Here is a 57,549-nt window from a genome sequence, read left to right on the forward strand (position 1 = left end):
GTGGTACCTTCCCAGATTAACTACGTCATTAAGACCCGGTTTACGATTCAAAATGGTTACTTAGTTGAAAGTAAACGCGGTGGCGGTGGCTATATTCGAATCGAAAAGGTTAATTTGTTGGATGATGCCGATGTTTTGGACACCCTCATTCAAGTGATTGGTGATTCAATAACACAACGGGATGCCTATGCGGTCGTGCAAAGCTTATATGAAGACAACGTGTTAAATCGCAGGGAAGCTCAGTTAATACTGGTTGCCACGGATCGTAATACCTTAGCGGTGGACGATCATGACTTGGAAAACAGTCTGCGAGCGCGTATTATCATTGGAATTTTAAATCATCTGCGTTACGAAAGTTAAAGAAAGCGAGGAATCGCAATGGATAACCTATTTACCCCAAGTGCCAAGAGTGTCCTAGTTTTAGCCCAAGAACAGGCGAAGTATTTTAAGCATCAGGCCGTTGGCACGGAACATTTATTGTTGGCTTTAGCCATTGAGAAGAATGGGATTGCTAATAAGGTTTTACAACAGTACGCCGTGAGTGAAGACGATATTCGTGAAGAAATCGAACGCTTTACGGGTTACGGCACTTTAAGCAATGTCGGCAAGGATACCTATTTGCCATATTCACCAAAGGCCAAAGAGATTTTGTCCGTTGCTGGTGATGAAGCCAAACGTTTAGGTGCCAACAAGATTGGGACGGAACATTTGCTACTGGCAATGTTATCCGATGAAAGCATCCTGTCCTCGCGAATCTTAATGAATTTGAACTTGGATTTAGCGCAAACGCGTAAGGTTGTTTTACGTAAGCTCGGTGTTAGTGACGCTATGGGCAAACGTAAGGGCAACGCGCAAGTGCGTGGCGGTGGTAAAAAGGCTGAAGGGACGCCAACTTTGGATTCCTTAGCCCGCGACCTCACACAACTAGCGAGTGAAAAGGAAATGGATCCCGTCGTTGGCCGCTCTAAAGAAGTCAAACGGGTCATTCAGATCTTATCACGGCGGACCAAAAACAACCCGGTTCTGATTGGTGAACCAGGGGTTGGTAAAACAGCGATTGCTGAGGGCTTAGCCCAAAAGATCGTGGCTGGGGATGTGCCTAGTGACATGGCGGACAAGCGTCTAATGATGCTCGATATGGGGTCATTAGTGGCTGGGACCAAGTATCGTGGTGAATTCGAAGATCGTTTGAAGAAAGTGATCGACGAAATTTACAACGATGGTCACGTCATCCTATTTATTGATGAATTACACACGTTGATTGGCGCTGGTGGTGCTGAAGGGGCCATTGATGCCTCGAACATCTTGAAACCAGCGTTAGCCCGTGGCGAACTTCAAACCATTGGGGCCACAACGTTAAATGAATACCAAAAGTACATTGAATCAGACGCCGCCTTAGAACGGCGGTTTGCAACGGTCATGGTTAACGAACCAAGCGAAGACGAAGCTGTTGAAATTTTACAAGGCTTGCGTCCGCGCTACGAAGACCATCATCACGTTAATATCACCGATGAGGCTGTTGACCAAGCGGTGAAGTTATCTAGCCGTTACATCAGCGACCGTTTCTTACCGGATAAGGCCATTGATTTAATGGACGAAGCGGCTGCTAAAGTTCGAATCGACCAAATGGACAAGCCAAACAAACTGACTAAGAATCAGGATAAATTGACTAAACTGCGGGCAGAAAAAGAAGCTGCGATTGAATCGCAAGACTTCGAAAAAGCCGCCGATATCCGTAAACAGGAAATGCAGTTGAAGACCAGAGTCGACAAGATCGAAGCTAACCGTGAAGAAGAAGCTGCTAAGGGGGATGGTCCTCGTTACAGCTTGAACGTCACGGGCGAAGATATTGCTCAAGTCGTTGCAGAGTGGACCGGTGTACCACTGACCCAGTTGCAAAAATCTGAAAGTGACCGCTTGGTTAACTTGGAAAAGATTTTGCATGAACGGGTGGTTGGTCAACCAGAAGCCGTTTCAGCAGTTTCACGGGCCATTCGTCGGGCACGGAGTGGATTGAAAGATCCAAGTCGGCCAATCGGTTCCTTTATGTTCTTAGGACCAACCGGGGTCGGGAAGACTGAACTTGCTAAGGCGTTAGCCGCCGCAATGTTTGGGTCGGAAGACAACATGATTCGGATTGATATGTCTGAATACATGGAACGTTACTCAACGAGTCGCCTGATTGGTTCAGCACCAGGTTACGTTGGGTACGACGAAGGTGGTCAATTAACTGAAAAGGTTCGTCAAAAGCCTTACTCAGTCGTTCTCTTTGATGAAGTTGAAAAGGCCCATCCAGACGTCTTTAACATTTTGCTACAGGTGTTGGATGATGGTTACCTAACAGATTCTAAGGGCCGTAAAGTTGATTTCCGGAACACCATTTTAATTATGACGTCTAACTTAGGGGCAACGACCTTGCGGGATGAAAAGTCCGTTGGGTTTGGTGCCACTGACCGGGCTAACGACTACAGTGCCGTAGCCGCTACGATTCGGGCAACTTTAAAGCAGACGTTCCGGCCAGAGTTCTTGAACCGAATCGATGAAACCATCGTGTTCCATTCATTGAACAAGGAACAACTCCACGAAATCGTGAAGTTGATGTCTAAGGAAATTGTTGACCGGGTTGCACAACAAGATATTCACTTGAAGATCACGCCAGCGGCAATTGATGTCGTCGCTAAAGCTGGCTTTGATCCAGAATACGGGGCACGGCCAATTCGCCGGGCACTGCAGACTGAAATCGAAGACCGCTTGAGTGAAGAACTATTAGCTGGTGACGTAAAGGCGACCGACGTTGTGACCATTGGTGCTTCAAAGGGTGCCATTACCATCAACGTTAAGAATCAGCCAAAAGAAGACGGCCGTTCAACGGTTTCTGCAAAATAGTAATTAATGAATGCGAGTCGGGGACAAAACCCTTGGCTCGCATTTTTATGCCTCACAGACTGCGCTAGTTTAGCCGGATTCAAGTTCGTTCAATGAGACTTACTTTGTTTATGCCGGCTGATTGGTGTAAATTATAATGTATTATATAATATATAAAAGTCGAAATAGGGGAAAGAAGATGATGGAATGGTGACGCGCGCAGAACAGTTGGCAAAAACCCACCAAGCAATTTTAGATACGTCACGGGAGCTGTTTTTAAAAAACGGCTACGCGGCGACGAGTACGCGGGATATTGCCAACGCAATTGGGATTACGCAGCCCGCTTTATATCATCATTTCAAAGATAAAGAAGTGATTTTTCTCGCGGTGATCAATACGGTTGGTGCGGAGATCAAAAGTGGCATCGAAGCGATCTTAAAAAGTCGTGAATCACCACTTGATCAATTGACGGACGTCTCGATGTTGCTGACACATAAGCATCCAGCGGACGTCTTTACGTTGATCCATACGAGCTTTAAGGCGTTGTCGCGTGACCATATTCGGGAACTAGCGGGGGTCTTTGCGACTGACTATGCACGCCCGATTCAAGCCGTCTTTGAACAGCCCGGTATGCATTTGCGTGCTGATGTGACGCCACAGATGGCCGCTAACTTTTATTTAACGAGCTTAAGCCCGTTGTTTAATAGTTTTCACCGCATCGGGGACCCCAATGCTGATGAACGAACCCGGGTCCAGACGCTGCTGAAGATGATTCTTTACGGTGTTGCGCAATCCCCGGTAGATTAACTTGAAAATACGGTCCGCTAGCTTGACAATGCTGCCATCGAGCGGTATATTATAACTTGTCTGTAACCGTGAACTCGAACAACAGCGCAATCTATTGTCTGCGCGGTTCGTTAATAATATTCCAAAAATAGTTAACTTAAATGGCTATTTTTGGTTTTTTTATGCTCAAAATTCGATTAAAACTGCATTTGTAACACAAATGTAATATTTAATCGAGTGGCGACCGGGTTCCGGAATAATAAGAAGGGGTGAACAACTTGGCCGGACATTTAGTAAAATACGGTAAACACCGTACCCGTAGAAGTTATGCGCGTATCAAAGAAGTTCTTGATTTGCCTAACTTGATCGAAATCCAGACCGATTCATATCAATGGTTCTTGGATGAAGGTCTCCGGGAAATGTTTGAAGATATTATGCCAATCGACGATTTCGCAGGGAAACTTTCACTTGAATTTGTCGACTATCAACTATTAGAACCAAAGTACACCGTCGAAGAAGCTCGTGAACATGATGCCAACTACTCGGCACCATTGCATGTTACCTTACGTTTGACTAACCATGAAACTGGTGAAATCAAATCGCAAGACGTATTCTTCGGTGATTTTCCATTAATGACTGAACAAGGAACGTTCATTATTAACGGTGCCGAACGGGTCATTGTTTCACAATTGGTTCGTTCACCCGGCGTTTACTTCAATGAAGAATTAGATAAAAACGGCCGTCCAAGCTACGGTACCACTGTTATTCCTAACCGTGGGGCTTGGCTTGAATTAGAAACCGATGCTAAAAACATTGCGTACGTTCGGATCGACCGGACTCGGAAGATTCCTTTAACGGAATTAGTTCGGGCTTTAGGATTCGGTTCTGACGACGATATCATCGATATGTTAGGTGAAACTGACAGCTTGATGAACACGTTGGAAAAAGACGTGCACAAGAACACCGACGATTCCCGTGTCGAAGAATCCTTAAAGGATATCTACGAACGGCTACGTCCTGGTGAACCAAAGACCGCTGACAGTTCACGGAGTTTGTTAACTGCCCGCTTCTTTGATCCAAAGCGTTATGACTTTGCACCAGTTGGTCGTTACAAGGTTAACAAGAAGTTAAGTATGAAGACCCGTTTAACTGGTCTAACCTTAGCTGAAACCTTGGCCGATCCTGACACTGGTGAAGTTATTGCACAAAAGGGCGACGTCATTGACAAGAACGTCATGGCTAAGTTAGCGCCATACTTGGAACGTGATGATTTCAAGACAATTACTTACACGCCTTCTGATGAATCAGTTGTGACTAACCCAATGGTCTTACAAGTGGTTAAAGTTTATTCACAAAATGACCCTGAAAAGGTGCTTAATGTGATTGGTAATGCCAACATTGATTTGAAGTTCAAGCACATTGTGCCTGCTGATATCATTGCTTCCATTAACTACTTCTTTAACTTACAAGAAGGCCTTGGAACGACTGATGATATTGATCACTTGGGTAACCGTCGGATTCGTTCTGTCGGTGAACTCTTGCAAAACCAATTCCGGATCGGGTTATCCCGGATGGAACGGGTTGTGCGTGAACGGATGTCCATTCAAGATGCTGCGACGGTAACGCCACAACAATTGATTAACATTCGTCCAGTGGTTGCCTCAATCAAAGAATTCTTTGGTTCATCACAATTGTCACAATTCATGGATCAAACTAACCCATTAGGTGAATTAACGCATAAGCGTCGTTTATCAGCCTTAGGACCTGGCGGTTTGACTCGTGATCGTGCCGGATATGAAGTTCGTGATGTGCACTATACCCACTACGGTCGGATGTGCCCAATCGAAACTCCTGAAGGCCCTAACATTGGTTTGATTAACAGTTTGGCTTCTTACGCCAAGGTTAACCGTTATGGGTTCATCGAAACGCCTTACCGTCGTGTCGATTGGACAACTCATAAAGTTACCGACAAGATCGATTACTTGGCAGCCGACGAAGAAGACCAATTTGTTATTGCGCAAGCAAACTCACCATTAAACGATGATGGTTCATTCGTTGATGACACTGTTTTGGCCCGTGAAAAGGAAGAAAACTTGGAAACGTCAATCGAAAATGTCGATTACATGGACGTTTCACCTAAACAAGTGGTTGCCGTCGCTACGGCATGTATTCCTTTCTTGGAAAACGATGACTCTAACCGTGCCTTAATGGGTGCCAACATGCAACGGCAAGCTGTTCCGCTGGTTGATCCACATGCACCTTTAATCGGGACTGGGATCGAATATAAAGCGGCGCATGACTCTGGGATCGCTTTGATCTGTCGTCATGATGGGACTGTTGAATACGTTGATGCACGTGAAGTACGTGTTCGGCGTGACGATGGTTCATTAGACACTTACAAATTAATGAAGTTCCGCCGTTCAAACGGTGGTAAGAACTACAACCAACGGCCAATCGTTAAAGTCGGCGATCACGTTGACAATGACGAAGTCTTAGCCGATGGACCAGCCATGGAAGGCGGGGAATTAGCCTTAGGTCAAAACCCATTAGTTGCCTTCATGACTTGGAATGGTTACAACTTCGAAGATGCCATCATCATTAACGAACGTTTAGTTCGCGAAGATGTTTATACTTCAATTCATATTGAAGAATATGAATCAGAAGCACGGGACACGAAGCTTGGACCTGAAGAAATGACTCGCGAAATCCCTAACGTTGGGGAAGACGCTTTGAAGAACTTGGACGAAGACGGGATTATCCGGATTGGTGCCGAAGTTAAAGATGGCGACATTTTAGTTGGTAAGGTAACGCCTAAAGGGGTTACGGAACTATCAGCTGAAGAACGTTTGTTACACGCAATCTTTGGTGAAAAGGCTCGTGAAGTCCGTGACACCTCACTTCGGGTTCCTCATGGTGGTGGCGGAATTATCCAGGATGTTAAGATCTTCACGCGTGAAAACGGTGATGAACTTTCTCCTGGTGTTAACATGATGGTTCGGGTCTACATCGCGCAAAAACGTAAGATCCAAGTTGGTGACAAGATGGCCGGACGGCATGGTAATAAAGGGACCGTTTCAATCGTGGTTCCTCAAGAAGACATGCCTTACATGCCAGATGGTACGCCAATCGATATCATGTTGAGTCCCATGGGTGTGCCTTCACGTATGAACATTGGACAAGTTTTGGAATTGCATTTGGGGATGGCCGCACGTAAGCTCGGTATCCACATGGCAACCCCTGTCTTTGATGGGGCCCGCGATTCCGATATTTGGAAAGCTGTTCGTGAAGCTGGTGTCGATGAAGACGGTAAGTCAATCGTCTACGATGGTCGGACCGGTGAACCTTTCGACAAGCGAATTGCCGTTGGGGTCATGCACTATATGAAACTTAGCCACATGGTCGATGATAAGATCCATGCTCGTTCAATTGGACCTTACTCATTAGTTACGCAACAACCACTTGGTGGGAAAGCGCAGTTTGGTGGGCAACGGTTTGGTGAAATGGAAGTTTGGGCACTTGAAGCGTACGGGGCAGCCTACACCCTTCAAGAAATCTTGACTTACAAGTCTGATGACGTGGTTGGTCGTGTTAAGACCTATGAAGCCATCGTTAAGGGCGAACCAATTCCTAAGCCAGGTGTGCCGGAATCATTCCGCGTGCTGGTTAAAGAATTACAAGCATTAGGCCTTGATATGAAGGTTCTGGATGCTGAAGATAAAGAAATCGAATTGCGCGACATGGACGATGACGATGATGAAGTCGTTAACGTGGATGCCTTAAGCAAATTCCAACAAGAACAACAACAAAAGGCCGCTGATAAGTCAGCTAAGACTGATGGTACAACGACTGAAGCGACAACGAACGCGCACCAGGATAATCAATAAAAAGGGAGGTCGGTCCTTTGATCGATGTCAACAAGTTTGAAAGCATGCAGATCGGTCTGGCATCACCAGACAAGATCCGCAGCTGGTCATATGGCGAAGTCAAAAAGCCGGAAACCATTAACTACCGGACATTGAAACCTGAAAAAGACGGTCTGTTTGACGAACGGATTTTCGGTCCTACTAAGGATTGGGAATGTGCTTGTGGTAAATACAAACGGATTCGTTATAAGGGTATCGTCTGTGACCGGTGTGGGGTCGAAGTAACCCGTTCTAAAGTTCGTCGTGAACGGATGGGTCATATCGAACTCGCCGCACCAGTAACACACATCTGGTACTTTAAGGGTATCCCTAGCCGGATGGGCTTAGTGTTAGACATGAGCCCCCGTGCACTTGAAGAAATCATTTACTTCGCTTCATACGTCGTTATCGAATCTGGTAATACGCCACTTGAAAAGAAGCAATTGCTTTCAGAACGTGAATACCGTGAAAAGAAAGCCCAATACGGCAATGAATTTGATGCTGAAATGGGTGCTGAAGCCATCAAGCGCTTATTAAACAACGTGGATCTTGAAAAAGAAGCGCGTGATTTAAAGGAAGCCTTGAAGGAAGCTTCAGGTCAAAAGCGTACTCGAGCCGTTCGTCGGCTTGATATCGTCGAAGCCTTCATTACGTCTGGTAATGAACCAGCTTGGATGGTAATGGATGCGATTCCGGTTATCCCACCGGATCTTCGGCCAATGGTTCAATTGGAAGGTGGGCGTTTCGCCACTTCTGACTTGAACGATTTGTACCGTCGGGTAATCAACCGTAACAACCGTTTGAAGCGTTTATTGGACTTAAATGCCCCTGGTATTATTGTTCAAAACGAAAAGCGGATGCTCCAAGAAGCCGTTGATGCCTTGATCGATAATGGTCGGCGTGGCCGTCCTGTTGCCGGTCCTGGTAACCGTCCATTGAAGTCTCTTTCACACATGTTGAAAGGGAAGCAAGGTCGGTTCCGTCAAAACTTACTTGGTAAGCGGGTTGACTATTCTGGTCGTTCCGTTATCGACGTTGGTCCTTTCTTGAAGATGAACCAAATGGGTCTTCCTCGTCAAATGGCGTTGGAATTATTCAAACCGTTCATTATGAAAGAATTGGTTAAACGTGAATTAGCTTCTAACATCAAGAACGCTAAGCGTAAGATCGAACGGGCAGACGATGATGTTTGGGGCGTCTTAGAAGACGTCATCAAAGAACATCCCGTTCTGTTGAACCGGGCCCCTACGCTTCACCGTTTAGGGATTCAAGCGTTTGAACCCGTCTTGGTTAGTGGTAAAGCGATGCGGTTACATCCATTGGCTTGTGAAGCTTACAACGCCGATTTCGATGGGGACCAAATGGCCATTCACTTGCCTTTATCAGATGAAGCGCAAGCTGAAGCACGGTTATTGATGTTAGCTGCCCACCATATTTTGGCACCTAAGGACGGGAAACCCGTTGTTACGCCATCTCAAGATATGGTTATCGGTAACTACTACTTGACGACTGAAGAAGTTGGTCGTGAAGGCGAAGGCATGATCTTTAAAGACTTGAACGAAGCTCAAAAAGCTTACCAAGCTGGTTACGTGCACATGCACAGCCGGATTGGTCTTCAAGCTTCATCAATGCCTGAAAAGCCATTCACAGACGAACAAAAATCAGAAATCTTGGTAACGACGGTTGGTAAGGCAATCTTTAACAACATTTTGCCTAACAAGTTCCCTTACTTGAACGAACCAACTAACAATAACTTGATTGATGGTACTCCGGATCGGTACTTCTTGAAGCCTGGTGAAGATATTCATCAATTCTTAGATGGACAAGAACTTTTGATGCCATTTAAGAAGGGCTTCTTGGCTGATATTATCGCCGAAGTTTACAAACAATATCACGTGACGGCAACGTCACTCTTGCTTGACCGGATGAAGGACTTAGGTTATAACATTTCAACTAAGTCTGGTTTGACGGTTGGGGTTGCCGATATTACTGACTTGAAAGAAAAGCCAGCAATCATCGACGCTGCCCATAAGCAAGTTAACACGATTTCAAAACAGTTCCGTCGTGGTTTAATTACCGATGACGAACGTTATGAACGGGTCATTGGTGTCTGGAACGACGCTAAGGACCAAATTCAACAAAAACTGGTTGAAAGTTTCAGCCCAGATAACCCTATCTTCATGATGAGTGATTCTGGTGCCCGTGGTAACATCTCAAACTTTACTCAATTAGCTGGTATGCGTGGTTTGATGGCCGCCCCTAACGGGAAGATCATGGAATTGCCTATCTTGTCTAACTTCCGTGAAGGTTTGTCTGTCTTGGAAATGTTTATTTCTACCCATGGGGCTCGTAAAGGTATGACCGATACGGCCTTGAAGACTGCCAACTCAGGTTACTTGACTCGTCGTTTGGTCGACGTTGCCCAAGATGTTATCGTGCGTGAAAAGGATTGTGGGACTGACCGTGGTTTACGGATCAGTGCCATCATGGAAGGCAACGAAGTCATCGAACCATTGTACGACCGGATTTTAGGTCGTTACACGATGAAGACGGTCTTCGATCCTGAAACTCATGATGAAATCGTTGGCAACAACGTTATGATCGACGAAGAATTAGCCCAAAAGATCGTTGATGCTGGTGTGACTGAAGTAACGATTCGTTCAGCCTTTACTTGCAACACGAAACATGGGGTTTGTGAACACTGTTACGGCCGTAACATGGCTACTGGTGACGAAGTTGAAGTCGGCGAAGCCGTTGGTACGGTTGCCGCTCAATCAATCGGTGAACCCGGTACTCAACTTACCATGCGGACTTTCCATACTGGTGGGGTTGCCGGAGACGATATTACCCAAGGGTTACCACGTGTGCAAGAAATTGTTGAATCACGTAATCCTAAAGGTCGTGCCGAAATTACCGAAGTTACTGGGACAGTTCAATCGATCGAAGAAAACCCAGCTGAACGGACGAAGGAAGTTACGGTTAAGGGTGAAACTGATACCCGGACGTATACTTTACCGTTGACAGCACGGATGGCGGTTAGTGAAGGCGACTTTATTCACCGTGGTGCTGCCTTGAACGTTGGGTCAATCGATCCTAAACAATTGATTCAAGTACGCGACGTCTTATCAACTGAAAACTACTTGCTCCGTGAAGTCCAACGGGTTTACCGGATGCAAGGGGTTGAAATTGGCGATAAGCACGTTGAAATCATGATTCGTCAGATGTTACGTAAAGTTCGGGTCATGGATCCCGGCGATACCGACGTCTTGCCAGGGACCTTAATGGATATTGCAGACTTCAAGGACGAAAACTACAAGACCTTGATTGCCGGCGGTATTCCAGCAACGTCTCGTCCAGTTATCTTGGGGATTACTAAGGCTGCCCTTGAAACGAACAGTTTCTTATCAGCGGCTTCATTCCAAGAAACGACACGGGTCTTAACCGATGCTGCTATCCGTGGTAAGAACGATCCACTGATCGGTCTTAAGGAAAATGTTATCATTGGTAAGATTATTCCTGCCGGGACTGGTATGCCGATTTATCGCCATATCAAGCCTAAGGAAGTTGGCAACGTTGCTGATGGGGTTTACTCAATCAGTGATCTTGAAAAACAAATGCAAGAACAAGACACGAGCAAGTAATTGTGACGTCTTAAACCAAAAAGGGCGACCAGCGATGGTCGTCCTTTTTGAATACATAATTAAAGTCCTAAAGTTACCACTAATACACTGCGCTCCGGCGGACAGAATTGGGTGCTATGGGGGACGGCCCCAGCCATGGTACGGTCTGGGACCTCGCTTCAAAGCCGATAACCCACGTCTTTGAAGCGCCCGGCAATATTGGTCGGCTAAGAACCACCGGCCAATATTGCCGACACAGCACACCAACTCTGTCCGCCTCCGCTAAGTATATTCTATTGTCCGGGTTAATTCATGGCATAAGAAGAGGTTGGCGTTAGACTGGTAAACTTTTTGGCCTAAGCTATGGACGGTTGGGATAGTTGCGTGTTTTGCAACCTAGACTTGACCTGGTCCTACGCCGCAAATTATTAGCACTAACCGGACTGGATTTTGATTGAATTATCATGACAGCAACTGCGTATAAAAAATAAAGCCCCACGTGATGAACGGGACAAAGGGGAGGCGACCGGGGTGCCGCCGACACGTGAAGACGACCAGCGCCGCGACCGCCGCTAAAGTTAAACTGGTGATGACGGCGGTCGGTGGGGCGAGACATGCTAGTAGGATGAGGACATCGACATCGCCCATCCCAAACTTATCAGTGAAACGTGCCAAGCAGAAGAGCGCGATGAGTAGGCCAATCAAGATTAGTAAAGGTACACTCATGATTGGTCGGTGATGAAGCAGACCTAAGATACCGGGAAGTACTAAGGTATAAGGGTAAACGGCGAAGTTAAGCTGATCGGTAATGCTGTTGAATAGTAGGACCCCGTAGCCTAACAGGAGTGGGGTGCTGGTCCAGAAATCATGGGGGTAAGTCACAACGAGTAACCCGCCACAAAGAAGTTCCAAATAAGTTGAGCGGAGACTGATTGCGTGCTGGCAGTCAAAACAGCGTCCGCGTTGGATCAAGACGCCCAGTAGTGGAATGAGTTGCCAAGGGCGTAATCGGTGGTAACAGTGGGGACAAAATGAACGGTTGGTGTCGGGAACGGGTACTAAGCGACAAGTCCGTTCTGCCATGCAAGTAATAAAAGACCCGATACAGGTACCCAAAATAAATAGAATACTATATAATAGAAGCATTGTTGTTTTCACCCCTGTCTAATTAGTAATTACGCAAGAGTGGAAACTCATCCGTGTGATTAAGCCGATTGCTTGCAAACCGTCACGGTGGGTGTGAAAATTGACAGATAACTTACATTTTGAGTTGACAGCGTCGGCATCTCCGTGTTACCTTAGTAAAGGTGCTTTTTGCAGACAGATTCCTGTATCAGGAATACAGACATGCTGACTGGTCGGCTTATCGCACAAGCGCCATCGTCCCGGGGTCATTTTTTTATTAAAAAAAGAACCACCTGGATGTGTGGACTTAAACTCAGACAATTTTGGAAGGAGGACACTTTAGAATATGCCTACAATTAACCAATTAATTCGTAAAGGTCGTAAAACTAAAGTATCAAAATCAAATGCCCCAGCTTTAAACTTTGGGTATAACAGTTACAAGAAGGTTGCAACTAAGAACCCAGCACCACAAAAACGTGGGGTTGCTACTCGTGTCGGTACCATGACTCCTAAGAAGCCTAACTCGGCTTTACGGAAATACGCACGTGTACGTTTATCAAACTTAATCGAAGTTACAGCTTACATTCCTGGTATTGGTCATAACCTCCAAGAACATAGTGTTGTTTTAATTCGTGGTGGTCGTGTTAAGGATTTACCTGGTGTACGTTACCATGTTATCCGTGGTACTCTTGATACTGCTGGTGTCGAAGATCGTCGCCAAAGCCGTTCCAAGTACGGTACCAAAAAGCCAAAGAAATAATAAGGAGGTAAGTTAAATGCCAAGAAAAGGTGCACCAGCAAAGCGCGAAGTTTTGCCAGATCCAATGTATAATTCTAAGTTAGTAACGCGTTTAATTAACCACTTAATGTTAGATGGTAAACGTGGTACTGCATCAACCATCTTATACGATGCGTTTGATCAAATTAAAGAACAAACTGGTAACGAACCTTTAGATGTCTTCGAAGAAGCTATGAAGAACGTTATGCCAGTACTTGAAGTTAAAGCCCGCCGTGTTGGTGGTTCTAACTACCAAGTTCCAATCGAAGTTCGCCCAGATCGTAAAACGACTTTAGGCCTTCGTTGGATTACCCAATATGCTCGCTCACGTGGCGAACATACAATGTCCGACCGGTTAGCTCGTGAAATCATGGATGCTGCTAACAATACCGGTGCTTCCGTTAAGAAACGTGAAGATACTCACCGTATGGCAGAAGCCAACCGTGCCTTTGCACATTATCGTTGGTAATATTTCTGTGATTTGGTTAAAGCTCGCCTTTAACTAAAACGCAACAACAAGGTGGCTATTATATGTGAGCATATAGTAGTCATTTTTTGAAAAAAGTTTTATGCTTACCTATAAATTTAGGTTCTATTGTTAATTCTATTTAATATTGAGAGGAGTAACACATTTCTTATGGCTAACACACGAGAATTTTCACTCGATAAGACTCGTAACATTGGTATCATGGCCCATATTGATGCTGGTAAGACGACCACTACCGAACGTATCTTGTACTATACTGGTAAAATCCACAAAATTGGTGAAACCCATGATGGTGCTTCACAAATGGACTGGATGGCCCAAGAACAAGAACGTGGGATTACCATTACCTCTGCTGCAACGACTGCACAGTGGAAAAACCATCGGATTAACATCATCGATACCCCAGGACACGTTGACTTCACTGTTGAAGTTGAACGTTCACTTCGGGTTTTAGATGGTGCGATCGCCGTATTGGATGCCCAAGCTGGTGTTGAACCTCAAACTGAAACGGTTTGGCGTCAAGCCTCAACGTATAACGTTCCTCGGGTCGTTTTCGTTAACAAGATGGACAAAATCGGTGCGGACTTCAAGTACTCTGTAAGCACGATCCATGATCGTTTACAAGCTAACGCCCACGCTATCCAATTACCAATCGGTGCCGAAGATCATTTCGAAGGGGTCATTGACTTAATCGAAATGAAAGCTGATCTTTATGATGAAGATGAACTTGGTACGGAATGGGATACTGTTGACGTTCCTGACGAATACAAAGAAGAAGCCCAAGCTGCACGTGATGACTTGATTGAAGCCTTAGCTGACATCGATGACGGTATCATGGAAAAGTACCTTGGTGGTGAAGAGATTTCTAAAGAAGAAATCAAAGCTGCTATCCGTAAAGGTACTTTAGCACTTGAATTCTTCCCAGTTCTTGCTGGTTCGGCTTTCAAGAACAAGGGTATTCAAATGTTAATGGATGCGACCGTGGATTACTTACCATCACCACTTGATGTTAAGCCATACAAGGCCACTGATCCTGAAACTGATGAAGAAGTTGACTTAATTGCCGGTGACGACAAGCCATTTGCTGCCTTAGCATTTAAGGTTGCTACCGACCCATTCGTTGGTCGTTTGACTTTCATCCGGGTTTACCAAGGAACTTTGGAATCTGGTTCATACGTCTTAAACGCAACTAAGGACAAGCGTGAACGTGTTGGTCGTTTGCTTCAAATGCATTCTAACCAACGTAAAGAAATCCCAGAAGTATTCTCTGGTGATATCGCCGCTGCCATTGGTTTGAAGAACACCACTACTGGTGACTCATTGACTTCTGTTGACCATCCATATCATTTGGAATCAATGGAATTCCCTGACCCAGTTATCCAGGTTGCCGTTGAACCTAAGACTAAGGCTGACCAAGATAAGATGAACGTTGCCTTACAAAAGCTTTCTGAAGAAGATCCTACTTTCAAGGCTGAAACTAACCCTGAAACTGGTGAAACTTTAATCGCTGGGATGGGTGAACTTCATTTGGACATCATTGTTGACCGGATGCGTCGTGAATTCAACGTTGAAGCAACTGTTGGTGCACCTCAAGTTTCATATCGTGAAACCTTCACCAAGGCCACTAAGGTCCAAGGTAAGTTCGTTCACCAATCTGGTGGTAAAGGTCAATATGGGGATGTTTGGGTTGAATTTACACCTAACGAAGAAGGTAAAGGCTTCGAATTCGAAGATGCCATCGTCGGTGGGGTTGTTCCTCGCGAATACATTCCTTCAGTTGAACAAGGTTTGAAGGAATCAATGGCCAACGGTGTCTTAGCTGGTTATCCTTTAGTTGACGTTAAGGCTAAATTGTATGATGGTTCTTACCATGATGTCGATTCTAGTGAAGCAGCCTTCAAGATTGCCGCTTCATTAGCCTTACGGAATGCTGCTAAGTCAGCTGGTCCTGTTATCCTTGAACCTATCATGAAGGTTGATATCGTTGCCCCAGAAGATTACTTAGGTGATGTTATGGGTCACGTTACTGCTCGTCGTGGTACTATCGATGGGATGGAAGAACGTGGGAACGCACAAGAAGTTCACGCATTCGTTCCTTTGGCTGAAATGTTTGGTTATGCAACTACCTTACGTTCATCAACCCAAGGCCGTGGGACCTTCACAATGACATTTGATCATTACGAAAAGGTACCAAAGTCTGTTCAAGAAGATATTATCAAGAAAAATGGCGGTACTCCTGCCGAATAAGCTTGATTAAAAAAATCGTTGAGCCTCGTGCTCAGCGGTTTTTTTGTACATAGGTTAAAAAATTGAAATGGTGCTTCGCCAGGTAGGACAGATCTGCTGTGGAGGACGGTTCCAGCCTTAGTGCGGTCTGGAACCTCGATTTAAAGCCGATAAACCACGTCTTTAAATTTCCTCATAATATCAGTGGCTAGAAAACGCCGCTGATATTATCGACACAGCAGATCCGTCCTACCTGACTTCGCTGAACATAGCAGCTTAGTGTGGACGAATTGGAGACGTTAGCAATCCTATTGATAGGGTGATTTGTATTTTAATCATTAATAGTGCATAGTTATTCGTTTCTATGTCGAATGGGCACGCAAATCACGCGTATATAACGTGACTAGGATGGATATTTAGCGTGAAAATGTATATTTTCTATAAAGTGCATATCAGTCATGGCTTAGAATGCCGATTTTAGGGCGTTTTAGCAAAGTATTGACTGCATACGGTGAATTGACCACTATTAGAGGTGAACGCTAGTACGTGGACTGTGAGCCGTTGTCCGGATAGCACTAGATAAATAATTGAAGTAAAGCCGAGTGTCTGCTGTGAGCGGCTAGTCATGGTATGAACCTTTAAAAAAGATGTGCAACGACTTGCAATCAAATCCAAACCCGAGTATCATGCTTAATGTTGTCGTGCCGTAAGACTGATTAGTGATTGATCCAATTGGCTATTGAGAGTCACAGTAGATCAATCATCCAATGACGAGTACCAAGAAATGTGATGAGAAAAGTTAAATCTGAAAATAAAGGCTAAAAGGTCTACTATTTTCATCAGATTTATGTTACATTTATTGATGCTGGTTCAAAAAAGGTAACACGGTTTACAACGATGGTTTGAAAAAAGTGCGAAAGCACTTGCTATTACAAAGCTTTTCATTTATTATAGATTGTGCTTGGTATTTAGAAGGGGATAACTGTATCCCCCAGCATCAAGTAGTCGTAGTTAGCTTTGATGTGAAAGGTTGCGACACGCCCGGCCACATTGTCATGGGGCGCGGCGGTAATTTTCACGGAGCTAGTCTTATTTTCAAAATAGACGAAGGAGGTCACAACAATGGCAAAGCAAAAAATTCGTATCCGTTTAAAGGCATACGAACACCGTATTCTTGATCAGTCAGCTGACAAGATTGTCGAAACGGCAAAGAGAACTGGTGCTACTATTTCAGGTCCAATTCCTTTACCAACTGAACGGACTATTTACACCGTTCTACGTTCACCACATAAGTTTAAAGACTCACGTGAACAATTCGAAATGCGGACTCACAAGCGTTTAATCGATATCGTTAACCCAACGCCTAAGACAGTCGACTCATTAATGAAGTTAGACTTGCCTAGCGGTGTAGATATTGAAATCAAGCTTTAATTTTTAAAAATAATATCAATTAATTGGAGGTGTACTCATGACCACTAAAGGAATCTTAGGGAAAAAGGTAGGAATGACGCAAGTCTTCACTGAAAACGGGGAATTAGTCCCAGTTACAGTTGTTGAAGTTCAACCTAACGTTGTGTTGCAAGTTAAGACTGTTGAAAACGACGGTTACGAAGCAATTCAATTAGGTGTTGACGACAAACGTGAAGTTTTGACGAACAAACCTGCTCAAGGTCATGCAGCAAAAGCAAAAACGACTCCTAAGCGCTTCATTCGTGAAATTCGTAATGTTGAGCTTGGAGATTACACAGTAGGTGACGAAGTCAAGGCTGATATTTTCGCAGCTGGTGACGCTGTCGATGTTACGGGTATCACTAAAGGTCATGGTTACCAAGGTAATATCCATAAAGACGGTCAAAGTCGCGGTCCTATGTCTCATGGGTCTCGTTACCACCGTCGTCCAGGTTCATTGGGTGCCATTATTAACCGGGTATTCAAGGGTAAGAAATTACCAGGCCGGATGGGTAATCATCAACGGACGATGCAAAACTTACAAATTGTTCGTGCCGACGTTGAAAACAACGTATTGTTAATCAAAGGGAATGTCCCTGGCGTAAACAAATCATTTGTAACGATTAAAACATCTGTAAAGAGTAAATAAGGAAGGAGGACATAATACATGACTAGCGTAGCATTATATAAACAAGACGGTACGCAGAATGGTGACGTTACTTTGAATGACGCTGTGTTTGGTATTGAACCAAACGAAAACGTTGTTTTTGACGCCATCTTGATGCAACGTGCATCTTTGCGTCAAGGAACTCACGCAGTTAAGAACCGTAGTGCTCGTCGCGGTGGTGGTCGTAAACCATGGCGTCAAAAGGGTACTGGTCGTGCGCGTCAAGGTTCTATCCGTTCGCCACAATGGCGTAAAGGTGGGATCGTCTTCGGACCAACTCCACGTTCATACAGCTACAAATTACCTAAGAAGGTTATGCGCTTAGCTTTGAAGTCTGTCCTTTCACAAAAGGTCTTAGACAACAGCTTAGTTGCAGTTGAAACTTTAGCTTTCGACGCACCAAAGACTAAGGAATTTGCTAACGTATTAAATAACCTCAACTTAGACACCAAGACTCTTGTTTTGGTTGAAGAGGACAATGAAAAGGCTGCTTTGGCAGGTCGTAACTTACCAAATGTTAAGATCCTAAAAGCCAAAGGTGTTAACGTCTTAGATGTCGCTAAAAGTGACAAATTAGTCGTTACTCAAAAAGCCCTCGATCAATTAGGGGAGGCGCTCGCATAATGGAAGCACGCGATGTAATTCTACGTCCTGTAGTTACTGAATCATCAATGGCTGACTTGGACGACAAGCGCTACACATTTGATGTCAACGTACAGGCGACAAAAACACAAGTTAAAAAAGCTATCGAAGAAATCTTCGATGTTAAGGTTGTTAAAGTTAACGTAATGAACGTTAAAGGCAAGCTTAAGCGTCAAGGTCGTTACGCCGGCTACACTAAGAAGCGTCGTAAGGCTATTGTTACCTTAAGTTCTGATTCTAACGAAATTAAGTTGTTCAACGACGACAACCAAAAATAATTCTAATTTAGGAGGTAACTCTAGTGGGTATTAAGAAGTATAAACCAACCACTAACGGCCGTCGTAATATGACTGGTTCTGATTTCGCCGAAATTACTAAGACTAAACCAGAAAAGTCATTATTAGACTCACAAAGTCATACAGCCGGTCGTAACAGTTATGGTCACATTACTGTTCGTCACCGTGGTGGCGGTCATAAGCAACAATACCGTTTGGTTGACTTTAAGCGGATCAAGGATGAACTTCCTGCAACCGTTAAAGCAATCGAATATGATCCTAACCGGACAGCTAACATCGCTTTAATTGTTTATGCTGACGGTGTGAAATCATACATTTTAGCACCAAAAGGTTTGGAAGTTGGCATGACGGTTCAATCAGGTGTCGAAGCTGATATCAAGATTGGTAACGCCTTACCATTAAACAACATTCCAGTTGGTACTATTATTCACAACATCGAATTGAAGCCAGGTAAGGGTGGCCAATTAGCTCGCTCTGCTGGTGCTTCAGCTCAATTGCTTGGTAAGGAAGGCAAGTACGCTATCGTACGTTTGTCTTCTGGCGAAGTTCGTTTAGTTCTTCTTACAAGCCGTGCCACTATTGGTACTGTTGGTAACGAACAACACGAATTAATCAATTCAGGTAAAGCCGGTCGTACTCGTTGGCAAGGTAAACGCCCAACAGTTCGTGGTTCTGTAATGAACCCTAACGATCACCCTCATGGTGGTGGTGAAGGTAAAGCGCCAATCGGTCATCCATCTCCAATGTCTCCATGGGGTAAGAAGACTCTTGGTAAGAAGACTCGTAACTCTAAAGCTCGTTCAAACAAGCTTATTGTTCGTGGTCGTCGTCCAGGTAAGCACTAATAAATTCTGAAATTACTGTAGCTCTCGAGAGGAGGTCACACGATGGGTCGTAGTTTAAAGAAGGGACCTTTCGCAGATTCGCATCTTTTAAAGAAGATCGATGCACAATCTGATTCTGACAAGAAATCTGTCATTAAGACGTGGTCACGTCGTTCAACAATTTTCCCAAGTTTTATTGGGTACACTATCGCTGTATATGATGGGCGCAAGCATGTCCCAGTTTATATCCAAGACGATATGGTAGGTCACAAGTTAGGCGAATTTGTTCCAACTCGTACTTTCCATGGTCATGGTACAGACGATAAGACAACTAAGTAGTAAGGAGGATATATAGAATGGCTGAACAAGTAACATCTGCACGTGCAACTGCAAAAACTGTTCGCATTGCCGCTCGTAAGGTCCGCCTAGTTGTCGATCTTATCAGAGGTAAAAGCGTTGCCGAAGCCTTAGCAACTTTGAAGTTCACTCCACGGGGTGCTTCTCCAGTAGTTGAAAAGGTATTGCTATCAGCAGTTGCTAACGCTGAAAATAACTTTGACTTAGATCGTGAAGATTTGGTCGTAAGCGAAGCTTTTGTAAACGAAGGACCAACCTTAAAACGGTTCCGTCCACGGGCAAAGGGTTCTGCTTCACCAATCAACAAGCGGACTAGCCACATTACGATCACAGTTACTGAAAAATAGGAGGGATAACGCGTGGGTCAAAAAGTAAATCCAACCGGATTACGTGTAGGGATCATTCGTGATTGGGACGCAAAATGGTACGCTGAAAAAGATTTTGCAGCCTATTTAAACGAAGATTTACGCATCCGTAAGTATATCGAACAACGACTTGCCGACGCTTCCGTCTCCACCGTTGAAATCGAACGCGCAGCAAACCGCGTGAACATTTCAATCCATACCGCTAAACCAGGAATGGTTATCGGTAAGGGTGGTTCTGAAGTTGAAGCACTTCGTAAAGAATTAAACAATTTAACTGGTAAACGAGTACACATCAACATCATCGAAATCAAGAAGCCTGATTTAGATGCTAAATTAGTTGGTGAAAGTATTGCGCGTCAACTTGAAGGCCGTGTTGCTTTCCGTCGTGCAATGCGTGGTGCTATGCAACGTACTATGCGTTCAGGCGCCAAAGGTATCAAGACACAAGTTGCCGGCCGTTTAAACGGTGCCGACATGTCTCGTGTTGAAGCTTATTCCGATGGTACGGTTCCGTTGCATACTTTGCGTGCGGATATCGATTATGCCTGGGTTGAAGCTCGTACCACTTATGGTAAATTAGGTGTTAAGACCTGGATCTACCGTGGCGAAATCTTGCCAGAAAAGAAATCTGCAGCTAAAGGAGGAAAATAAACATGCTGGTACCTAAACGGGTTAAGTATCGTCGTGTTCACCGTGGTAAAATGCGCGGTGAAGCTAAAGGCGGTAAAACAGTTGCTTTTGGTGAATTCGGTTTACAAACACTCGAATCACACTGGATCAGTAACCGACAGATTGAAGCTGCTCGTGTTGCTATGAACCGTTACATGAAGCGTGGCGGTAAGGTATGGATTAAGATTTTCCCTCACAAATCCTACACTGAAAAAGGTGTTGGTGTGCGGATGGGTAATGGGAAAGGTACTCCTGCAGGTTGGGTTGCCCCAGTAAAACGTAACAAGATTATGTTTGAAGTCGGTGGCGTTTCCGAAGAAGTTGCTCGCGAAGCATTACGCTTGGCCGGCACTAAATTACCTGTTAGAACTAAAATTGTTAAGCGTGAGGAAGTAGGTGGCGAATCAGATGAAGGCTAAGGAAATTAAAGCATTGTCCACTACTGAAATGCTCGAAAAAGAAAAGTCTTACAAAGACGAACTTTTCAACTTGCGTTTTCAATTGGCCACTGGTCAGCTTGAAAACACCGCTCGTTTAAAACAAGTTCGTAAGAACATTGCGCGTATTAAAACTGCGTTGCGTGAACAAGAGTTAAACAAGTAGAGTATAAAGGAGGCAATCACGAATGAGTGAAGATACTCGTAACAGCCGTAAGGTTATCCAAGGACGCGTTGTTTCAGATAAGATGGACAAAACCATCGTTGTCATTGTCGAAACTTACAAGAACCATCCCGTTTACGGCAAACGTGTTCGTTATTCAAAGAAATTCAAGGCTCATGATGAAAATAATGAAGCCAAGACTGGCGATATTGTTAAGATCATGGAAACTCGTCCTCTTTCAGCTACAAAGCGTTTCCGCTTAATTGAAGTTGTTCAAAAAGCTGTTATTATCTAGTTTATTAGCTGAAAAAAATTACATGAAGGGAGGACACTTACTGTGATCCAACAAGAAAGTCGTTTAAAAGTTGCTGACAACTCCGGTGCCCGTGAAATCCTTACTATTAAGGTATTAGGTGGTTCCGGTCGTAAAACTGCTAACATTGGTGATGTTATCGTCGCTACGGTCAAACAAGCAACACCCGGTGGTGTTGTCAAAGCTCATGATGTTGTTAAAGCCGTAATCGTTCGGACTAAATCTGGTGTTCACCGTGCAGACGGTTCATACATCAAGTTTGACGAAAATGCAGCAGTTATTATCCGTGATGACAAGACCCCTCAAGGTACTCGTATCTTTGGCCCTGTCGCTCGTGAATTACGTGATAAAGACTTCATGCGTATTGTTTCATTAGCGCCAGAAGTTCTGTAGTCACACACCGTAAATAAGGAGGTGCGCAACCTAATGTTGATTAAAACTGGTGATAAAGTTCGTGTAATCAGCGGTAAGGATCGTGGTCAAGAAGGTACTGTTAAAAAGGTACTTATTGCCAAGAACCGTGTCGTTGTTGAAGGTGTTAACAAGATCAAGAAACACCAAAAACCAACGAACGTTAACCCCCAAGGCGGGATCGTGGATATCGAAGCACCAATTGATATTTCGAACGTAATGTTCCTTGACCCATCGACCAACGAACCTACTCGTTTAGGTGTTCGTCGTGAAGATGATGGCAAGCGTGTCCGTTTTGCTAAAAAGTCTGGTAAAGACTTAGAAAATTAATACTGACTGAAAGGAGGAAGCAAGATTCATGGAAAACCGTTTAAAAGCTCAATATGAAAAAGAAATCGTCCCAGCCTTAGTTGACAAGTTCAATTACACTTCTGTAATGCAAGTTCCTAAGCTGGCAAAGATCGTTTTGAACATGGGTGTTGGTGATGCAGTTACCAACGCTAAAAACTTAGACGAAGCAGTTGAAGAATTGACTTTGATCGCCGGCCAAAAACCTTTGGTTACCCGGGCAAAGAAATCTATCGCTGGTTTCCGTCTTCGTGAAGGTATGGCAATTGGTGCCAAAGTTGACTTACGTGGTGAACGTATGTATGACTTCTTGGACAAGTTGATCAATGTTTCATTACCACGTGTTCGTGACTTCCATGGTGTAAGTACTCGTTCATTTGATGGTCGCGGTAACTACACATTGGGTGTCCGTGAACAATTGATCTTCCCAGAAATCAACTATGATAATGTTAACCGTGTTCGCGGCTTAGACATTGTAATCGTCACAACAGCTGATAGTGATGAAGAATCACGTGAGTTGTTAACTCAATTTGGCATGCCATTTGCTAAATAATCGAAGGGGGTTAATCGAAGTTGGCTAAAAAATCACAAATTGCTAAACAAAAACGTGGCGCAAAGTTTAATGTACAAAACTATACGCGTTGCGAACGTTGTGGTCGTCCACATTCAGTTTACCGTAAATTCCACTTGTGCCGTATCTGCTTACGCGACCTGGCCCACAAAGGTCAAATCCCTGGCATGAAAAAGGCCAGCTGGTAAAAAAGAACCCAAGTTAAAGGAGGTTAAACTTTCATGATGACTGATCCAATCGCAGATTTCTTGACTCGTATTCGTAACGCTAACATGGTACGTCACGATTCATTAGAAGTTCCTGCATCAAAAATCAAACGCAACATTGCTGAAATTTTAAAAAATGAAGGTTTTGTTCGCGACGTTGAATACATCGATGATGACAAACAGGGCATCATTCGTGTCTTCTTGAAGTATGGTAAAGACAACGAACGGGTTATCTCTGGTTTGAAGCGTATTTCAAAGCCAGGTTTACGTTCATACGTCAAAGCTGATTCTGTTCCTAAGGTTTTAAACGGTTTAGGAATTGCTATCATCTCAACTTCAGAAGGCGTTGTTACTGATAAAGAAGCTCGCGCTAAGAAGCTTGGCGGCGAAGTTTTAGCTTACGTTTGGTAATAAATAATTAAGACGGGAGGTGCAAGTAAGTGAGTCGTATTGGTTATAAAGTAATTGAACTACCTGCTGGGGTAGAAGTATCACAAGCTGGCGAAGTCGTTACGGTTAAGGGACCTAAAGGAACGTTAACGCGGAACATCGACAGTAAGATTACAATGTCAATTGAGGGTAATGAAGTTAAATTCACTCGCCCAACTAATGACTACAAAATGAAGGCATTACACGGTACTACCCGTGCTAATGTTAACAACATGGTTGATGGTGTTACTAAAGGCTTTACTAAGAACCTTCAATTGGTCGGTGTTGGTTACCGTGCCCAATTGCAAGGCAAGAAATTAGTATTGAGCGTTGGTTACTCACATCCTGTTGAATTTGAAACGCCTGAAAACTTAACTGTTGAAGTTCCTGACAACACGCACATCAATATCTCTGGTATTGGTAAGCAAGCTGTCGGTGACTTTGCTGCCGAAGTTCGGGCCGTTCGTTCACCTGAACCTTACAAAGGTAAAGGGATTCGTTACGTCGATGAATATGTTCGTCGTAAAGAAGGTAAAACTGGTAAATAATGCAGCTTAAAGCTGTCCATACTAATATATAGAGGTGACTATTGTGATTTCAAAACCAGATAAAAACAAAACACGTCAACGTCGTCACGCACGTGTTCGCGGTAAGATTTCTGGTACTGCTGAGCGCCCACGCTTAAATGTTTATCGTTCAAACAAAAACATCTACGCTCAAGTTATTGATGATGTAGAGGGTGTAACGCTCGCAAGTGCCTCAACTTTAGATAGCGAAGTTAAAGGTAACAACAAGACCGAAAAGGCAGCGTCCGTCGGTGAAGTTGTTGCTAAACGAGCTGCTGAAAAGAAGATCTCTGACGTAGTCTTTGATCGTGGCGGTTACTTATATCACGGTCGGGTTCAAGCCTTGGCTGAAGCCGCTCGTGAAAACGGACTTAAATTCTAACAAAGGAGGAATAATACCATATGACTTTCATTGATCCATCAAAATTAGATCTTGACGATAATGTTGTTGCCATCAACCGGATTACCAAAGTTGTTAAAGGTGGTCGTCGCCTACGTTTTGCTGCGTTAGTAATCGTTGGGGACCACAAAGGACACGTTGGTTTCGGTACTGGTAAGGCTCAAGAAGTTCCAGAAGCAATTCGGAAAGCTTCCGAAGCTGCTAAAAAGAACTTGATCACTGTACCAATGGTTGGTACCACCATTCCTCATCAAACGCTTGGTGTATTCGGCGGTGGCCGCATTTTGCTTAAGCCTGCCGTTGAAGGTTCCGGAGTTGCCGCTGGTGGCGCCGTTCGTGCCGTCATGGAATTAGCCGGTGTGGATGATGTTACTAGTAAACGACTTGGCTCAAACACGCCTGTTAACGTTGTTCGTGCAACGTTTGAAGGTTTGAAGAGCTTAAAGACTGCTGAACAAGTTGCTGCTTTACGTGGCGTTTCAGCTGACCATTTAGCTGAATAATAGGAGGACAAACAACATGGCTCAATTAAAGATCACTTTAGTTCGCAGCGCAGCTCATCGTCTTCCTAAGCAACGTAAAATTGTTAAGGAATTAGGACTTGGCCGGGTTAACAGCTCAGTTATCAAGCCTGATGACGCAGCAACTCGCGGACAAATCTTTCACATCGCTCACTTGATCGATGTTGAAATCGTTAAGTAATTAAAATTTTCAAAGAGGAGGTGCCTACTAAATGAAGTTACATGAATTAACTCCAAGTGAAGGCTCACGTTTTTCACGTCGTCGTATTGGTCGTGGTGAATCAAGTGGCCAAGGTAAGACTGCTGGACGTGGCCAAAAGGGTCAAAAGGCGCGTAGTAAAGTTCGTGTAGGTTTCGAAGGTGGCCAAATGCCATTGTACCGTCGGATTCCTAAACGTGGATTTACTAACATCAACCGTAAAGAATATGCGGTTGTTAACCTTGATAGCTTAAACCGTTTTGATGATGGTGCCGAAGTAACACCAGAATCATTAAAAGAAGCTGGCTTGGTTAAAAAGAGTTCTGCTGTTAAAGTTCTTGGTAATGGTAAACTCAACAAAAAGTTAACAGTTAAGGCAAGCAAGTTCTCCGCAACCGCTGTTGCGGCAATCGAAGCTGCTGGCGGTAAAACTGAGGTGATCTAATTTGCTGACTACCATGAAGAACGCTCTCAAAGTTAAGGATATTCGGAATAAACTTCTGTTCACATTGGGCGTTTTGATTGTATTTCGTCTTGGCTCTTATATCACAGTTCCTGGTGTTAATGCGCAAGCGCTCCAATCGGTTGCGTCATCAGGGCTGATAAGTATGTTGAATACATTCAGTGGTGGCGGTTTAACAAATTATTCCATCCTTGCTATGGGGGTATCCCCTTACATTACTGCACAAATCATTGTTCAATTGTTACAAATGGATATCGTTCCTAAGTTTGTTGAATGGGGCAAACAAGGTGAAGTTGGGCGACGGAAGCTTAATCAAGCGACCCGTTGGCTGACCATCGTCTTAGCGTTCATTCAATCGATTGGGATTACTGCTGGGTTTAACTCCCTAAGTCAACTTAAATTAGTTAACAACCCAAGTATTAGCACTTACCTCACAATTGGGATTATCCTAACTGGTGGGGCAATGTTAACCACTTGGATGGGGGATATGATTACGGACCGTGGGATTGGTAATGGGGTTTCCATTATTATCTTCGCCGGGATCATTGCCCGCGTCCCAACTTCGATTTACCAAATTTATCAAGAACAATTCGTTAACGTAGCCAAAGATCAATGGTGGCAAAGTGGGTTGTTTGTAGTAGGGTTATTATTGATTGTCTTGATTATCGTTATGTTTGTAACGTGGGTCGAACAAGCTAATGACCGTGTTCCAATTCAATACACTCGTCGTGCAGCTGGTGCACCTGACAGTAGTTATCTACCACTGAAGGTGAACGTTGCCGGGGTTATTCCCGTTATTTTCGCGAGTTCCTTCATTGCAACACCTCAAACGATTTTGCTAGGTTTCCAAGCCAGTCATGGTGACGAAACTTGGTACCAGATCATGAGTAATGTCTTTAATATGCAGTCTACGGTCGGTGCAATCCTATACACTGTACTGATTGTGCTCTTCACGTTCTTCTACGCGTTTGTTCAGGTTAACCCTGAAAAACTGTCCAAGAACTTGCAAAAGCAGGGCAGCTATATTCCTGGTGTTTGGCCAGGTAAAGATACTCAAGACTGGGTTTCAAAATTGTTGATGCGGTTAAGTACGGTTGGTTCCCTCTACCTTGGGTTAATTTCCTTGATTCCATTATTAGCTTCCGATATTTGGGGCTTAGATGAATCAATTGGTTTAGGTGGGACTAGTTTACTTATCGTTGTCGGGGTTGCCCTTGAAACTATTCGTCAAATTAAAGGATTAATGATGAAACGTGACTATGTCGGTTTCATCCGTTAATCAAGCGAATGTGTTGGGGAAACTCAGCACATTTGTACTTTTAGGAGGAAAAAAGCATGGGAACAATGAACCTGATTTTAATGGGTCTACCAGGTGCCGGTAAGGGTACTCAAGCTCAGAAGATCCTCGAAGATTTTGATATTCCGCATATTTCAACGGGGGATATCTTCCGAGCTGCCATTAAGAACGAAACCAAGATGGGCCTTGAAGCCAAAAAGTATATCGATGCTGGTAACTTGGTTCCAGACGAAGTCACAAATGGCATCGTCCGTGACCGGTTAGCTGAAGCGGATACGAAAAATGGTTTCTTGCTTGACGGTTATCCTCGTAATATTGATCAAGCACATGCCTTGAAGCAAATCGGTGAAGAACTCAACAAACCTTTGGACGGCGTGATTAATATTCACGTTGCACCAGAAGTTTTAGTTGAACGGCTTTCCGGTCGTTTCATTTGTCGGACTTGTGGCACAACTTACCACAAGATCTACAACAAGCCTAAAGTTGAAGGTACTTGCGACGTGTGTGGCGGTCATGATTTCTATCAACGTGAAGATGACAAGCCTGCAACCGTTAAAAATCGTTTGGATGTCAACGTTAAGTTGAACACACCATTAATCGATTTTTACGGAAAAGAAAACTTATTACACAATGTTGACGGTGACCGCGACATTGATGATGTTTACAAGGATATTAAAACCATTCTTGATAACCTTTAATAACTGGGTTCCTAAAGGGCGACGTTTGCTTTTCAAATGCCGTTGTGATAAACTTATTCAGGTTTAGCCGTTGACTGATTTAATACTTTTTTAATATTATGATTAGCAATGACTGGTTCGAAAAGCGAACCAAATACGTGGCAGCACGAAACCATATAATAAGGGAGGGACACATACTTGGCAAAGGAAGACGTCATCGAAATTCAAGGGACTATTAAAGAAACGTTGCCTAACGCAATGTTTAAAGTTGAACTTGAAAACGGCGCTGAAATCTTGGCACACGTTTCGGGTAAAATTCGGATGCATTACATTCGGATCTTACCTGGCGACAAGGTTACGGTCGAAATGTCACCTTATGATTTAACTAAGGGCCGGATTACCTACCGTTTCAAGTAGGACCGACACTTCGTACCTTATAGGAGGTAAAATTCATGAAAGTAAGACCATCTGTAAAGCCAATGTGCGAACACTGTAAAGTTATTCGCCGTAAAGGCCGCGTAATGGTTATTTGCTCTGCTAACCCAAAGCATAAGCAACGCCAAGGTAAATAATTCAAATAATTCGGAGGTGAAATATTAATGGCTCGTATTGAAGGGATTGACTTACCACGTGACAAGCGTATTGTCATTGGTTTGACTTATATCTACGGTATCGGTAACACTTCTGCACAGAAGATCCTTGCTGAAGCCGGTGTTTCAGAAGACGTTCGTGTACGTGACTTAACTCCTGATCAAGAAGATAAGATCCGTGCCGTCGTTGACGGTTACAAAACTGAAGGTGACTTACGTCGTGAAGTCAGCTTAAACATCAAGTTATTGCAAGAAATCGGTTCATACCGTGGGATGCGCCATCGTCGTGGTTTACCAGTTCGTGGTCAACACACGAAGAACAACGCCCGTACTCGTAAGGGTAAAAAGGTTAGCATCGCTGGACGTAAAAAATAATTATAAGGGAGGTTTTCGAATTTTATGGCAACTAGAAAGACAACCCGTCGTCGTCGGGTAAAGAAGAACATTGAATCCGGTGTGGCTCACATCCATTCAACGTTTAATAACACACTTGTTATGATCACTGATATGCAAGGGAACGCTATTGCATGGTCATCAGCTGGTTCATTAGGTTTCAAGGGCTCACGTAAGTCAACACCTTTTGCTGCTCAAATGGCCGCAGAAGCTGCTGCTAAGGCCTCAATGGAACATGGCATGAAGATTGTTGAAGTCGCTGTTAAGGGACCTGGTTCAGGTCGTGAAGCTGCTATCCGTGCTTTACAAGCTACTGGTTTGGAAGTTAGTGCAATTCGCGATGTTACCCCAGTTCCTCATAATGGTTCTCGTCCTCCAAAGCGTCGTCGTGTTTAATCTGTGACGTTCATTTTGAGGGCAAACTTCATTTTGTGCGCACAACTACTAAGCACCACGCGTTTTGAAAGGGGTAAAAGATAAGAATGATTGAATTTGAAAAACCTAACATTCATAAAATTGATGAAAACGACAACTATGGTAAGTTTGTTGTAGAACCACTTGAACGTGGTTATGGTACAACTTTAGGGAATTCACTTCGTCGGATTCTTCTTTCTTCTTTACCTGGCGCTGCTGTTACTAGTATTCAAATTGACGGTGTTCTCCACGAATTTTCAACGGTGGAAGGCGTAACCGAAGACGTTACGGCCATCATCTTGAATGTGAAGAAGATCGCGCTTAAGTTAAGTTCAGACGAAACCAAGACGTTGGAAATCGACGTTAAGGGTCCAGCGAACGTTACTGCCGGTGATATCATTGGTGATGCGGACGTTGAAGTCTTGAACCCTGATTTGGCAATTTGTACTGTAGCGGATGGTGCACACTTCCATATGCGTATGACCGCTAATACTGGTCGTGGTTATGTTTCCGCTGAGGATAACAAACATCGTGAAGATGATATGCCAATTGGCGTTTTAGCTGTTGATTCATTGTATTCTCCAATCGAACGTGTCAACTACCAAGTTGAAAACACGCGGGTTGGTCAACGTGATGATTTCGATAAGTTAACCTTAGACGTTTGGACAAATGGTTCAATCACTCCAAGTGAAGCCATTAGTCTATCAGCCAAAATCCTGACTGATCACCTTTCAATCTTCGTAAATCTCACTGATGAAGCTAAAAACACTGACGTGATGGTTGAGAAGGAAGAAACGCATAAGGAAAAAATGTTAGAAATGACGATCGAAGAATTAGACCTTTCCGTTCGTTCATACAATTGCTTGAAACGTGCTGGTATCAACACGGTCCAAGAATTAACTAACAAAACTGAAGCTGATATGATGAAGGTTCGCAACCTTGGACGCAAGTCACTCGAAGAAGTTAAAGCAAAATTAGCTGATCTCGGGTTATCATTACGCAAAGAAGACTAATACAAGGGAGGATATCCGTTCATGAGTTACCGTAAATTACAACGTACAAGTTCACAACGTCGTGCCTTACTTCGTGATTTAACGACTTCATTAATCGTTAATGGTAAGATCGAAACTACCGAAGCACGTGCTAAGGAAGTTCGTTCAACTACCGACAAGATGATCACTTTGGCAAAGAAGGGTGATTTAAGCGCCCGTCGTCAAGCTGCTACGTTTATGCGTGACGTCGTTGCCGATGTTAAAGAAGATGGCGACAACGTGGCTGTACAAACCGCTTTGCAAAAGTTATTTAGTGACTTAGGTCCTCAATACACTGACCGCAATGGTGGGTACACACGAATTTACAAGACTATGCCTCGTCGTGGAGACGGTGCACAAATGGTAGTCTTGGAACTTGTTGACTAGTTAATGTTTTACGGATCACTGGGATTGATGATTGACGGACGCTATGATGATGGTTACTCTTTGAGTTTCCAAGTCTAGTTCGGAAGTTATTTATGGTTAACATAGATGGCGTATCGCAATCTTAAGTGATTTTTTTTGGCGCTAGCCAACCTAAACCGTTAGTCCAACTCTATGTTGGGTTAACGGTTTTTTTGTATAAAAATAGATATTATATTCGGCTGGAATGATTGGCAATTCCATCGTCATGGGAACCGGTTAGTGCCTGAAAAGCGGTCACTAACCTCATCATTGGGACTTGCATAAGAAGCACGCAAGTCCCAATGATGTTCCGTACAGTTAAATTGCAAGCCCACCAATTTAACCGTACTGCCACGACGATTCCATTGCCAATCATTCCCGCCTAAAACGTGGCCTAACAATATATAACAATTTAAATATGACGGGGAGTTAGTCAACATTTTAAAGGTTGAAAATTAAATTTAGGAATTGAATACTGTTGCATCAGTATTTAGGTTAATACATATTAGTGACTTGTCAGCTAGTTCGGTTATCTAGTAGTAATCAGAATAGTAAGTCTGAGCGCAGTTGGGTAGCCCTGGTGTGCTGTGTCGGCAAGATTGGCAGGTGTTTTATCTGCCAATCTTGCGGGGCGATTCAAAGACGTGGGTTATCGGCTTTGAATTGAGGGAGCAGACCGCACTTTGGCTGGGACCATCCCCCATAGCACACCAGGGCTACCCGACGGAGCGGATAATTTTGTTGTGTCATAAAAAAGCTGACCCAAAATAGCGGTCAGCTCAGATAGTGAAATGATTCGGCTAGTTATGCCGAGTTAATAATTGCGTGGTTAATTGAATCAGGTTTTCCTTTGCAGGCTTGTTAGGAAGCTTGTTCAAAAGGTGCAAGGCGTCCTGAGTATACTTTTCAGCGAGCTCTTGGGCTTTGGCTACGCCGCCAGCATCAATGACCAGCTGCTGTAGTTCACGGCGCTGTGCGTCTGTAATGGCGCCCTGAAGCCGCATCAATGGCAGGATATCGTTCCGCGCGTCCGTCTGTAAGGCGAAAATCAGTGGGGACGTGTAAACCCCTTCAGCGACGTCTTCTAAGATTGGTTTACCGATCTCTTGACTGTCTTCTTGGTAATCGAGAATGTCATCTAAAATTTGGAAAGCCATTCCAATCGCCATGCCAGTTTTACGGGCCCGCTGTGCGAAGAGGGTACTTTGACCGGATTCGAAGGCACCTAAGAAACAACTGAGTGCAAAGAGTTCAGCCGTCTTACCTTGAATTTGTTCCTTATATTGATCCATGGTGATGTCGATGTGGTAGTGGCGATCTTTTTGCTGAACTTCACCAACCAAAATCTTTTCCATGTTTTCGGAATTGACCTGAATACTTTTGAAACTGCTTGAGTACTTAGCCAGAATTTTGAAAACGACGACAAATAGGTAGTCACCAGCGTAGACTGCGACGTCCTTACCAAAACGCTGCTGAATCGTAGCTCGGTGCCGGCGTAGCTCGGAGTCGTCTAAGATATCGTCGTGGATCAAAGTTGCCGTGTGCAGCGTCTCTAAGGAGGCTGCGAGGGCGATCATCCGGTCGCGGTCCGTATCCTTAAACGATGAGAATAGTAAGCAGTACGCGGGCCGTAATAATTTACCGCCACTGTGAATCATATCAATAATTGCGTCGGAAATGGCGCTATCTTTAATGTTAATGTTATCGGTCATAAGCTGCATGACCTTGGTTAATTCCGGCTGCATGGCCGGGTAATCACGCCAAATTGGGTGTAATTGCGTTGCCGATTGCATAAAATGTTACTCCTTTGTTTTACTTGGGTGCCTTGTCCGCTTAAACCGCAAGTAGCTTAGAATTGTCACGTGTGTAAATAGGTAGTTCGCGGCAATCCCTAAGGCAATGCCGGCCGCGAGTCCGATGATTGACATGGCCGGGAGGTATAACATGACCGTCCACGTCTGGGCAATCAGACTCGCCACTAATAGTTGCCCAACGTTGTGCATCACGCCCCCAGTTGCAGAAATTCCAATGATACTGACCCGTTTTGGCCCTAGTAACTTAACTAGGAGCATTGAAAACAGGCTCAGGAACGCCCCTCCAAAGCTGTACAGGAACGTTGACATTGTCCCACCCAGTAATGCGGTCAGAATCAACCGTAACCAGGTTAGCGTAATCACGTCGCGAAAGGACAATGTGAAGATGGCAACGATTGTGATTAGATTAGCTAACCCCAATTTGGCTCCCGGTGCGAAGGCGAACGGGAAGGGAATCATCCGCTCTAAAATCCCAATGATCACCCCTTGAGCAACTAGGAGGGCAATGTAAATATTTCGATGGGTCTTATTTGATTGTCCAAATGAATTATTCAATAGTTTTTACTCCGTAACTAGCCCATTACCGCCGGACTTAACGTGCCCGGACCCTGACTTGACTTCAACCAGGACTTTATGTGGTAAACAGACGATCGTTTGTCCTGGTTTATGAATCCAGCCGCGTCGAACGCAGACTTGATCACTGCAATTGGCCTTGGTGATGGCGACGCGTTTAGGCTCAAACGTGATGGTATTGTAGTGGCCGTCCTTAGCGCGATAGGTGTAGTGCTTCGTTTTGGTCAAGGTCGTCAAATTGACCCGCTTTAAAACGGTCCCGTTATGGGAAACGACCGCGGTATAATCCGTCCGACTTTTCTTGGACTGCCGTTTGGCAATTTGCTCAGCACGTTGGGCTTGTTGTTTTTGCTGATATGAAAAAACTACTATTGGGGTAAACGATAAAATAATTAAGGCAACAATAATAACAATGTCAAAAGGTCGGATCATGCCGCCGTAACGCCTTAGCACTCGTGCGGTCGCCCGTAATTTCTTCATCGCCAGCCCTCCTTTTTTCGTTGCATAAAAAATGGTTCAAGGGGAAAAAGCAACCCTTGAACCATCGGGAAACTATTCAATTAATTATAACGCATCTAGCGGGTTTTGACAGCATCGTAATGTGAACGAACGTTGCCGTACCACCAGTGCCCAAGATGTTTTTGCATCCACGGAACAACCCAGTAGTCCAAACCAAATGTCCGGCCGGAACCGTTCATTAAGGCAAGGGCGACGAAGACCATCCAAATGTTGACCCAGTAGAACATCCCTGACAAGCAGAAGACAACGACTAAACCAATTGTGATGGCGTTAGCTAACCAGCTAAAGAGGCCGAAGAAAATGCAAAGTGCAATAACGATTTCAACACAGGTCATGAATTTCTGGAAGAAAAGTGCCATACCCATGTTTGGTACGAAGACCTTTGTAACGGATTCGAACCAGTGTGGCATCTTGTCAAAGACCATCAATGGTTCCTTACCGTACATGTAAGATAAACTGAAGACACCCTTGGCAGCTTTAGCAGTCGATGATGCAGCTTCGGAAGCGCCACTAGTTGCAGCGGCCTTAGTTGCTTGACTGGCACCACTAGTAGCGGCAGCTTGTAACCAGCTAAATGGTAAGCGGAGTTTATCAGTGAACCATGATTCAGAACCCTGAACCTTCGTCCAGCAATCCCACAGCCACATTGCGCCATAGAAGAACCGAAGTGGCACACTCCACAAAACGTTACCAGCACGTGAAATCCAGCCACGTCCGAGGTTCCGACCATTGCGGGTCCGGAAGAATTCGTTCATGAAGTACTGGAAGAGGTAATAGCCGGAGAAAATCTGGCAGTAGTACAACCAGTTGATGGCGTGTTTCAAAAGAACGGCGATGAAACCAGAAACGTTCCAGTTGTCCATCACTTGTGCAACGGCGTACTTGGAACCAATTGAATCAACGGAAGCTTGATAAGCACCCTTGAATGGCTTGATTTCTTTGCTAGTACCGTCGACGTTTTTGATAATCCCTTCAACCGCTTTGGCAGCCGTTTCTTCGGCACCTTGGACGATTTGTGGGACGGGACGTGGTTGGTCAGGTTCTTGATAACTCGTTGAGTCCCCAGCCAAGAAGACGTTCTTGGTGTCCTTAGCTTGCATGAATTCGTTAGCAAGCAAACGGCCACCGCGAGGGTTCGTTTCAATACCAAAGTTCTTGACAACACTGTTGGCCCGCACACCGGCGGTCCAGATTAACGTATAGGTAGGAATTGGATCCTTGCCCTTTAAGTTAACGTGATCAGCAGCAACTTCGGTAATCATGGAGTTGGTCATAATATCAACGCCATGTTTAGTCATGTATGCTTCAGCTTTACCGGCTTGCGTCCGGTTGAGCATGTTGATAATGGTAGGTGCCGCTTCAACTAATTGAAGGGTGATTTCGCTAGGGTCTAGCTTGTTTTCTTTAGCTAAAACGCCGCGGTATTCAATCAATTCACCAATTAGTTCGGAACCGGTGAAACCAGAACCACAGACCGTAAATGTCAGCATTGCTTTACGCTTAGCTGGATCTAATTCGGCAGCACCGCGACGGATAATCGCCGCCAAGTGTGCCCGTAAGGCCATCGCTTGTTCAAATGACCATAATTCGAATCCGTGTTCTTTAACACCAGGGGTGCCAAAGTCATTGGATTCCCCACCTAAACTAATGAGCAATTGATCGTATTGATAACTGCCGTTCTTAGTGGTAACAACCTGTTTCTCTTTATCGACACCCGTTACTGTATCAGTAACAAGGCGAACATTCTTCCGTCGTGCGAACAGCCGTTGCAAATCGTATTGGATATGCCCAGGCTCCACCCGTTCAGTGGCTACTTCATGTAGTTCGGTCATGTACGTGAAGTATGAATGTCGATCAATCAACGTAATCTCAACGTCTGCATTTTTTTTGAAATGCTTAGACAGTTTTTTGGTTGCGTAGACGCCGGCAAACCCCGCACCGACAACGACAATGTTTTTCTTTGCCATTGCGTAACAACTCCCTTGAATAATAATAGAAAATAATAATTCCACTAATAATTATAACGATAATGTAAGCGGTTGTCTATGGGTTGACGGTAAGAATGCATAATAAATCACATTGTTTAAGTGCGCCAAGAAATGGTTAAATTGAAAATCAGTAAAACGCTGCCATTACCGCTACGGTTGCGTTAAAATACGATTATATTTATAAAATAGGATTGACTAATTGATTTTTAAACGTTAAGATTAATGTGAATTTTCATACAAAAAGGTTAGGAGTGGGATATTATGAAGTTTAAATCAGTTTCTGCAGTTGCATCAGTTGTCGCAATTTCAGCTTTAGTCTTAGCAGGTTGTGGGAGTAGTTCATCAAGTTCTAGTTCATCATCATCGTCTAAGAAGAGTGCTTCTTCAAGCTCTGCCAAGACAACTAAGGTTGCTAAGTTAACCGCTGGCGGTAAAATGAAAGCGGGTACTTACAAACTCGAAGAACAAAACTATTCTTATGGCTACCGTACTACGATGAGCATCACCGTCAACAGTAAGGGCAAAATCACTAAGTCCAGTTATGATCAAGTGAATAAGAAGGGTAAGTCCAAAGTTGACGATACTTCGTACAACAAACAAATGAAGAAGGGTTCAGGTACGAACCCTAAGGCTTACATTCCTAAGTTGAACAAGTCATTGACTGGCGCAGCCGCAACCGGTAACGTTGGCTCAATCGATGTTGTTACGGGTGCAACGGAATCTTCCAAGACTTTCCAAAACTACACGCAACAATTAGTTCAAGCCGCACAAGCTGGTGATACTGCTACCATCAAGATCAACAACGGTAAGAAGATGAAAGACGGAACTTATAACTTAGCTGAAAAGAACTACTCACACGGTTATAAAGTAACGTTTGGCATCACCGTTAAGAATGGTAAGATCACTAAGTCAGACTACAACCAAGTTAACAAGAATGGTAAGTCCAAGACTAATGATGCTGCATACAACAAGCAAATGAAGAAGATTGCTAAGACTGATCCAAAGACTTACCAACCAGCTTTGAACAAGTCATTAGTTAAGAGCAGTGACCCAACTAAGGTTGACGTTGTTACTGGTGCTACTGAATCATCAAACACCTTCGTTTTGTATGCTGAACAACTACAAAACGCCGCTCAAAATGGGAACACTAAGAAGATTACTGTCGATAACTTGATCTTCGCTGAATAACAATTAAGTACGTTTTAGTAAGGAGCCTGAGGCGAAAGCTGAGGGCTTTTTTTGTTAAAAGCTGTCTTTGACCAGTTGTTAGGTCAAATCGTGGCATCAACAATCATGTATTAGTTTACACAATGTTTCTGAAAGGGTTTTAAATTCAACACCACCGGTTCATAAAAATTTTGGTATAATTACGATTGAAATTATATATAGGGGAAGTTAACGACATGAAGCTGAGAAAATTAGTTCAGTTAGGTTTAATAGTGGCCATGGTAATTCCTTTGACCGCTTGTGGTGCAAATTCGAACAAAAGTGCGGCTAGCAGTAGTCGACCGAAACCCACTAAGGTGGTTCAGACACCATCCGAAGATACCCAGTTTATGATGGGGACCGTGGTGACCTTGCGGGTTTATAACAAGGGTAAGTCCAAAGTAATTGATGGGGCCTTTAGTTTATTGAAAAAAGAGGCCCGGGCAGTCACGGTCAACCAAAAGGGCTCTGAAATCGATAAGATCAACGCTGCTGCTGGGAAGAATCCGGTCAAGGTTAGCAAGAATCTCTATCCGATGCTCAAAGCAGCCTACTACTATAGTAAGAACTCCGATGAATCATTCGACATGGCCATTGGACCCATCACGCAATTGTGGCACATTGGTTTCTCCGATGCTAAGGTCCCAACGCAAAAGGAAATCGATACTAACGTTAAGCTAGTCGACTACAAGAAGGTCAAGCTAAACGACCAAAAGCGGACCGTGTACTTGGAACAAAAAGGGATGCAACTTGACTTAGGCGGAATCGCCAAGGGTTACATGGCTGACCAAGTGAAGACGTATTTCTTGAATCACGGCGTTTCAACCGCCATTATTGACTTGGGTGGGAACATCTACGTTCTCGGTGACAGTCCTAAGGGGACGAAGACCGGGAACTGGACCGTCGGCATTCAAGATCCTAAGGCTTCACGGGGGACCGCAATTGGGTCAGTCCCTGTTAAGAACATGTCCGTGGTGACGTCTGGAATCTATGAACGTTACTTAAAGAAACACGGTAAGGTTTACAGTCATTTGATGGATCCTAAGACCGGGGCCCCATACCAGAATAATTTGATGGGTGTTTCGATTATTTCGAAGAAGTCCACGGATGGTGACGGGTTATCGACGGCCACCTTTGATAAGGGACTTAAAGATGGGATGAAGTATATCAATGGCAAAGCCGATAAAGGTATCGGTGCCATCTTTATTACGAAGGATAAAAAAGTCTACGTTTCAAATAACTTAAAGAAGAAGTTCTCGTTGTTTGGTGATAACGGGTATAAATACGGATCTGCTAGTGATTTGAAATAGTTAGGTATGTTATGATAAGAACCAGCAATTTATGGAAATGAGGGACCATGGTGAGGCCGATTATTGACGTTGAACATTTAAATTACCGCTACCCACAACAGGCCAAAGATCAGCTAACGTTACGCGACGTTTCATTTTCAGTCGATGCTGGTGAATGGGTCGCCATTGTCGGCCACAACGGTTCCGGAAAGTCGACGTTAGCTAAAAACCTTAACGGGCTGCTAGCGCCAGCTTCAGGAAGAATTACGGTGGATGGTGACGTCCTGTCAGAAAAGACCGTTTGGGAGATTCGCAAAAAAATAGGCATGGTTTTCCAAAATCCAGATAACCAGTTCGTTGGTGCAACCGTGGCTGATGACGTGGCGTTTGGTTTGGAAAATCAAGGCGTTGCGCGCGATGAGATGCTTCGCCGCGTTCCAGCCGCGCTCAAACTGGTCAACATGCAGGATTTTGCCACCCGTGAGCCCGCCCGCTTGTCAGGTGGACAAAAGCAACGGGTCGCGTTAGCAGGGATGATTGCGGCTCGTCCTCAGATTTTGATTTTAGACGAAGCGACTTCAATGTTGGATCCCCGCGGACGCGAAGAAGTGTTGGCGACGATTCGGCAGATGAAGGCCACGTCGGACTTAACGGTATTATCGATTACCCATGATATTGACGAAGCTGCGAGTGCCAACCGTATCCTAGTCGTTAATGATGGTGAAGTAAAAGAAGAGGGGACTCCGGCGGAAATCTTTCGTCATGGGGAAGCCCTCATTAAGATGGGCCTGGACATGCCGTACGCTGAACGCTTAAAAGCAGCGTTGAAGCGACGCCATGTTCAGGTGCCAGCAACTTATTTAACGGAGAAAGGGATGGCTGACTGGTTATGGCAATTACGTTCAAACAAGTAGATTTTACCTACCAACCGGGCACTCCCTTTGAGACGAAGGCGTTAACTGACATCAATGTCACGATTCCGGACGGGTCGTACACGGCGCTAATTGGGCACACCGGGAGTGGCAAGTCCACCCTGTTGCAGCACTTAAACGCGCTGTTAAAACCAACTAGCGGGACCGTCACGATTGGGGAACGGGTCATTACACCGTCAACCAACAATAAGGACTTAAAAAAGCTGCGCCAACACGTCGGCATTGTGTTTCAATTTCCAGAAAGTCAGTTGTTTGAGGAAACGGTTGAAAAAGACATCGCGTTTGGTCCGCAAAACTTCGGCGTCAGTGAAGCTGACGCGTTGAAGACGGCGGCCGAGATGTTGGACTTGGTCGGCTTGAATCAGGACTTACTTAAACGGTCGCCATTTGACCTCTCCGGGGGCCAAATGCGGCGGGTCGCAATTGCCGGGGTACTTGCGATGAAGCCCCAGGTGCTGGTTCTCGATGAACCGACTGCCGGGCTTGATCCGCAGGGCCGCTTAGACATGATGGAAATGTTTGCGCGGTTACGGCATGAACAGGACTTAACGGTCGTTCTTGTCACCCACCAAATGGACGACGTTGCGAACTATGCCGACAATGTCATCGTGATGGACGGGGGCCGAATCGTTAAGACGGGCACCCCACGCGAGATTTTTAAAGAACCGCAGTGGCTAGTTGAACACCAACTTGGATTACCAAAGACAACGGCGTTTGCCCAACAGTTAATCGCGCGCGGTTGGCAGTTTGACCGCATGCCGTTAACGGAAGATGAATTGGCTGAAGACTTAATTGCCCAGCTACCGACAACGGCGTTTGGGGGTGCAACGACCCATGATGAATAAGTTGATTTTTGGGCGCTACATTCCGGGTGATTCAGTGATTCATCACATGGATCCCCGCGCCAAACTATTACTGAGTTTTTACTTTATTGGGATTATCTTTATTGCCAATAACTGGATGACGTACTTGCTATTATTTGCGTTTACTTTTTTGGCGATTACCATGTCAGGCGTGAAGTGGTCGTTTTTCATCAACGGGGTTAAACCGCTGATTTGGCTGATTCTGTTTACGGTAGTCCTGCAAGTGCTCTTTAGCGCGAGCGGGGGACCGGTTTACTGGCACTGGGGTATTATCACCATTAGTCAGTTAGGGCTGATTAACGGGGCCTACATCTTTTGTCGGTTCGTGCTAATCATCTTTATGTCGACACTGTTGACGCTAACAACGCCACCATTGGAACTTTCCGACGCCATTGAATACATCTTAATGCCACTAAAAGCCGTTCATTTTCCGGTCTACGAAGTGGCGCTGATGTTATCGATTGCACTGCGGTTTGTCCCGACATTGATGGATGAAACGGAAAAGATCATGAATGCGCAGCGTGCGCGGGGCGTTGATTTTGGGGAAGGGAACATCTTCCAACAAATGCGTGCTGTGGTCCCGTTGCTCATCCCACTGTTCGTCAGTTCGTTTAATCGTGCTGAGGACTTGGCAACTGCCATGGAAGCGCGGGGCTATCAGGGCGGTGAAGGCCGTAGTAAGTTCCGTATTCTGAAGTGGCACGCCCGTGATTCGTGGGCGACCGTGATTTTTGCCGTTTTGACGGTGGCACTGATTTTTCTAAGAGCATAAGGTTAAAGTTGGTACGGCCAGTTCGGCGCACCAACTTTTTGAATCATGGAGGACAATTTGACAACCAGATATAAAGTAGTTTTGGCCTATGATGGGACTAACTTTGCGGGCTTTCAGCGTCAACCTAATCAGCGGACCGTGGAGCAAGTCTTTAGTAAGGCCGTAAATAAAATGGCTAAGGATCCCGTTGAACCAATCATCGTTTACGGTGCTGGTCGGACCGACGCCGGAGTACACGCCTTTGGCCAGACGATTCACTTTGATTTACCGTATGAGATTCGTGCGGAGGGTGTTCGGCGCGGATTAAATAGTCTGTTACCAATGGATACTTTGATTAAATCCGTGGAGATCGTCCCGGGTGATTTTCACGCCCGCTATGATACGGTTGGCAAGCGGTACTGGTACCGGGCGTATCAAAATGAGTTTGTTGATCCGTTCAAACGGCACTACACTGGACACTTTAAGTTCCAAGCGGACATTGCGCGGATTCAGCAGGCGATTCCTGACCTGGTTGGCAAACATGACTTCTCGACCTTCGTGGCGTCGGGCTCACAAGCGCATGACCACGTTCGTGAAATCTATTCCGCTAAGGCGTGGGCGTTGCCGGATGAAAGTGAAATTCAATTTGAATTTTGTGGCAGCGGCTTTTTATATAACCAGGTGCGCATCATGGTGGCCTTACTGATGGAAATCGGTCAGGGCCGGCGCGCCGTTGATTGTATTCCAGGGTTACTCGCTGCAAAGGACCGTGAACAAGCTCGCGGGACAGCGCCGGCTTCCGGGTTATACATGAAGCGGGTCTATTACGACCAAACCGAGTTAGAACGGGATCTTGAACAAGAAAAGTAAAAATTAAGCCGTCATTGGGAGACAAGTAGTCTTGAAAGTGGTAGACTAATAGCCTTGTATCTGGCGTGTCATTAGTAGCGCTAGGTCTTTAAAAACCGAATTTGTCAACTAATAAAGGATTGACTTCTGAGGCTAAGTTAGGTAAACTGATTGTTGGTATTGTTTGCCCCACGATAAGCCCCGGAAATCTTATTGAGTGTCAAACAAACACAGAAAATGGAGGAACACAACGTGCGTACAACATATATGGCTAAACCAGGTGAAATTGATCGTAAATGGTATGTAGTTGATGCTACAGATGTCCCAATGGGTCGTCTTTCAACTGTCGTTGCATCAATTTTACGTGGTAAGAACAAGCCTGTATTTACACCTAATGTAGATACTGGTGACAACGTGATTATTATTAATGCAAGCAAGGTCGCTTTGACTGGGAAGAAAGCAGAAACGAAGATTTATTATCATCATACTGCTTATGCTGGTGGTTTAAAGGAACGGACTGCCGGTGACTTCTTGGCTAAGGAACCTACTAAATTAATTGAAACTTCAGTTAAGGGTATGCTTCCTCACAACTCTTTGGGTCATAAAATGGGCTTGAAGTTGCATGTTTATGCTGGTGCAGAACATACGCAACAAGCACAAAAACCTGAAGTTTTGGACATTACTAACTTAATCTAAGGAGGAAACTACATTGGCTCAAGTACAATATCGCGGCACAGGCCGTCGTAAAGATTCAGTTGCCCGCGTACGTTTAGTACCAGGTACTGGTAAAATTGTTATGAATGACAAGTCAGTTGATGACTACATTCCATTTGCAGATATTCGTAAGGAATTGTTACAACCATTCGAAGTTACTGAAACGTCAGATCAATATGATGTTTTAGTAAACGTTAATGGTGGTGGCTTCCATGGTCAAGCCGGCGCAACCCGTCATGGGATTGCTCGTGCTTTGCTCGAAGTTGATCCTGATTTCCGTACTCCTTTGAAGCGCGCGGGTCTCTTAACTCGTGATGCTCGTATGAAGGAACGTAAGAAGCCAGGTTTGAAGAAAGCCCGTAAAGCTTCACAATTCTCAAAGCGTTAATATTTTTAGAAAAAGCGTTGCATTATCAACATTTTCTGAATCCAAAAAAGAGTGTTCGTCCTTTGGGCGGATGCTTTTTTTGTTGGCAATTAGTCAGACAGATGCGTAACTAACAGACTGTTACCTGGCTTGTTAGGCAATCAAATCGATCCATTGGAGGTTTTTAAATGAAAATATTTATTACTGGTTCTTCCACCGGACTCGGGGCGTTAACGGCTAAGCGCTTGTTAGCGCAAGGTCATGAAGTGGTTTTACACGCACGTAATGCGCAGCGAGCGCAGGCGGCATTGGAATTTAATCCGCAAGCATCGCACGTGGTGATTGGTGACTTGGCAGATGTTGATGCGGTCAAAATGATGGCTAAGCAAGTCAATCAACTAGGTCCTTTTGACGTGATTATTCATAATGCGGGGGTTTATACCAATGATTATGCGCAGACCTTAGCAGTTAATTTAGTTGCGCCGTACCTGTTAACGAATCTGATTACTTTGCCCAAAAGGTTGATTTATGTGTCCTCAGGGATGCACATTGGTGCGACGATTGACTTGCTGACACTAAAAAAGCTGACCTATTCTGCTTCCAAGCTGGCAATTTTAATGTTAGCCAAGGCAGTTGCCCAGAAGCATCCGGAGGTTATCGTTAACTCGGTTGATCCTGGTTGGGTCCCAACGCGAATGGGTGGGGCGGGTGCTGATGATAGTTTAGCGGATGGTTACCAGAGCCAAGTTTGGTTAGCAAGTGGTCAAGATCAGGCCGCGTTGACGTCGGGTCATTATTATTATCACCGTCAATTAGCAAAATATGATGAGCGGGTTGATGATCCTAACCAACGGAAGCAACTGATTGAGACGTTAGCGCATCAGACGGGCGTCAAGTTACAGTGAGTTTGAAGAAAAACTGCTGAAACCGAAAAAATAAATAAAATTATATTCTTATTGATAATCCTCTTATCGTTTGATAAGATTAGCCTCGTTAAGTGGTTTGGATAGATGGGCTTCAGGGGACTGATTTAACGGCACATTTTTGCAAACGCTTTAACGATTACTTAGCTGACGACCGCCTAAGTCGCCAACTTCAATTGGAGGAATCAATATGAAAGCAAGTAAGCTAATTGTGTCGACGATTACGGTTTTGAGTATTGCAACCATGGGCGCGGCGACGTTACCAACTGGTTCGACCACTGCTTTAGCGAAAACTAAGGCTGCTAAGGTCGTTAAAACGACTAAGTATAAGTCGAAGCACAAGGTCCATGTTCGGGGCGGATGGATGTATTCTAGTGCTAAGTTAACCCATAAGAATTACCATATGACGAAGTACTTGTATACTAAGTTTTACGCGACCAAAAAGGTTCAAGTACGCAAGTCTAACGGTAAGACGGTCACCTTAAAATACATCAAGTCCAAAAATGGCAAGGTCAAGGGTTACGTGGCTTCGAGCTACGTTTGGAACCAGTGGGGCTACGGTAAGTACAGTGTCAAAGCTTATCGGAAGAGCGCACTGGCCGCGGTTAACAAGGATCGGCGTGCTAACGGCCTCAAACCGCTGAAAGAAACGGCTAAGTTGGACAAGGTTGCACAAAAGAATAGTGACCAGATGCTTAAAAAAGGGAAAAAGTTCAAATTAAACGTTAAGGGTGTCACGCACGCTGGTTGGGTGACCGACGCTTACGTTGCGCCTAAGAACAATCCCATCGTTCACTATGAAAATGGCGAACAATGGGGCCATGGCATGATCGACGCCTTTATGGGGCGGACCAATCTAAATATCAATTATGGGGCGAAGCCGTACTTACTCAGCAAGAACCACACACAGATTGGTTTTGGTGGCACGCAGCACGGTGAAGCAATCTATGAAGTGTTGTTGCTCTCACATAAATAATCAAATAAAGTTTCGTTAACAACGGGTAACGTCCCCCAGAATAGTCAAATTTCTGTGGGACGTTTTTTAGTCCAGCCGGGTTAACGGTGACTGGTGTAGAATAAGGAAGGATACTGATGTTATCAGTGAGTGGAGGGATCAATGTGAAAAGATGGTTAACGGATTATTTATTAGGGTTGCCGGGATACATACTCAGTTTGTACTTAGTGAGCCCGCTACACGCAACCGCTTGGTGGGTCCTCGTTTTGTACCTATCGGTGAGTTACTGGGTGGCGTACCCAGTTTTACTACGGATGCAACCCACGTTAGGTCTGGTTCGGAGTATGAGTACTTATGAACCGCCGTATGTCAAACAGTTGACGGACCCGGATAAACGTGCGCCCCGTGAACCGGTAACGGCGCCGAGTTCCTTAGGTGAAGTTTCCCATGAGGTCGACGGTTTTGGTTGGCTCTCCGTAGGGTTAAAGCGGTGGGGGCTATCAATCTTAGCGTTACCATGGATTGGCGTGCTAGCTTTGATGCGCGCTAAAAAGTGATTGGATTAAGTAAGATCGTGCCGGCTGGGTACGGTCTTTTTTGATAAGTAAAAAATTCATATAAAAATATTATAAAGTTAACGTCGCCTAACAATTATTTGCATAAAAGGTAATAATCCGTTATGATGAGTCAAGATACAAGATTACCGACAACCGCGATGAACGGAGGAAACTTTTATGCTAAAAGTACAAAACCTCACCGTGGCATACAGTGACACACCAGTCTTCGCTGATGTAGCCGTTAACTTTAACGCCGGCAAGATTACTGGAATCATTGGCCCCAACGGTGCGGGAAAATCAACACTGATCAAAGCCATGCTTGGCTTGATCAAGTCACAAACTGGAACGGTCAGCTTTAATGGTCATGCGTTGAAACAATTTCAAAAACAAATTGCTTACGTGGAGCAGCGAAAAGATTTAGATCTGACCTTTCCAATTAGCGTTTTTGACGTCGTTTTGACTGGGACCTACGGCAAGCTCGGCCTGTTTCGCCAACCGAGCAAAGCTGACCGCCAGCGGTGCTTGGAAGCGCTGGAACAAGTTGACTTGGTGGAATTTGCTAACCGTCAAATTGGCCAGCTTTCGGGCGGCCAGTTGCAACGGGTCTTCGTGGCCCGGGCCATTTTACAAGATGCCCAACTCATTATTTTGGATGAACCCTTTGTTGGAATTGATTTACAAAGTGAAACGGCCATCATGGCGATTTTGCACCAGTGGCGTGATGAAGGTAAAACCATTATTGTGGTCCATCACGATTTGAATAAAGTCTCACACTACTTTGACGACTTAGTGATTTTAAATCACGGAATCGTTGATTACGGGCCGGTGGACGACGTCTATACGCCCGCCAATATTGAACGAACGTTTAGTGCCGATCTCTCGGCAGTGTTATTTGCTAAGGGAGGTGCGCAATAATGCAATCAGTAATGACTTTTATTAGTGCTTTAGGGAAGTACGATTTCTTGCAGAGTGCCCTCATTACCGCCATCATGGTTGGCGTGATGTCCGGTATGATTGGAAGCTTTATTATCTTACGCGGGATGTCGATGATGGGGGATGCCATCTCACACGCCGTCTTACCGGGTGTCGCCGTCGCCTACATGTTAGGCATCAACGTGATGATTGGGGCGTCAGTCTTCGGCATCTTAGCTGCGGGGCTGATTGGATTAGTAGCTAGCAAAAGTAAAATCAAGACCGATACGTCGATTGGGATCGTGTTTAGTGCCTTTTACGCGTTAGGCTTTATCCTGATTTCACTGGCGGAAAGCTCGACTAACCTGCACCATATCTTGTTCGGTAATATTTTAGCCGTCAGCGATACCGATATGATGACGACAACGGTCGTATTAGGGTTAGTGATCCTGTTCGTTGTTTTCTTCTACAAAGAACTGTTGATTACGTCGTTTGACCCGACCTTCGCCCAGACGTACGGCTTTCGGGTTCAAATTCTGCACTACGCATTAATGTTAGTGCTAACGCTAGTCACCGTTTCAGCCTTACAAACGGTTGGGATTATTCTCGTGGTGGCAATGCTAATTACGCCAGCCGCGACCGCCTTTCTTTGGACGGACCGCTTGGGCGTCATGTTAGGACTGGCCGCGACAATCGGGGCGGTGGCGTCAATTGTTGGCTTGTACTTCAGTTATACCTTTAACTGGGCGTCGGGTCCGGCAATCGTTTTAGTGGCCGCCGTACTATTTGGGATTTCCTTTGTGATTTCACCCAAACAAGCCTTGTTACCAACGCTATTTAAGGGAAAGGCGCAGTTCCGGCGCCGGGTAACCGCATGAAAAAGAATTTAATCGCACTCGTGAGCGTGGTCGCAATGATTACCGGGATGGCCGTCTTCTTGAACCAGCGTCAAAACGTTGAAGCTGAGACGACGACTAGTGAAAAGCTCCGGGTCGTCAGCACGAACTCTATTATTGATGATATGGTCCAAAACGTCGGCGGCAAATACGTCGCAAACTACAGTATTGTTCAGCAGGGGACTGACCCGCATGAATACGAACCCCGGCCGACTGACATTGCGGCGACCGCTGAAGCCGACGTGGTCTTCTATAATGGGCTTAATTTAGAAACGGGGGGCAACGGCTGGTTTAAAAAGTTAGTTCAGTCCTCAAAAAAAGAATTTAATCGGGATGTCTTTGCCGTCAGCAAGGGCGTTAAGGTCAAATATTTAACGACCAACGTCAATGAACCCGATCCGCACGCGTGGTTGGATTTAGCCAACGGGATCAAATACGTGGAAAACATCAATCAGACTTTGCAGGCGAAGGACCCGCAACACGCGGCGGCGTACCAAAAGAATACGGACCGTTACGTGGCGCAGTTAACGAAATTGCATACGCAGGCCCAGAGTAAATTTAGTCAGATTCCAGCCGAACAGCGTCTGCTAGTGACTTCTGAGGGGGCCTTCAAGTACTTTTCCGCGGCTTATGATATTCCAGCAGCTTATATCTGGGAATTGAACACGGAGGCACAGGGGACGCCAGCACAGATGCGGGCAGTTTTGAAGAAGGTCAACCAGTCAAAGGTTAAAAGTTTGTTCGTTGAATCCTCGGTTTCACCAAAGTCGATGAATAAGGTGGCTCAGGAGACGGGCTTACCGGTTGCCAGCACGATCTTTACCGATTCGTTAGCGAATGAGGGTAAACCCGGTGACACTTACTACACCATGATGAAATGGAACCTTGATAAAATTTATGATGGCTTGAAATAAATATAAATGACTATAGAGTGGGACAAAAGGCGGTCAGTTTGTGAGCATTAACGTAAAATCAGCGATTATTCCTGGGTTTGGAATGGTCGCTGATTTTGGGTTAAGCGGAACAAATTGCCTTTTGTCACACGTTTCGACCATAGTAGTAAGGAGAGCCATTCAGAAATAGTTGATATTTCTGGATGGCTTTTTGAGTTTTGTCTCAGACTCTAGTCGTTTTAAAATCAGTCATTAAATAAAAAAAACGATCATCCTCAAGAGGATGATCGCGTGGTCGACTTCACAGACCTTCTGAACGCTTGCGCGCCGATCCGGAGCTGTCGACCGTGGTTTGGCACCGTCAAACATTATCACACGAATGACTAGTTGGCGTCAACCCTAATCTTTTTTTAGTGGTTGTTTGCATTCGGATGATGTTATTCGCGTTTGGTCTTGCCAAATGAAAAGACGGCAACGCACCCTAAGCCGGTGTGGCTAGAAATGGTGGGGCCAATATTAGACAATAAGATTTCGGCGTGCGGTAACTTTGCCAGAATCTTTTCACGGATGGCCTGGGCCGCGTCGTCCGCATCACTAGTTGCAATAATGATCCGCGGATTGTCCTGATTACGGAGATTCGTGATGGTGTTAGTTACCAGCGTGGTGAGTGATCGCCGCCGTGAACGAACTTTTTGGACGGGGCGTAAATGCCCAAGTGGGTCAACGTCCATCACGGGTTTAATCTGCAAGAGTGATCCAACCGTGGCGGATGTACGCGAGACGCGTCCACCATGGTAAAGATATTTCAAATCATCGACGGTGAACCATTGCTGATAATACAACCGGTTTTCAGTCAACCAATTAGCCAGTTGGTCAATTGGCATCCCCGCATCACGTTTGTCGACCGCGTCCAGTAGCATTAAGCCTTCTCCACAGCAAGCGGCTAACGAATCCACAAGGTAAATTTCGGCTTCGGGAAAGTCCTGCATGAGCATTTCTTTGGCTTGCCGAGCATTGTTAAAGGTGCCACTTAACCCGGATGAAAAGCCGAGGTATAAAATCGGCGTGTGGGCTTGCACGTATGGCTTGAAGAATTCAATAAATTGACCAATGTTGATTTGCGCGGTCGTCGGCATCACACCCTTGCCGATTTGGTGATAAAAATTAGCCAAATCAAAATGGTGGCCTAAATCGTCGGAAGATTCCTGGTTATCAATGGTGACGTTCATAGAAACGAAGTTAACGTTATTGTCTTTGAGCAGTTGATAAGGCAAATCCACGGTTGAGTCTGTTAATAGCTGATACATAATATTCTCCCTTAGTTGTACTTATGACTACATTCTACGCTTATTTGGGTGCGCGTGGGCGATTCAATTAATTTTAGCGTGTGGCGGCACTTAGTCTCAGTGGTGTAAGCTATCAAAAGTAAAACTAAGAAGCTGAGTAAGCAACCGGTATTTTATAAGGATAGCCTTCAAGGCATGGTGCAACTGTCAATTTCGTTATAAAATCGTTAGTATGATAAAGAGACGGTTACTGGTTTTGACGTTGGGTCACAGCGGGAATATCGATGAGTAATGAGTCAGATGGAGGAAATGTGTTGGAAACTACGGTTATTGTCAATCACGCGCTACGAGCGCTACTATACGAGGTGACGGTTAATCCGAAGCCGGGGCTAGTGGACCCCTTATCAGCCGGCCCACATCCGGATATGAACGCCTTCATGTTTATTGATAGTGCGCTAAGTTTGGAACCTTATTTTAAAGCCTGTGCATCGGCGGGTGCGACGTATACGGCTGACGATTTAACGGGATTGTTTCAAAAAATCCGGTCAATCGGAGTTGAGGCGGAGCGGACCATGTTTGCGGCGACCAACGGCGTTAACACGCATAAGGGCGCCGTATTTTCACTGGGAATTTTGGTGACGGCTGCGGCCTATCACGTCCAGCAACCGGCGCAAACGCTGACGACCATTGTGCAAGCAATGCTTAAAGGACTGACCGCCAATGATTTTAATGGTTTGGATACTAAGGATCCGGCAACGTTAACGGCCGGAGAACGCGAATACCTGACGTACGGAATTAAGGGGATTCGCGGGGAAGCCGAGGCGGGCTATCCAACCGTGATGACGGTGGCGTTACCAGCGTTGCAGCGGAGTCATGGGACGATTAATCAACGCTTGCTGGATACCTTGATGGCGATCGTTCAAGCGACCGTCGACACGAATTTAGTTAAGCGGGCCCGTGATCCGCACGTGGTCGATTGGGTCCACGAACAGGCGCAACGCTACTTTGAGCTGGGGGGGAGTCGTACGGAAGCGGGGATGGCGTTCTTAGGGGAGCTGAATCAAATCTTTGTGACCCGGAACTACAGTCTGGGTGGCTCAGCTGATTTATTGATTTTAACTATTTTTCTAGGATTAGAAACGCAACTAATAGCTTGATTTGGCGTTAATGAATAATAAAATTAAAAATGAGTCTGGAACTAAACTCAAAAACCATTCAGAAGTATCAAATTTCTGAATGGTTTTTCTTATTATTACGGTCGAAACGTGGACCAAAAGGCAGCTTGTTCCGCTTAACCCGAAATCAGCGACCATTCCAAACCCCGGAATAATCGCTGATTTCACGTTAATGCTCGCAAACTAACCGCCCCTTGTCTCACTCTGGGTTCTCAGTCTTCGGATTCAAATGATAATTCCGTCATAGAAAGTTCGAGATCATCAAGCACATCATTTTCACTTAAAAATCGTGCCCAAGCAGCGGGGGTTTGTTCGCGTGTGTGGGGCGCAATTTTGCCATGGATATTGTCAATTACACTGTCCAGCATTTTTTCAGCTTGCCGGGTGATTTCTGCATCGTTATAGCGACGGGCTGGTGCTCGGTCGGCATTTTGACGATTTAGAAAATCAGTTGCTTTATCCATAAAAATCGTAATGACTTGGGAGTTATCGGCCAAATAGTTTTTTAAAGTTTCGTTATCCAAGTTAGTAATCCTTTCTTATGTTGAGTGTATGTCTAATATACCACGGCTAGCTTATTTTAACTGGATGAAGATACGACGTTTGGTTTTAGGTCGTATGGGAAGAAAAAAGTGGGTTAAATAAGGCTGAAATGTAACCGGTTACGAAAAAGCCTTCACAAAACACCGCTTTTTAAATTGTTCACAAGTAAAATTATTTAAAAATACTGTTAAAACAAGCTTTATAGGCATAATTATGTTTAACTTTTTCAAAAAAATAATTTATTTTTAAAAAAATAGAAAAAATGAAAGCATTTGCGTTATAATACTTGTGAGTTAGGTAACTAAGTTACAAACCTCCTAATTAAATAGACATTTTTGATGAAAGAAGGATATTAAAATGGATAAGAAACAACGCAAGGTCGTTATTGTTGGTGATGGTTCGGTAGGCTCATCATTTGCCTTTTCCCTTATTCAGAATTGTGCGCTTGATGAACTCGTCATTGTCGATTTGGTTAAAGAGCATGCAGAAGGGGACGTCAAGGATTTAGAAGATGTCGCTGCCTTTACAAATGCCACTAAGATTCACACTGGTGAATATGCGGACGCCCACGACGCTGATATTGTAATCATTACGGCTGGCGTGCCACGTAAACCTGGTGAGAGTCGCTTAGACTTGATTAACCGTAATACAAAGATTCTGGAATCGATTGTTAAACCGGTCGTTGCCAGTGGGTTCAACGGTTGTTTCATTGTTTCAAGCAATCCGGTTGATATCCTGACTTCCATGACACAACGGTTATCTGGGTTCCCTCGTAATCGGGTCATTGGTACTGGGACTTCATTAGATACGGCACGGTTACGGGTCGCATTAGCTCAGAAGCTGAACGTGGCAACGACTGCGGTTGATGCCGCTGTCCTTGGCGAACATGGTGATAGTTCAATTGTTAACTTTGATGAAATTATGATCAATGATCAACCACTTGCAGAAGTCACGACGGTCGATGACCAGTTCAAAGCGGAAATCGAGCAAGCAGTTCGTGGCAAGGGTGGCCAGATTATTAAGCAAAAGGGCGCCACGTTCTACGGGGTTGCGGTTAGCTTAATGCAGATTTGCCGCGCCATTTTAAATGATGAAAATGCTGAATTGATTGTTTCCGCTGCGCTATCTGGGCAATACGGAATTAATGATTTGTACTTAGGGTCACCTGCAATTATTAATCGTAACGGGTTACAAAAAGTGATCGAAGCTGATCTTTCAGATGATGAACGTGCACGGATGCAACACTTCGCAACTAAAATGCTCGCAATGTTAAATGTGGCATAGTCACAAGAGGAAATAGTGGGGAGGAATTAAAATGACACTAAATAAGATTAATTATCGTAATTTTATTATACCGCTACTGGTGGGATTGATTATTTGGGTAAGCAGTCCCATTAAGCCAGCAAGCGTCTCGCTGAATGCTTGGCATATATTTGCTATTTTTGTAGCAACGATTATCGGTTGTATTACCCGACCATTACCAATTGCCGGGGTCGCCATCGTTGGATTGACGTTAACCGTGTTGTTCGGCATCGTCCCAATGAAGACTGCGGTATCTGGTTTTGGGAGTAGTACGGTATGGATGATTGCCATGGCATACTTCATGTCACGGGGCTTCATTAATACGGGGCTAGGACGACGGGTTGCGCTGGTGTTTGTGCGACTGTTTGGTAAACGAACGCTAGGGTTAGCGTACGCGTTAATCGGAGTTGATTTAGTAACCGCACCGGCCACACCAAGTAACACGGCCCGTGCTGGTGGGATTGTATACCCAATCATCCAATCCTTAGCTGAAACGTTCCACTCAGATCCTAAAGATGGAACTCAGGGCAAAATTGGGTCATTCTTAGTATTTGCTGAATTTCACGGTGATTTAATTACTAGTACGATGTTTATGACAGCCATGGCACCAAACTTAGTGGCTGTGACGTTAGCCAAGAGCTTACATATCACCTTATCATGGATGCAGTGGTTCTTAGCAGGGGTCGTTCCCGGGATTATTTGTTTAGTGGTTGTGCCATATTTAATTTATAAAATGTATCCACCGGAAATCAAAGACACCCCTAACGCTAAGGCATGGGCAGACAGTGAGTTAGATAAGATGGGTAAAATGAGCCTTCCTGAAAAAATCATGGGCGGCGTCTTCTTACTAGCTTTGGTCCTATGGATGTTATCTAGCTTCATTGGTTTGGATGCTGCGTTAGTCGCCTTCATGGCTGTCTCACTTCTATTAGTTTGTGGGGTACTTTCAGTTGACGATATCTTGCATGAAACCGGTGCTTGGAACACGTTGGTTTGGTTCTCAATTTTGATTTTCATGGCAAATGAATTGAATTCTTTAGGATTTATTCCATGGCTTTCAGGTGCGATTGGTGGTGCACTGAAAGGCTTCAGTTGGGGCATTGTTTTAGCCGCATTGGCATTGTTCTACTTCTACAGTCATTATCTATTTGCTAGTGGGACCGCCCACGTTTCAGCAATGTACGCGGCGTTACTTGGCGTGGCCGTTTCAGCTGGTGCACCAGCAACCTTCTCTGCTTTGATGCTTGGCTTTGTCGGATCAATCTTCGCATCAACCACGCATTATGCAAATGGCCCAGCGAGCGTGCTCTTTGGCTCAGGCTATGTGAGTCAAGGCAAATGGTGGCAATTAAACTTCGTCTTAGGACTATTCTACCTAGTTGTTTGGGGCGGTGTTGGTGCTCTTTGGATGAAAGTAATTGGTATCTGGTAGTGTGATTTAGATGAATTAAAAACAGGTGCCAAGCTGCCATAACTGGTCAGTGTCGGTACCTGTTTTAGAAGAAACGCTTATTAGGGTTTAAATGGTAAAACTTGATCCTCTTGGAGGACCCGGTTGGCAACCGCCTCATCGATAATGATGTCGGTTAAGAGGCGACCACGGATGGCACCTAGCAGGGCTTTGCTCTTAAATTTACTTTTAACAATGGCAAAGCGCCGTGGCACTTTTAAAATGGTTGCGAGTTTGGCGCCAAATAACTTATCGTGATGTTCGTTGAGGACGTGACCATTGATATCATATGGCCGGCCGTACAACAGGCCAACGACGTCTTCAGGGTTCGCACCACCTAAAATTTGTTGCCGGTTTTGTTTCCAAACTGGAATCGAATCAATTGAAGCCAGCGTGCCAATTCCTGCGAATAACATATCCATACGGTCGAAATTGCTAATGGCAGGGACAATTGCAGGTTCCTGTGCGAGTGCTTGGTGCGCTTGATCGTTGAATAAGTATAAAGGCGCAGGGATGGTGACATATTTGGCCCCAAACTTGGCGGCGGCCTTTTGAACTAACGGGGTGGAACCGTTCGCTGCATTAGTTTTAAGGTTATCCCCCATAAATTGCGTGAAGAGCAGGTCATTACGGGTTCCTGTTTGAAAATTATCGATGACACTCAACACGGTGCCACCCCAAGCGACCCCAATGACTTGGCTTTGTAAGATTTGGTGTTGAATTATTTCAGCACTAAATTCAATAACGTGGCGCTCATCATCGCTAGTCGTATCCGCATCTTTAATAATGTAGATGTGATCAATTGAAAATTGCTTTTTAAATTCAGTTTCAAGTTCGCTATTGCGTTCAATGGGCGTATTGATGTTGATTTTAACTAAACCAGTAGCCATGGCTTCGTCTAGATATTTAGAAATTAAGTACCGACTGACCTGATATTTCTTGGAAATTTCAGCAATGTTGATTTTAGATAAATAGTAATCATGTGAAATTCCAATCAGCAGTCGGCGATGATTCATGTCATCCATATCAGTAACCTCTTCGTTTAAATATTAAGTTCATTATACCAGAAAACTAGTTTTTGAAAAATTTTAAAAAATAGTGTGAAATTTGATATTTTTTAAAATCAGTCGTAGACTTAGATTAATGTAATGAACGGTATTTTATGAGAAGAGAAGGCATGCCAATATGGTTGAACAAGATGAAATTTTAAAGTTACACGCGGCCCACACCGGGGTTTTGGATATCCATTCAGATTTAAAAGTGACGGACAAAGCAGAATTAGGAAAGGCGTATACGCCAGGCGTTGCGGTTATTTCCAAGTTGATTGCGGCGCACCCAGAGTTAAAGGCTAAATATACAATGAGTGGCAAGTTAGTCGCATTGATCACTGATGGTTCTGCCGTGTTGGGCCTCGGTAACATTGGCCCTGCTGGTGGCCTACCAGTTGTTGAAGGCAAAGCCTTACTCTATAAAAACTTAGCTGGGATTAATGCCATTCCATTGGCGTTAAACCAGGTTAGTGTTCCTAAGATGGTTGAAACGATTAAGAATATGTCGTTATCATTTGCGGGAATTCACTTGGAAGATATTACGGCGCCAAAATGTTTTGAGTTGGAAGCCGCTTTAAAAGATGAACTGGACATTCCGGTTTACCACGATGACCAAGAAGGAACGGCGATTGTTGTTTTAGCCGGTTTGATCAATGCTGCACGGGTGGTCGGTAAGACGTTGCAACAAATGCGCATCGTCATCAACGGTGTCGGGGCTTCCGGACTGGCGACCGCACGATTACTAGCAGCGGTGGGTGTTAAAAAGTTGACCTTAGTAGACGTGTATGGTGTTGTGACGGCGGATGATCGTCGGTATAACCAGTATCAACGTGATTTGGCTAAGCAGTTACAGACACCAGCCAGTCTTAAAGGGCAACCGTTAGCTAAAGTGATGGCCAATCAAGATGCATTCATTGGGTTATCGGACGCCAACGTCTTATCGGCTGGTGCGGTCCATCTAATGAATCATGACCCAATTATCTTTGCGCTGGCTAATCCGGTACCAGAAATTGATCCAGCGGTGGCTAAGAAGGCCGGGGCAACGATCATTGCAACTGGTTCGAGTCAGTATCCCAACCAAGTCAATAATATTTTGGCTTTTCCAGGGTTGTTCAAGGGTCTGCTGGATAACGGGGTCAAACAGGTTGATGATGAATTGCAGGTTCAGGTCGCACAAGCAATTGCCAAGACCGTGGAAAATCCGAGTGCAACCACCATTGTTCCAAGTGTTTTTGATCCCAGCGTTGTGCCAAATGTGACGGCGGCAGTTGCGGCCTATGCACATCCACAATTATAGGAGGTAGCTTTTAATGACAGCTCAGGTTGTTGAGATGCAGTTAAATAATCCTCATGATCGTGCTCAGTGGCAACACTTTCTAACGTCATTAGGCATTACCAATTTTAGTGCGCGGGAAGTTGACCAAATCGATGTGACCCTCGGGTTGATTGAAGATGATCAACTCGTCGGTACGGGGTCGATTGCGGGAAACGTCCTCAAATATGTGGGTGTCTGTAATCAGAATAGCCAACCGGGCGCACGGTTTAATCAAATTGTGAGTGCATTGGTGAGCCGATTATTTCAAGCAAATATTTTTCATATGATGGTCTTCACAAAGGCCAAGTATTCGTTAAGCTTTCAACACGTTGGGTTTAAGGAACTGGCCCATTCGGATGAAGCGGCGGTTTTGGAAAACGGTTTACCGGACGTTGCTGATTTTGTCCGACAATTGCCGGGCATTGCGAACCAGGACAATCAGCGCGTGAGTGCAATCGTGATGAATGCGAATCCGTTTACGCGCGGGCACCGCTATTTGGTTGAACAGGCCGCGGCGGTTAGCGATTTGGTCTACGTGTTCGTGGTGGCAACGGATGCTAGCTTGTTCCGGACGGCTGAACGGGTTGACCTCGTTCAGCAGGGGACGGCGGATTTACCAAACGTGCGGGTCGTCAGCGGTGGCGATTACCTTGTGAGTGCCGCAACTTTTCCGGCTTACTTTTTGGATTCAGCGGCCAGCGCGATTGAAGCACAGACCACGTTGGACGCGCGGATCTTTAAAACGCAGTTAGCACCGGCCTTGCACATTACAACCCGGTTTGTCGGGAGTGAACCAACGTCGCGGACAACTGCGATTTATAATCAAACCTTGCAGCGCGAACTGCCACCCGCCGTTAAGGTCCAAGTCGTGCCGCGAACTGAAGTGGCAGATCAGCCAATTTCAGCGCGGACGGTTCGACAATGGATTCAAAGTGGCGACTTAACCAAGTTAAATCAACTAGTACCGCCGACAACGGCACAGTTTATAAAAAATAATTTATCAGTGTTACAAAGTCGCATTCAGGAAGGAATGAAAATTAATGGAAATTAAGACATCGGCTTTTGCCGGAACGTTGGAATCATCTGATATTCAAATCATGTTAATGGCGGGGGATAACGGCATTCAGATCGATTTAGAATCAGATGTTATTAAACAATTTGGTGCTCAAATCAAACACGTGATTACCACCACTTTGCAGCAATTAAATATTGATAATGTGCGGGTGCGTGCTGTCGATAAAGGGGCTTTGGACTGTGTCATTAAAGCACGGACGATTGCCGCTGCACAGCGGGCCCTCGAAACCACGACACCAGCATGGGAGGTATTATAATGGCTGAAAAAGAAGAACGATTACGTCGTACAATGATGTTTGTGCCAGGCAATAACCCCGCAATGGTCAAGGATGCGGGTATTTACGGCGCTGATTCCATCATGTTTGATTTGGAAGATGCCGTTTCGATGGCTGAAAAGGATGCCGCCCGTTTACTGGTGTACGAAGCCTTAAAGACCCAGGACTATGGTAATGCTGAACTCGT

Annotated in this window: 66 protein-coding genes (2 of these 66 running past the window's edge); 58 read left to right on the forward strand and 8 right to left on the reverse strand. The window is 44.8% G+C overall.

Annotation, left to right across the window (positions count from 1 at the left end; all coding sequences use genetic code 11):
• The 5 genes from AAA939_RS04905 to rpoC all read left to right on the forward strand — a co-directional run.
• Window positions 1–360: the 3' portion of a CtsR family transcriptional regulator gene (locus tag AAA939_RS04905; RefSeq protein ID WP_057706107.1), read on the forward strand. 108 nt of this gene lie to the left of the window's left edge; the window shows 360 of its 468 coding nt (coding positions 109–468); its start codon lies off the left edge, out of view; it ends in the stop codon at window positions 358–360.
• 18 nt (window positions 361–378) lie between these two features.
• Window positions 379–2,886, forward strand: a complete 2,508-nt coding sequence (locus tag AAA939_RS04910; protein WP_338207971.1) for an ATP-dependent Clp protease ATP-binding subunit — start codon at window positions 379–381, stop codon at window positions 2,884–2,886.
• 186 nt (window positions 2,887–3,072) lie between these two features.
• On the forward strand, window positions 3,073–3,672 hold the full coding sequence (locus AAA939_RS04915) for a TetR/AcrR family transcriptional regulator (RefSeq protein WP_338207972.1): 600 nt from the start codon (window positions 3,073–3,075) through the stop codon (window positions 3,670–3,672).
• A gap of 248 nt (window positions 3,673–3,920) precedes the next feature.
• Window positions 3,921–7,535, forward strand: a complete 3,615-nt coding sequence (gene rpoB / locus AAA939_RS04920; protein WP_338207973.1) for a DNA-directed RNA polymerase subunit beta — start codon at window positions 3,921–3,923, stop codon at window positions 7,533–7,535.
• A 17-nt stretch (window positions 7,536–7,552) separates the two neighbouring features.
• The gene (gene rpoC / locus AAA939_RS04925; RefSeq protein WP_338207974.1) at window positions 7,553–11,194 is read left to right on the forward strand and encodes a DNA-directed RNA polymerase subunit beta'; all 3,642 of its coding nucleotides are present in this window, start codon (window positions 7,553–7,555) and stop codon (window positions 11,192–11,194) included.
• 441 nt (window positions 11,195–11,635) lie between these two features.
• On the opposite strand, the gene AAA939_RS04930 is transcribed toward rpoC, so the two are convergent.
• Window positions 11,636–12,319 carry a prepilin peptidase gene (locus AAA939_RS04930; protein ID WP_338207975.1) on the reverse strand — a complete coding sequence of 228 codons (684 nt, stop codon included), beginning with the start codon at window positions 12,317–12,319 and terminating at the stop codon, window positions 11,636–11,638.
• 325 nt (window positions 12,320–12,644) lie between these two features.
• On the opposite strand from AAA939_RS04930, the gene rpsL reads away from it, so the two are divergent.
• The 32 genes from rpsL (at window position 12,645) to rplQ (ending at window position 30,874) form a co-directional block, all read left to right on the forward strand.
• Window positions 12,645–13,058, forward strand: a complete 414-nt coding sequence (gene rpsL, locus AAA939_RS04935) for a 30S ribosomal protein S12 (RefSeq protein WP_057706102.1) — start codon at window positions 12,645–12,647, stop codon at window positions 13,056–13,058.
• Between the two features lie 16 nt (window positions 13,059–13,074).
• Window positions 13,075–13,545 carry a 30S ribosomal protein S7 gene (gene rpsG, locus AAA939_RS04940; RefSeq protein WP_057706101.1) on the forward strand — a complete coding sequence of 157 codons (471 nt, stop codon included), beginning with the start codon at window positions 13,075–13,077 and terminating at the stop codon, window positions 13,543–13,545.
• 168 nt (window positions 13,546–13,713) lie between these two features.
• Entirely contained in the window at window positions 13,714–15,810 is a 2,097-nt protein-coding gene (gene fusA, locus AAA939_RS04945; protein ID WP_338207976.1) for an elongation factor G, read from the forward strand.
• A gap of 1,101 nt (window positions 15,811–16,911) precedes the next feature.
• Window positions 16,912–17,220 carry a 30S ribosomal protein S10 gene (gene rpsJ, locus AAA939_RS04950; RefSeq protein ID WP_003638059.1) on the forward strand — a complete coding sequence of 103 codons (309 nt, stop codon included), beginning with the start codon at window positions 16,912–16,914 and terminating at the stop codon, window positions 17,218–17,220.
• A 37-nt stretch (window positions 17,221–17,257) separates the two neighbouring features.
• Complete coding sequence (rplC, locus tag AAA939_RS04955) at window positions 17,258–17,887, forward strand: 50S ribosomal protein L3 (RefSeq protein ID WP_057706099.1); 630 nt, start codon at window positions 17,258–17,260, stop codon at window positions 17,885–17,887.
• Between the two features lie 18 nt (window positions 17,888–17,905).
• Window positions 17,906–18,529: a 50S ribosomal protein L4 gene (gene rplD, locus AAA939_RS04960; RefSeq protein WP_338207977.1), complete on the forward strand. Its 624-nt coding sequence runs from the start codon at window positions 17,906–17,908 to the stop codon at window positions 18,527–18,529.
• Entirely contained in the window at window positions 18,529–18,825 is a 297-nt protein-coding gene (gene rplW, locus AAA939_RS04965; RefSeq protein WP_057706097.1) for a 50S ribosomal protein L23, read from the forward strand. The genes rplD and rplW overlap by 1 nt, the downstream gene beginning before the upstream one ends.
• A gap of 23 nt (window positions 18,826–18,848) precedes the next feature.
• Window positions 18,849–19,688, forward strand: coding sequence for a 50S ribosomal protein L2 (gene rplB / locus AAA939_RS04970; RefSeq protein WP_338207978.1), 840 nt, complete (start codon window positions 18,849–18,851; stop codon window positions 19,686–19,688).
• 42 nt (window positions 19,689–19,730) lie between these two features.
• On the forward strand, window positions 19,731–20,006 hold the full coding sequence (gene rpsS / locus AAA939_RS04975) for a 30S ribosomal protein S19 (protein WP_057706095.1): 276 nt from the start codon (window positions 19,731–19,733) through the stop codon (window positions 20,004–20,006).
• A 17-nt stretch (window positions 20,007–20,023) separates the two neighbouring features.
• The gene (rplV, locus tag AAA939_RS04980) at window positions 20,024–20,371 is read left to right on the forward strand and encodes a 50S ribosomal protein L22 (RefSeq protein ID WP_057706094.1); all 348 of its coding nucleotides are present in this window, start codon (window positions 20,024–20,026) and stop codon (window positions 20,369–20,371) included.
• A 12-nt stretch (window positions 20,372–20,383) separates the two neighbouring features.
• Window positions 20,384–21,040: a 30S ribosomal protein S3 gene (gene rpsC, locus AAA939_RS04985; protein WP_057706093.1), complete on the forward strand. Its 657-nt coding sequence runs from the start codon at window positions 20,384–20,386 to the stop codon at window positions 21,038–21,040.
• 2 nt (window positions 21,041–21,042) lie between these two features.
• The gene (gene rplP, locus AAA939_RS04990) at window positions 21,043–21,477 is read left to right on the forward strand and encodes a 50S ribosomal protein L16 (RefSeq protein WP_057706092.1); all 435 of its coding nucleotides are present in this window, start codon (window positions 21,043–21,045) and stop codon (window positions 21,475–21,477) included.
• The gene (gene rpmC / locus AAA939_RS04995) at window positions 21,467–21,661 is read left to right on the forward strand and encodes a 50S ribosomal protein L29 (RefSeq protein WP_003638068.1); all 195 of its coding nucleotides are present in this window, start codon (window positions 21,467–21,469) and stop codon (window positions 21,659–21,661) included. Before rplP ends, rpmC begins: the two co-directional genes overlap by 11 nt.
• A gap of 22 nt (window positions 21,662–21,683) precedes the next feature.
• Window positions 21,684–21,953 carry a 30S ribosomal protein S17 gene (rpsQ, locus tag AAA939_RS05000; protein ID WP_024624520.1) on the forward strand — a complete coding sequence of 90 codons (270 nt, stop codon included), beginning with the start codon at window positions 21,684–21,686 and terminating at the stop codon, window positions 21,951–21,953.
• Window positions 21,954–21,995: 42 nt separating this feature from the next.
• A complete protein-coding gene (gene rplN, locus AAA939_RS05005) occupies window positions 21,996–22,364 on the forward strand; it encodes a 50S ribosomal protein L14 (RefSeq protein ID WP_003641257.1) in 369 nt (122 codons plus the stop codon).
• 33 nt (window positions 22,365–22,397) lie between these two features.
• Window positions 22,398–22,712: a 50S ribosomal protein L24 gene (rplX, locus tag AAA939_RS05010; RefSeq protein ID WP_057706091.1), complete on the forward strand. Its 315-nt coding sequence runs from the start codon at window positions 22,398–22,400 to the stop codon at window positions 22,710–22,712.
• Window positions 22,713–22,740: 28 nt separating this feature from the next.
• Window positions 22,741–23,283 (forward strand): 50S ribosomal protein L5, encoded by a 543-nt coding sequence (gene rplE, locus AAA939_RS05015; RefSeq protein WP_054399403.1) that lies wholly within the window; start codon window positions 22,741–22,743, stop codon window positions 23,281–23,283.
• 20 nt (window positions 23,284–23,303) lie between these two features.
• The gene (locus AAA939_RS05020; protein ID WP_003638073.1) at window positions 23,304–23,489 is read left to right on the forward strand and encodes a type Z 30S ribosomal protein S14; all 186 of its coding nucleotides are present in this window, start codon (window positions 23,304–23,306) and stop codon (window positions 23,487–23,489) included.
• A gap of 33 nt (window positions 23,490–23,522) precedes the next feature.
• Window positions 23,523–23,918 carry a 30S ribosomal protein S8 gene (gene rpsH, locus AAA939_RS05025; protein ID WP_057706090.1) on the forward strand — a complete coding sequence of 132 codons (396 nt, stop codon included), beginning with the start codon at window positions 23,523–23,525 and terminating at the stop codon, window positions 23,916–23,918.
• Window positions 23,919–23,947: 29 nt separating this feature from the next.
• A complete protein-coding gene (rplF, locus tag AAA939_RS05030; RefSeq protein ID WP_338207979.1) occupies window positions 23,948–24,484 on the forward strand; it encodes a 50S ribosomal protein L6 in 537 nt (178 codons plus the stop codon).
• A 34-nt stretch (window positions 24,485–24,518) separates the two neighbouring features.
• Window positions 24,519–24,884 (forward strand): 50S ribosomal protein L18, encoded by a 366-nt coding sequence (gene rplR / locus AAA939_RS05035; RefSeq protein WP_057706088.1) that lies wholly within the window; start codon window positions 24,519–24,521, stop codon window positions 24,882–24,884.
• Window positions 24,885–24,904: 20 nt separating this feature from the next.
• On the forward strand, window positions 24,905–25,405 hold the full coding sequence (rpsE, locus tag AAA939_RS05040; RefSeq protein WP_057706087.1) for a 30S ribosomal protein S5: 501 nt from the start codon (window positions 24,905–24,907) through the stop codon (window positions 25,403–25,405).
• Window positions 25,406–25,421: 16 nt separating this feature from the next.
• A complete protein-coding gene (gene rpmD, locus AAA939_RS05045; RefSeq protein WP_057706086.1) occupies window positions 25,422–25,604 on the forward strand; it encodes a 50S ribosomal protein L30 in 183 nt (60 codons plus the stop codon).
• A gap of 31 nt (window positions 25,605–25,635) precedes the next feature.
• Entirely contained in the window at window positions 25,636–26,067 is a 432-nt protein-coding gene (gene rplO / locus AAA939_RS05050) for a 50S ribosomal protein L15 (protein ID WP_338207980.1), read from the forward strand.
• A gap of 1 nt (window position 26,068) precedes the next feature.
• On the forward strand, window positions 26,069–27,364 hold the full coding sequence (secY, locus tag AAA939_RS05055; protein WP_057706084.1) for a preprotein translocase subunit SecY: 1,296 nt from the start codon (window positions 26,069–26,071) through the stop codon (window positions 27,362–27,364).
• A 65-nt stretch (window positions 27,365–27,429) separates the two neighbouring features.
• Window positions 27,430–28,080: an adenylate kinase gene (locus AAA939_RS05060; RefSeq protein ID WP_338208023.1), complete on the forward strand. Its 651-nt coding sequence runs from the start codon at window positions 27,430–27,432 to the stop codon at window positions 28,078–28,080.
• A gap of 177 nt (window positions 28,081–28,257) precedes the next feature.
• Window positions 28,258–28,476, forward strand: a complete 219-nt coding sequence (gene infA, locus AAA939_RS05065) for a translation initiation factor IF-1 (protein WP_003638082.1) — start codon at window positions 28,258–28,260, stop codon at window positions 28,474–28,476.
• 35 nt (window positions 28,477–28,511) lie between these two features.
• On the forward strand, window positions 28,512–28,631 hold the full coding sequence (gene rpmJ, locus AAA939_RS05070; RefSeq protein WP_083491579.1) for a 50S ribosomal protein L36: 120 nt from the start codon (window positions 28,512–28,514) through the stop codon (window positions 28,629–28,631).
• A gap of 27 nt (window positions 28,632–28,658) precedes the next feature.
• Window positions 28,659–29,024: a 30S ribosomal protein S13 gene (rpsM, locus tag AAA939_RS05075; RefSeq protein ID WP_003641265.1), complete on the forward strand. Its 366-nt coding sequence runs from the start codon at window positions 28,659–28,661 to the stop codon at window positions 29,022–29,024.
• Window positions 29,025–29,048: 24 nt separating this feature from the next.
• Complete coding sequence (gene rpsK, locus AAA939_RS05080; protein ID WP_057706082.1) at window positions 29,049–29,438, forward strand: 30S ribosomal protein S11; 390 nt, start codon at window positions 29,049–29,051, stop codon at window positions 29,436–29,438.
• An 86-nt stretch (window positions 29,439–29,524) separates the two neighbouring features.
• Window positions 29,525–30,469 carry a DNA-directed RNA polymerase subunit alpha gene (locus AAA939_RS05085; RefSeq protein WP_057706081.1) on the forward strand — a complete coding sequence of 315 codons (945 nt, stop codon included), beginning with the start codon at window positions 29,525–29,527 and terminating at the stop codon, window positions 30,467–30,469.
• A gap of 21 nt (window positions 30,470–30,490) precedes the next feature.
• Window positions 30,491–30,874, forward strand: coding sequence for a 50S ribosomal protein L17 (rplQ, locus tag AAA939_RS05090; protein WP_057706080.1), 384 nt, complete (start codon window positions 30,491–30,493; stop codon window positions 30,872–30,874).
• Window positions 30,875–31,692: 818 nt separating this feature from the next.
• Here rplQ and AAA939_RS05095 read toward each other — a convergent pair.
• The 4 genes from AAA939_RS05095 to AAA939_RS05110 form a co-directional block, all read right to left on the reverse strand.
• Window positions 31,693–32,685 (reverse strand): polyprenyl synthetase family protein, encoded by a 993-nt coding sequence (locus AAA939_RS05095; protein WP_338207981.1) that lies wholly within the window; start codon window positions 32,683–32,685, stop codon window positions 31,693–31,695.
• A 6-nt stretch (window positions 32,686–32,691) separates the two neighbouring features.
• The gene (locus AAA939_RS05100; RefSeq protein WP_338207982.1) at window positions 32,692–33,261 is read right to left on the reverse strand and encodes a Gx transporter family protein; all 570 of its coding nucleotides are present in this window, start codon (window positions 33,259–33,261) and stop codon (window positions 32,692–32,694) included.
• A gap of 6 nt (window positions 33,262–33,267) precedes the next feature.
• Window positions 33,268–33,759 carry a NusG domain II-containing protein gene (locus AAA939_RS05105; RefSeq protein ID WP_338207983.1) on the reverse strand — a complete coding sequence of 164 codons (492 nt, stop codon included), beginning with the start codon at window positions 33,757–33,759 and terminating at the stop codon, window positions 33,268–33,270.
• A 95-nt stretch (window positions 33,760–33,854) separates the two neighbouring features.
• Complete coding sequence (locus tag AAA939_RS05110) at window positions 33,855–35,765, reverse strand: FAD-dependent oxidoreductase (protein WP_338207984.1); 1,911 nt, start codon at window positions 35,763–35,765, stop codon at window positions 33,855–33,857.
• Window positions 35,766–36,047: 282 nt separating this feature from the next.
• Between AAA939_RS05110 and pplA the strand changes: the two genes are divergently transcribed.
• From pplA to AAA939_RS05180, 14 genes are all read left to right on the forward strand, one after another.
• Window positions 36,048–36,974, forward strand: coding sequence for an extracellular electron transfer flavoprotein PplA (gene pplA / locus AAA939_RS05115; protein ID WP_338207985.1), 927 nt, complete (start codon window positions 36,048–36,050; stop codon window positions 36,972–36,974).
• A 215-nt stretch (window positions 36,975–37,189) separates the two neighbouring features.
• Window positions 37,190–38,302, forward strand: a complete 1,113-nt coding sequence (locus AAA939_RS05120; RefSeq protein ID WP_338207986.1) for an FAD:protein FMN transferase — start codon at window positions 37,190–37,192, stop codon at window positions 38,300–38,302.
• A gap of 50 nt (window positions 38,303–38,352) precedes the next feature.
• A complete protein-coding gene (locus AAA939_RS05125; RefSeq protein ID WP_338208024.1) occupies window positions 38,353–39,195 on the forward strand; it encodes an energy-coupling factor ABC transporter ATP-binding protein in 843 nt (280 codons plus the stop codon).
• Window positions 39,171–40,058 carry an energy-coupling factor ABC transporter ATP-binding protein gene (locus AAA939_RS05130; protein ID WP_338207987.1) on the forward strand — a complete coding sequence of 296 codons (888 nt, stop codon included), beginning with the start codon at window positions 39,171–39,173 and terminating at the stop codon, window positions 40,056–40,058. Before AAA939_RS05125 ends, AAA939_RS05130 begins: the two co-directional genes overlap by 25 nt.
• Window positions 40,048–40,848, forward strand: a complete 801-nt coding sequence (locus tag AAA939_RS05135) for an energy-coupling factor transporter transmembrane component T family protein (protein WP_338207988.1) — start codon at window positions 40,048–40,050, stop codon at window positions 40,846–40,848. Before AAA939_RS05130 ends, AAA939_RS05135 begins: the two co-directional genes overlap by 11 nt.
• A gap of 57 nt (window positions 40,849–40,905) precedes the next feature.
• Complete coding sequence (truA, locus tag AAA939_RS05140) at window positions 40,906–41,697, forward strand: tRNA pseudouridine(38-40) synthase TruA (protein ID WP_338207989.1); 792 nt, start codon at window positions 40,906–40,908, stop codon at window positions 41,695–41,697.
• Between the two features lie 231 nt (window positions 41,698–41,928).
• Entirely contained in the window at window positions 41,929–42,372 is a 444-nt protein-coding gene (rplM, locus tag AAA939_RS05145; protein ID WP_057706069.1) for a 50S ribosomal protein L13, read from the forward strand.
• A gap of 13 nt (window positions 42,373–42,385) precedes the next feature.
• Window positions 42,386–42,778, forward strand: a complete 393-nt coding sequence (gene rpsI, locus AAA939_RS05150; protein ID WP_057706068.1) for a 30S ribosomal protein S9 — start codon at window positions 42,386–42,388, stop codon at window positions 42,776–42,778.
• 167 nt (window positions 42,779–42,945) lie between these two features.
• Entirely contained in the window at window positions 42,946–43,662 is a 717-nt protein-coding gene (locus AAA939_RS05155; protein WP_338207990.1) for an SDR family NAD(P)-dependent oxidoreductase, read from the forward strand.
• 208 nt (window positions 43,663–43,870) lie between these two features.
• Window positions 43,871–44,656, forward strand: coding sequence for a CAP domain-containing protein (locus AAA939_RS05160; RefSeq protein ID WP_338207991.1), 786 nt, complete (start codon window positions 43,871–43,873; stop codon window positions 44,654–44,656).
• A gap of 143 nt (window positions 44,657–44,799) precedes the next feature.
• On the forward strand, window positions 44,800–45,192 hold the full coding sequence (locus tag AAA939_RS05165) for a hypothetical protein (RefSeq protein WP_338207992.1): 393 nt from the start codon (window positions 44,800–44,802) through the stop codon (window positions 45,190–45,192).
• A gap of 177 nt (window positions 45,193–45,369) precedes the next feature.
• Complete coding sequence (locus tag AAA939_RS05170; RefSeq protein ID WP_338207993.1) at window positions 45,370–46,107, forward strand: metal ABC transporter ATP-binding protein; 738 nt, start codon at window positions 45,370–45,372, stop codon at window positions 46,105–46,107.
• Window positions 46,107–46,982: a metal ABC transporter permease gene (locus AAA939_RS05175; protein WP_338207994.1), complete on the forward strand. Its 876-nt coding sequence runs from the start codon at window positions 46,107–46,109 to the stop codon at window positions 46,980–46,982. Before AAA939_RS05170 ends, AAA939_RS05175 begins: the two co-directional genes overlap by 1 nt.
• Entirely contained in the window at window positions 46,979–47,914 is a 936-nt protein-coding gene (locus AAA939_RS05180; RefSeq protein WP_338207995.1) for a metal ABC transporter substrate-binding protein, read from the forward strand. Before AAA939_RS05175 ends, AAA939_RS05180 begins: the two co-directional genes overlap by 4 nt.
• Before the next feature lie 416 nt (window positions 47,915–48,330).
• Here the strand turns inward: AAA939_RS05180 and AAA939_RS05185 are convergent, their stop codons facing one another.
• Window positions 48,331–49,200, reverse strand: a complete 870-nt coding sequence (locus AAA939_RS05185; RefSeq protein ID WP_338207996.1) for a DegV family protein — start codon at window positions 49,198–49,200, stop codon at window positions 48,331–48,333.
• 293 nt (window positions 49,201–49,493) lie between these two features.
• On the opposite strand from AAA939_RS05185, the gene AAA939_RS05190 reads away from it, so the two are divergent.
• Window positions 49,494–50,336 (forward strand): triphosphoribosyl-dephospho-CoA synthase, encoded by an 843-nt coding sequence (locus tag AAA939_RS05190; RefSeq protein WP_338207997.1) that lies wholly within the window; start codon window positions 49,494–49,496, stop codon window positions 50,334–50,336.
• 230 nt (window positions 50,337–50,566) lie between these two features.
• Here AAA939_RS05190 and AAA939_RS05195 read toward each other — a convergent pair whose 3' ends face one another.
• Window positions 50,567–50,878, reverse strand: coding sequence for a hypothetical protein (locus AAA939_RS05195; RefSeq protein WP_338230524.1), 312 nt, complete (start codon window positions 50,876–50,878; stop codon window positions 50,567–50,569).
• Window positions 50,879–51,254: 376 nt separating this feature from the next.
• Here AAA939_RS05195 and AAA939_RS05200 point away from each other — a divergent pair, with 376 nt between their 5' ends.
• Window positions 51,255–52,181 carry an L-lactate dehydrogenase gene (locus AAA939_RS05200; RefSeq protein WP_338208000.1) on the forward strand — a complete coding sequence of 309 codons (927 nt, stop codon included), beginning with the start codon at window positions 51,255–51,257 and terminating at the stop codon, window positions 52,179–52,181.
• A 31-nt stretch (window positions 52,182–52,212) separates the two neighbouring features.
• Window positions 52,213–53,631 (forward strand): anion permease, encoded by a 1,419-nt coding sequence (locus tag AAA939_RS05205; protein ID WP_338208001.1) that lies wholly within the window; start codon window positions 52,213–52,215, stop codon window positions 53,629–53,631.
• Window positions 53,632–53,711: 80 nt separating this feature from the next.
• Here the strand turns inward: AAA939_RS05205 and AAA939_RS05210 are convergent, their stop codons facing one another.
• A complete protein-coding gene (locus tag AAA939_RS05210) occupies window positions 53,712–54,674 on the reverse strand; it encodes a sugar-binding transcriptional regulator (protein ID WP_338208002.1) in 963 nt (320 codons plus the stop codon).
• Between the two features lie 160 nt (window positions 54,675–54,834).
• On the opposite strand from AAA939_RS05210, the gene AAA939_RS05215 reads away from it, so the two are divergent.
• The 4 genes in view from AAA939_RS05215 to citE are tightly spaced (at most 13 nt apart) and all read left to right on the forward strand, a layout consistent with a single transcriptional unit that may run on beyond the window.
• Window positions 54,835–55,995: an NAD(P)-dependent malic enzyme gene (locus AAA939_RS05215; RefSeq protein WP_338208003.1), complete on the forward strand. Its 1,161-nt coding sequence runs from the start codon at window positions 54,835–54,837 to the stop codon at window positions 55,993–55,995.
• A gap of 13 nt (window positions 55,996–56,008) precedes the next feature.
• Window positions 56,009–57,064, forward strand: a complete 1,056-nt coding sequence (citC, locus tag AAA939_RS05220) for a [citrate (pro-3S)-lyase] ligase (protein WP_338208004.1) — start codon at window positions 56,009–56,011, stop codon at window positions 57,062–57,064.
• The gene (gene citD, locus AAA939_RS05225; protein ID WP_338208005.1) at window positions 57,054–57,344 is read left to right on the forward strand and encodes a citrate lyase acyl carrier protein; all 291 of its coding nucleotides are present in this window, start codon (window positions 57,054–57,056) and stop codon (window positions 57,342–57,344) included. The genes citC and citD overlap by 11 nt, the downstream gene beginning before the upstream one ends.
• Window positions 57,344–57,549, forward strand: partial view of a citrate (pro-3S)-lyase subunit beta gene (gene citE / locus AAA939_RS05230; RefSeq protein WP_338208006.1) — the start only. 709 nt of this gene lie beyond the right edge of the window; only the first 206 of its 915 coding nucleotides appear in the window; it begins with the start codon at window positions 57,344–57,346; the stop codon falls past the right edge of the window. Before citD ends, citE begins: the two co-directional genes overlap by 1 nt.

It is taken from the genome of Lactiplantibacillus paraxiangfangensis (genome assembly GCF_036246185.1).
Taxonomy (GTDB): Bacteria; Bacillota; Bacilli; order Lactobacillales; family Lactobacillaceae; genus Lactiplantibacillus; species Lactiplantibacillus paraxiangfangensis.

Coding starts and splice junctions, on each gene's coding strand:
- AAA939_RS04910 (WP_338207971.1), top strand. CDS start 379: ATGGATAACCTATTTACCCCAAGTGCCAAGAGTGTCCTAGTTTTAGCC.
- AAA939_RS04915 (WP_338207972.1), top strand. CDS start 3,073: ATGGTGACGCGCGCAGAACAGTTGGCAAAAACCCACCAAGCAATTTTA.
- AAA939_RS04930 (WP_338207975.1), bottom strand. CDS start 12,319: ATGCTTCTATTATATAGTATTCTATTTATTTTGGGTACCTGTATCGGG.
- rpsL (WP_057706102.1), top strand. CDS start 12,645: ATGCCTACAATTAACCAATTAATTCGTAAAGGTCGTAAAACTAAAGTA.
- rpsG (WP_057706101.1), top strand. CDS start 13,075: ATGCCAAGAAAAGGTGCACCAGCAAAGCGCGAAGTTTTGCCAGATCCA.
- fusA (WP_338207976.1), top strand. CDS start 13,714: ATGGCTAACACACGAGAATTTTCACTCGATAAGACTCGTAACATTGGT.
- rpsJ (WP_003638059.1), top strand. CDS start 16,912: ATGGCAAAGCAAAAAATTCGTATCCGTTTAAAGGCATACGAACACCGT.
- rplC (WP_057706099.1), top strand. CDS start 17,258: ATGACCACTAAAGGAATCTTAGGGAAAAAGGTAGGAATGACGCAAGTC.
- rplD (WP_338207977.1), top strand. CDS start 17,906: ATGACTAGCGTAGCATTATATAAACAAGACGGTACGCAGAATGGTGAC.
- rplW (WP_057706097.1), top strand. CDS start 18,529: ATGGAAGCACGCGATGTAATTCTACGTCCTGTAGTTACTGAATCATCA.
- rpsS (WP_057706095.1), top strand. CDS start 19,731: ATGGGTCGTAGTTTAAAGAAGGGACCTTTCGCAGATTCGCATCTTTTA.
- rplV (WP_057706094.1), top strand. CDS start 20,024: ATGGCTGAACAAGTAACATCTGCACGTGCAACTGCAAAAACTGTTCGC.
- rplP (WP_057706092.1), top strand. CDS start 21,043: ATGCTGGTACCTAAACGGGTTAAGTATCGTCGTGTTCACCGTGGTAAA.
- rpmC (WP_003638068.1), top strand. CDS start 21,467: ATGAAGGCTAAGGAAATTAAAGCATTGTCCACTACTGAAATGCTCGAA.
- rpsQ (WP_024624520.1), top strand. CDS start 21,684: ATGAGTGAAGATACTCGTAACAGCCGTAAGGTTATCCAAGGACGCGTT.
- rplX (WP_057706091.1), top strand. CDS start 22,398: ATGTTGATTAAAACTGGTGATAAAGTTCGTGTAATCAGCGGTAAGGAT.
- rplE (WP_054399403.1), top strand. CDS start 22,741: ATGGAAAACCGTTTAAAAGCTCAATATGAAAAAGAAATCGTCCCAGCC.
- rpsH (WP_057706090.1), top strand. CDS start 23,523: ATGATGACTGATCCAATCGCAGATTTCTTGACTCGTATTCGTAACGCT.
- rpsE (WP_057706087.1), top strand. CDS start 24,905: ATGACTTTCATTGATCCATCAAAATTAGATCTTGACGATAATGTTGTT.
- rpmD (WP_057706086.1), top strand. CDS start 25,422: ATGGCTCAATTAAAGATCACTTTAGTTCGCAGCGCAGCTCATCGTCTT.
- rplO (WP_338207980.1), top strand. CDS start 25,636: ATGAAGTTACATGAATTAACTCCAAGTGAAGGCTCACGTTTTTCACGT.
- AAA939_RS05060 (WP_338208023.1), top strand. CDS start 27,430: ATGAACCTGATTTTAATGGGTCTACCAGGTGCCGGTAAGGGTACTCAA.
- rpmJ (WP_083491579.1), top strand. CDS start 28,512: ATGAAAGTAAGACCATCTGTAAAGCCAATGTGCGAACACTGTAAAGTT.
- rpsM (WP_003641265.1), top strand. CDS start 28,659: ATGGCTCGTATTGAAGGGATTGACTTACCACGTGACAAGCGTATTGTC.
- rpsK (WP_057706082.1), top strand. CDS start 29,049: ATGGCAACTAGAAAGACAACCCGTCGTCGTCGGGTAAAGAAGAACATT.
- AAA939_RS05085 (WP_057706081.1), top strand. CDS start 29,525: ATGATTGAATTTGAAAAACCTAACATTCATAAAATTGATGAAAACGAC.
- rplQ (WP_057706080.1), top strand. CDS start 30,491: ATGAGTTACCGTAAATTACAACGTACAAGTTCACAACGTCGTGCCTTA.
- AAA939_RS05095 (WP_338207981.1), bottom strand. CDS start 32,685: ATGCAATCGGCAACGCAATTACACCCAATTTGGCGTGATTACCCGGCC.
- AAA939_RS05105 (WP_338207983.1), bottom strand. CDS start 33,759: ATGAAGAAATTACGGGCGACCGCACGAGTGCTAAGGCGTTACGGCGGC.
- AAA939_RS05110 (WP_338207984.1), bottom strand. CDS start 35,765: ATGGCAAAGAAAAACATTGTCGTTGTCGGTGCGGGGTTTGCCGGCGTC.
- pplA (WP_338207985.1), top strand. CDS start 36,048: ATGAAGTTTAAATCAGTTTCTGCAGTTGCATCAGTTGTCGCAATTTCA.
- AAA939_RS05120 (WP_338207986.1), top strand. CDS start 37,190: ATGAAGCTGAGAAAATTAGTTCAGTTAGGTTTAATAGTGGCCATGGTA.
- AAA939_RS05130 (WP_338207987.1), top strand. CDS start 39,171: ATGGCAATTACGTTCAAACAAGTAGATTTTACCTACCAACCGGGCACT.
- AAA939_RS05135 (WP_338207988.1), top strand. CDS start 40,048: ATGATGAATAAGTTGATTTTTGGGCGCTACATTCCGGGTGATTCAGTG.
- AAA939_RS05155 (WP_338207990.1), top strand. CDS start 42,946: ATGAAAATATTTATTACTGGTTCTTCCACCGGACTCGGGGCGTTAACG.
- AAA939_RS05160 (WP_338207991.1), top strand. CDS start 43,871: ATGAAAGCAAGTAAGCTAATTGTGTCGACGATTACGGTTTTGAGTATT.
- AAA939_RS05170 (WP_338207993.1), top strand. CDS start 45,370: ATGCTAAAAGTACAAAACCTCACCGTGGCATACAGTGACACACCAGTC.
- AAA939_RS05175 (WP_338207994.1), top strand. CDS start 46,107: ATGCAATCAGTAATGACTTTTATTAGTGCTTTAGGGAAGTACGATTTC.
- AAA939_RS05180 (WP_338207995.1), top strand. CDS start 46,979: ATGAAAAAGAATTTAATCGCACTCGTGAGCGTGGTCGCAATGATTACC.
- AAA939_RS05185 (WP_338207996.1), bottom strand. CDS start 49,200: ATGTATCAGCTATTAACAGACTCAACCGTGGATTTGCCTTATCAACTG.
- AAA939_RS05200 (WP_338208000.1), top strand. CDS start 51,255: ATGGATAAGAAACAACGCAAGGTCGTTATTGTTGGTGATGGTTCGGTA.
- AAA939_RS05205 (WP_338208001.1), top strand. CDS start 52,213: ATGACACTAAATAAGATTAATTATCGTAATTTTATTATACCGCTACTG.
- AAA939_RS05210 (WP_338208002.1), bottom strand. CDS start 54,674: ATGGATGACATGAATCATCGCCGACTGCTGATTGGAATTTCACATGAT.
- AAA939_RS05215 (WP_338208003.1), top strand. CDS start 54,835: ATGGTTGAACAAGATGAAATTTTAAAGTTACACGCGGCCCACACCGGG.
- citC (WP_338208004.1), top strand. CDS start 56,009: ATGACAGCTCAGGTTGTTGAGATGCAGTTAAATAATCCTCATGATCGT.
- citD (WP_338208005.1), top strand. CDS start 57,054: ATGGAAATTAAGACATCGGCTTTTGCCGGAACGTTGGAATCATCTGAT.